Source organism: Streptococcus timonensis (genome assembly GCF_900095845.1).
Taxonomy (GTDB): Bacteria; Bacillota; Bacilli; order Lactobacillales; family Streptococcaceae; genus Streptococcus; species Streptococcus timonensis.
Map to the genome: position 1 here is coordinate 178,013 of NZ_FMIX01000004.1, position 57,671 is coordinate 235,683.

At 39.6% G+C, this 57,671-nt stretch carries 54 protein-coding genes, 1 other RNA gene and 1 pseudogene (2 of these 56 running past the window's edge); 46 read left to right on the top strand and 10 right to left on the bottom strand.

The genetic code is table 11. The annotated features are described in order from the left end of the window. Both pflB and BQ2679_RS04145 read left to right on the top strand, forming a co-directional pair. A protein-coding gene (gene pflB / locus BQ2679_RS04140) for a formate C-acetyltransferase (protein WP_075566480.1) crosses the window boundary here: on the top strand, positions 1-139 show its end. It extends 2,177 nt beyond the left edge of the window; only the last 139 of its 2,316 coding nucleotides appear in the window; its start codon lies beyond the left edge, outside the window; the stop codon is at positions 137-139. A 405-nt stretch (positions 140-544) separates the two neighbouring features. Continuing rightward, the gene (locus BQ2679_RS04145; protein ID WP_075566482.1) at positions 545-2,647 is read left to right on the top strand and encodes an ATP-dependent Clp protease ATP-binding subunit; all 2,103 of its coding nucleotides are present in this window, start codon (positions 545-547) and stop codon (positions 2,645-2,647) included. Between the two features lie 59 nt (positions 2,648-2,706). On the opposite strand, the gene BQ2679_RS04150 is transcribed toward BQ2679_RS04145, so the two are convergent. Next, complete coding sequence (locus tag BQ2679_RS04150; protein WP_075566484.1) at positions 2,707-3,189, bottom strand: S-ribosylhomocysteine lyase; 483 nt, start codon at positions 3,187-3,189, stop codon at positions 2,707-2,709. Positions 3,190-3,394: 205 nt separating this feature from the next. Here BQ2679_RS04150 and BQ2679_RS04155 point away from each other — a divergent pair, with 205 nt between their 5' ends. Beyond that, positions 3,395-5,377 carry a peptide ABC transporter substrate-binding protein gene (locus BQ2679_RS04155; RefSeq protein WP_075566487.1) on the top strand — a complete coding sequence of 661 codons (1,983 nt, stop codon included), beginning with the start codon at positions 3,395-3,397 and terminating at the stop codon, positions 5,375-5,377. Between the two features lie 53 nt (positions 5,378-5,430). Here the strand turns inward: BQ2679_RS04155 and pbp1a are convergent, their stop codons facing one another. Further along, the gene (gene pbp1a / locus BQ2679_RS04160) at positions 5,431-7,572 is read right to left on the bottom strand and encodes a penicillin-binding protein PBP1A (protein WP_075566489.1); all 2,142 of its coding nucleotides are present in this window, start codon (positions 7,570-7,572) and stop codon (positions 5,431-5,433) included. Beyond that, positions 7,569-8,165 carry a Holliday junction resolvase RecU gene (recU, locus tag BQ2679_RS04165; protein WP_075566491.1) on the bottom strand — a complete coding sequence of 199 codons (597 nt, stop codon included), beginning with the start codon at positions 8,163-8,165 and terminating at the stop codon, positions 7,569-7,571. The genes pbp1a and recU overlap by 4 nt, the downstream gene beginning before the upstream one ends. A 67-nt stretch (positions 8,166-8,232) precedes the next feature. On the opposite strand from recU, the gene BQ2679_RS04170 reads away from it, so the two are divergent. The 15 genes from BQ2679_RS04170 (at position 8,233) to tig (ending at position 22,289) form a co-directional block, all read left to right on the top strand. Beyond that, complete coding sequence (locus BQ2679_RS04170) at positions 8,233-8,760, top strand: SLOG family protein (protein ID WP_075566493.1); 528 nt, start codon at positions 8,233-8,235, stop codon at positions 8,758-8,760. 69 nt (positions 8,761-8,829) lie between these two features. Next, complete coding sequence (gene gpsB, locus BQ2679_RS04175; protein ID WP_316244803.1) at positions 8,830-9,159, top strand: cell division regulator GpsB; 330 nt, start codon at positions 8,830-8,832, stop codon at positions 9,157-9,159. A gap of 18 nt (positions 9,160-9,177) precedes the next feature. Further along, positions 9,178-9,558, top strand: an RNA gene (gene rnpB / locus BQ2679_RS04180) — RNase P RNA component class B. An 82-nt stretch (positions 9,559-9,640) separates the two neighbouring features. Continuing rightward, positions 9,641-10,819 (top strand): THUMP domain-containing class I SAM-dependent RNA methyltransferase, encoded by a 1,179-nt coding sequence (locus tag BQ2679_RS04185; protein WP_075566498.1) that lies wholly within the window; start codon positions 9,641-9,643, stop codon positions 10,817-10,819. After that, the gene (gene mapZ, locus BQ2679_RS04190; RefSeq protein ID WP_075566500.1) at positions 10,812-12,224 is read left to right on the top strand and encodes a cell division site-positioning protein MapZ; all 1,413 of its coding nucleotides are present in this window, start codon (positions 10,812-10,814) and stop codon (positions 12,222-12,224) included. Before BQ2679_RS04185 ends, mapZ begins: the two co-directional genes overlap by 8 nt. 75 nt (positions 12,225-12,299) lie before the next feature. Further along, complete coding sequence (gene gndA, locus BQ2679_RS04195; protein ID WP_006151777.1) at positions 12,300-13,724, top strand: NADP-dependent phosphogluconate dehydrogenase; 1,425 nt, start codon at positions 12,300-12,302, stop codon at positions 13,722-13,724. A 12-nt stretch (positions 13,725-13,736) separates the two neighbouring features. Next, on the top strand, positions 13,737-14,426 hold the full coding sequence (locus tag BQ2679_RS04200; RefSeq protein ID WP_075566502.1) for a response regulator transcription factor: 690 nt from the start codon (positions 13,737-13,739) through the stop codon (positions 14,424-14,426). A 240-nt stretch (positions 14,427-14,666) separates the two neighbouring features. After that, positions 14,667-15,545 carry a mevalonate kinase gene (gene mvk / locus BQ2679_RS04205; protein ID WP_075566504.1) on the top strand — a complete coding sequence of 293 codons (879 nt, stop codon included), beginning with the start codon at positions 14,667-14,669 and terminating at the stop codon, positions 15,543-15,545. Continuing rightward, positions 15,527-16,480 carry a diphosphomevalonate decarboxylase gene (mvaD, locus tag BQ2679_RS04210; RefSeq protein ID WP_075566506.1) on the top strand — a complete coding sequence of 318 codons (954 nt, stop codon included), beginning with the start codon at positions 15,527-15,529 and terminating at the stop codon, positions 16,478-16,480. The genes mvk and mvaD overlap by 19 nt, the downstream gene beginning before the upstream one ends. Next, complete coding sequence (locus BQ2679_RS04215; RefSeq protein WP_075566509.1) at positions 16,467-17,480, top strand: phosphomevalonate kinase; 1,014 nt, start codon at positions 16,467-16,469, stop codon at positions 17,478-17,480. Before mvaD ends, BQ2679_RS04215 begins: the two co-directional genes overlap by 14 nt. Then, positions 17,458-18,459: a type 2 isopentenyl-diphosphate Delta-isomerase gene (fni, locus tag BQ2679_RS04220; RefSeq protein WP_075566524.1), complete on the top strand. Its 1,002-nt coding sequence runs from the start codon at positions 17,458-17,460 to the stop codon at positions 18,457-18,459. Before BQ2679_RS04215 ends, fni begins: the two co-directional genes overlap by 23 nt. A 98-nt stretch (positions 18,460-18,557) precedes the next feature. Beyond that, a complete protein-coding gene (liaF, locus tag BQ2679_RS04225) occupies positions 18,558-19,256 on the top strand; it encodes a cell wall-active antibiotics response protein LiaF (RefSeq protein WP_075566526.1) in 699 nt (232 codons plus the stop codon). Further along, positions 19,253-20,242: an envelope stress sensor histidine kinase LiaS gene (locus BQ2679_RS04230; RefSeq protein ID WP_075566528.1), complete on the top strand. Its 990-nt coding sequence runs from the start codon at positions 19,253-19,255 to the stop codon at positions 20,240-20,242. The genes liaF and BQ2679_RS04230 overlap by 4 nt, the downstream gene beginning before the upstream one ends. An 18-nt stretch (positions 20,243-20,260) precedes the next feature. Next, positions 20,261-20,893 carry a response regulator transcription factor gene (locus BQ2679_RS04235; protein WP_075566530.1) on the top strand — a complete coding sequence of 211 codons (633 nt, stop codon included), beginning with the start codon at positions 20,261-20,263 and terminating at the stop codon, positions 20,891-20,893. A gap of 112 nt (positions 20,894-21,005) precedes the next feature. Then, on the top strand, positions 21,006-22,289 hold the full coding sequence (tig, locus tag BQ2679_RS04240; protein ID WP_075566532.1) for a trigger factor: 1,284 nt from the start codon (positions 21,006-21,008) through the stop codon (positions 22,287-22,289). A 45-nt stretch (positions 22,290-22,334) separates the two neighbouring features. On the opposite strand, the gene recD2 is transcribed toward tig, so the two are convergent. From recD2 to rnhC, 3 genes are read right to left on the bottom strand one after another with little or no spacing between them, the layout of a single operon-like run. Then, positions 22,335-24,701 carry an SF1B family DNA helicase RecD2 gene (recD2, locus tag BQ2679_RS04245; protein WP_075566534.1) on the bottom strand — a complete coding sequence of 789 codons (2,367 nt, stop codon included), beginning with the start codon at positions 24,699-24,701 and terminating at the stop codon, positions 22,335-22,337. 60 nt (positions 24,702-24,761) lie between these two features. Further along, the gene (gene lepB, locus BQ2679_RS04250; protein ID WP_075566536.1) at positions 24,762-25,376 is read right to left on the bottom strand and encodes a signal peptidase I; all 615 of its coding nucleotides are present in this window, start codon (positions 25,374-25,376) and stop codon (positions 24,762-24,764) included. A gap of 4 nt (positions 25,377-25,380) precedes the next feature. Beyond that, positions 25,381-26,262, bottom strand: a complete 882-nt coding sequence (gene rnhC / locus BQ2679_RS04255) for a ribonuclease HIII (RefSeq protein WP_075566540.1) — start codon at positions 26,260-26,262, stop codon at positions 25,381-25,383. A gap of 86 nt (positions 26,263-26,348) precedes the next feature. Between rnhC and zapA the strand changes: the two genes are divergently transcribed. The 5 genes from zapA to BQ2679_RS04280 all read left to right on the top strand — a co-directional run bounded on the left by zapA (position 26,349) and on the right by BQ2679_RS04280 (position 31,679). Continuing rightward, positions 26,349-26,651: a cell division protein ZapA gene (gene zapA, locus BQ2679_RS04260; protein WP_075566546.1), complete on the top strand. Its 303-nt coding sequence runs from the start codon at positions 26,349-26,351 to the stop codon at positions 26,649-26,651. Next, complete coding sequence (locus tag BQ2679_RS04265; RefSeq protein WP_075566548.1) at positions 26,648-27,196, top strand: CvpA family protein; 549 nt, start codon at positions 26,648-26,650, stop codon at positions 27,194-27,196. The genes zapA and BQ2679_RS04265 overlap by 4 nt, the downstream gene beginning before the upstream one ends. Positions 27,197-27,313: 117 nt before the next feature. Further along, positions 27,314-29,650: an endonuclease MutS2 gene (locus BQ2679_RS04270; RefSeq protein ID WP_075566551.1), complete on the top strand. Its 2,337-nt coding sequence runs from the start codon at positions 27,314-27,316 to the stop codon at positions 29,648-29,650. A 196-nt stretch (positions 29,651-29,846) separates the two neighbouring features. Next, positions 29,847-30,743 (top strand): TDT family transporter, encoded by an 897-nt coding sequence (locus tag BQ2679_RS04275; RefSeq protein ID WP_075566554.1) that lies wholly within the window; start codon positions 29,847-29,849, stop codon positions 30,741-30,743. A gap of 102 nt (positions 30,744-30,845) precedes the next feature. Continuing rightward, complete coding sequence (locus tag BQ2679_RS04280) at positions 30,846-31,679, top strand: metallophosphoesterase family protein (RefSeq protein WP_075566556.1); 834 nt, start codon at positions 30,846-30,848, stop codon at positions 31,677-31,679. Between the two features lie 63 nt (positions 31,680-31,742). On the opposite strand, the gene BQ2679_RS04285 is transcribed toward BQ2679_RS04280, so the two are convergent. Next, positions 31,743-32,552, bottom strand: coding sequence for an amino acid ABC transporter substrate-binding protein (locus BQ2679_RS04285; protein ID WP_075566558.1), 810 nt, complete (start codon positions 32,550-32,552; stop codon positions 31,743-31,745). Between the two features lie 207 nt (positions 32,553-32,759). Here BQ2679_RS04285 and BQ2679_RS04290 point away from each other — a divergent pair, with 207 nt between their 5' ends. The 6 genes from BQ2679_RS04290 to brnQ all read left to right on the top strand — a co-directional run bounded on the left by BQ2679_RS04290 (position 32,760) and on the right by brnQ (position 37,878). Further along, positions 32,760-33,254, top strand: coding sequence for a hypothetical protein (locus BQ2679_RS04290; RefSeq protein ID WP_075566560.1), 495 nt, complete (start codon positions 32,760-32,762; stop codon positions 33,252-33,254). 190 nt (positions 33,255-33,444) lie between these two features. Beyond that, on the top strand, positions 33,445-34,050 hold the full coding sequence (locus tag BQ2679_RS04295; RefSeq protein ID WP_075566562.1) for a nitroreductase family protein: 606 nt from the start codon (positions 33,445-33,447) through the stop codon (positions 34,048-34,050). A 9-nt stretch (positions 34,051-34,059) separates the two neighbouring features. After that, positions 34,060-35,460 carry a dipeptidase PepV gene (gene pepV / locus BQ2679_RS04300; protein ID WP_075566564.1) on the top strand — a complete coding sequence of 467 codons (1,401 nt, stop codon included), beginning with the start codon at positions 34,060-34,062 and terminating at the stop codon, positions 35,458-35,460. Between the two features lie 53 nt (positions 35,461-35,513). Continuing rightward, the gene (locus tag BQ2679_RS04305) at positions 35,514-36,098 is read left to right on the top strand and encodes a uracil-DNA glycosylase family protein (RefSeq protein ID WP_075566570.1); all 585 of its coding nucleotides are present in this window, start codon (positions 35,514-35,516) and stop codon (positions 36,096-36,098) included. A 2-nt stretch (positions 36,099-36,100) separates the two neighbouring features. Further along, complete coding sequence (locus tag BQ2679_RS04310) at positions 36,101-36,382, top strand: rhodanese-like domain-containing protein (RefSeq protein ID WP_075566572.1); 282 nt, start codon at positions 36,101-36,103, stop codon at positions 36,380-36,382. 170 nt (positions 36,383-36,552) lie between these two features. Next, entirely contained in the window at positions 36,553-37,878 is a 1,326-nt protein-coding gene (gene brnQ, locus BQ2679_RS04315; protein WP_075566574.1) for a branched-chain amino acid transport system II carrier protein, read from the top strand. 48 nt (positions 37,879-37,926) lie between these two features. On the opposite strand, the gene BQ2679_RS04320 is transcribed toward brnQ, so the two are convergent. Continuing rightward, entirely contained in the window at positions 37,927-38,454 is a 528-nt protein-coding gene (locus BQ2679_RS04320; RefSeq protein ID WP_075566576.1) for a DUF1307 domain-containing protein, read from the bottom strand. A gap of 133 nt (positions 38,455-38,587) precedes the next feature. On the opposite strand from BQ2679_RS04320, the gene BQ2679_RS04325 reads away from it, so the two are divergent. From BQ2679_RS04325 to BQ2679_RS04390, 14 genes and pseudogenes are all read left to right on the top strand, one after another. Next, positions 38,588-39,625, top strand: a complete 1,038-nt coding sequence (locus BQ2679_RS04325) for a M42 family metallopeptidase (protein ID WP_075566578.1) — start codon at positions 38,588-38,590, stop codon at positions 39,623-39,625. Between the two features lies 1 nt (position 39,626). Beyond that, complete coding sequence (locus BQ2679_RS04330) at positions 39,627-40,088, top strand: HIT family protein (protein ID WP_075566580.1); 462 nt, start codon at positions 39,627-39,629, stop codon at positions 40,086-40,088. 11 nt (positions 40,089-40,099) lie between these two features. Then, positions 40,100-40,816: an LD-carboxypeptidase LdcB/DacB gene (ldcB, locus tag BQ2679_RS04335; protein WP_075566582.1), complete on the top strand. Its 717-nt coding sequence runs from the start codon at positions 40,100-40,102 to the stop codon at positions 40,814-40,816. A gap of 281 nt (positions 40,817-41,097) precedes the next feature. After that, positions 41,098-42,144 carry a phenylalanine--tRNA ligase subunit alpha gene (gene pheS / locus BQ2679_RS04340; protein ID WP_075568049.1) on the top strand — a complete coding sequence of 349 codons (1,047 nt, stop codon included), beginning with the start codon at positions 41,098-41,100 and terminating at the stop codon, positions 42,142-42,144. A gap of 132 nt (positions 42,145-42,276) precedes the next feature. Then, positions 42,277-44,682, top strand: coding sequence for a phenylalanine--tRNA ligase subunit beta (gene pheT, locus BQ2679_RS04345; RefSeq protein ID WP_075568050.1), 2,406 nt, complete (start codon positions 42,277-42,279; stop codon positions 44,680-44,682). A gap of 196 nt (positions 44,683-44,878) precedes the next feature. Beyond that, a complete protein-coding gene (locus tag BQ2679_RS04350) occupies positions 44,879-45,772 on the top strand; it encodes an ABC transporter ATP-binding protein (protein WP_075566584.1) in 894 nt (297 codons plus the stop codon). Further along, the gene (locus tag BQ2679_RS04355; RefSeq protein WP_075566586.1) at positions 45,769-46,968 is read left to right on the top strand and encodes an ABC transporter permease; all 1,200 of its coding nucleotides are present in this window, start codon (positions 45,769-45,771) and stop codon (positions 46,966-46,968) included. Before BQ2679_RS04350 ends, BQ2679_RS04355 begins: the two co-directional genes overlap by 4 nt. Before the next feature lie 122 nt (positions 46,969-47,090). Beyond that, positions 47,091-47,236 (top strand): annotated as a pseudogene (locus BQ2679_RS11185) (aldo/keto reductase); the annotation flags it as partial. A 134-nt stretch (positions 47,237-47,370) separates the two neighbouring features. After that, a complete protein-coding gene (locus tag BQ2679_RS04360; protein WP_075566588.1) occupies positions 47,371-47,946 on the top strand; it encodes a TetR/AcrR family transcriptional regulator in 576 nt (191 codons plus the stop codon). Beyond that, a complete protein-coding gene (locus BQ2679_RS04365) occupies positions 47,943-48,623 on the top strand; it encodes an ABC transporter ATP-binding protein (protein WP_075566591.1) in 681 nt (226 codons plus the stop codon). The genes BQ2679_RS04360 and BQ2679_RS04365 overlap by 4 nt, the downstream gene beginning before the upstream one ends. 3 nt (positions 48,624-48,626) lie before the next feature. Then, positions 48,627-49,772 carry an FtsX-like permease family protein gene (locus BQ2679_RS04370; RefSeq protein ID WP_075566593.1) on the top strand — a complete coding sequence of 382 codons (1,146 nt, stop codon included), beginning with the start codon at positions 48,627-48,629 and terminating at the stop codon, positions 49,770-49,772. Positions 49,773-50,186: 414 nt separating this feature from the next. Continuing rightward, positions 50,187-50,762 (top strand): DNA-directed RNA polymerase subunit delta, encoded by a 576-nt coding sequence (gene rpoE / locus BQ2679_RS04380; RefSeq protein WP_142324041.1) that lies wholly within the window; start codon positions 50,187-50,189, stop codon positions 50,760-50,762. A 100-nt stretch (positions 50,763-50,862) separates the two neighbouring features. Next, positions 50,863-51,810, top strand: coding sequence for a class I SAM-dependent methyltransferase (locus BQ2679_RS04385; RefSeq protein WP_075566597.1), 948 nt, complete (start codon positions 50,863-50,865; stop codon positions 51,808-51,810). 53 nt (positions 51,811-51,863) lie between these two features. After that, positions 51,864-53,051, top strand: coding sequence for an acetate kinase (locus BQ2679_RS04390; RefSeq protein ID WP_075566599.1), 1,188 nt, complete (start codon positions 51,864-51,866; stop codon positions 53,049-53,051). A 55-nt stretch (positions 53,052-53,106) separates the two neighbouring features. On the opposite strand, the gene birA is transcribed toward BQ2679_RS04390, so the two are convergent. Continuing rightward, a complete protein-coding gene (birA, locus tag BQ2679_RS04395) occupies positions 53,107-54,042 on the bottom strand; it encodes a bifunctional biotin--[acetyl-CoA-carboxylase] ligase/biotin operon repressor BirA (RefSeq protein ID WP_075566600.1) in 936 nt (311 codons plus the stop codon). A gap of 214 nt (positions 54,043-54,256) precedes the next feature. Here birA and BQ2679_RS04400 point away from each other — a divergent pair, with 214 nt between their 5' ends. After that, positions 54,257-55,447 carry an O-antigen ligase family protein gene (locus BQ2679_RS04400; protein WP_075566602.1) on the top strand — a complete coding sequence of 397 codons (1,191 nt, stop codon included), beginning with the start codon at positions 54,257-54,259 and terminating at the stop codon, positions 55,445-55,447. Between the two features lie 42 nt (positions 55,448-55,489). Here BQ2679_RS04400 and BQ2679_RS04405 read toward each other — a convergent pair whose 3' ends face one another. Further along, on the bottom strand, positions 55,490-56,038 hold the full coding sequence (locus BQ2679_RS04405) for an NADPH-dependent FMN reductase (RefSeq protein ID WP_075566603.1): 549 nt from the start codon (positions 56,036-56,038) through the stop codon (positions 55,490-55,492). A 270-nt stretch (positions 56,039-56,308) separates the two neighbouring features. Between BQ2679_RS04405 and BQ2679_RS04410 the strand changes: the two genes are divergently transcribed. Both BQ2679_RS04410 and BQ2679_RS04415 read left to right on the top strand, forming a co-directional pair. Then, positions 56,309-56,797, top strand: a complete 489-nt coding sequence (locus BQ2679_RS04410) for a cell wall elongation regulator TseB-like domain-containing protein (protein ID WP_075566605.1) — start codon at positions 56,309-56,311, stop codon at positions 56,795-56,797. Beyond that, positions 56,794-57,671: the 5' portion of a pyridoxal phosphate-dependent aminotransferase gene (locus BQ2679_RS04415; RefSeq protein ID WP_075566607.1), read on the top strand. 301 nt of this gene lie beyond the right edge of the window; only the first 878 of its 1,179 coding nucleotides appear in the window; the start codon lies at positions 56,794-56,796; the stop codon falls past the right edge of the window. Before BQ2679_RS04410 ends, BQ2679_RS04415 begins: the two co-directional genes overlap by 4 nt.

Sequence of the window (57,671 nt, forward strand, 5' to 3'; positions counted from 1 at the left end):
GATTATGTCAGGTGAAGACGTAATCGTACGTATCTCAGGATACTGTGTAAATACTAAATACCTCACTCCAGAACAAAAAACTGAATTGACACAACGTGTCTTCCACGAAGTTCTTTCTATGGATGATGCATTGCTTTAAGATTCAGCAATAATTAAAATTTAAGCCAGTCATTATGACTGGCTTTTTCTATAAAAATTTTTTCAAAAAAAGTTAGTCAAATTTGGTCAAATGCGTTGACTAAAACTGACCAAAGTGATATACTAAGAACATAAGGATAAGGAAAGTCCTTAGAAAACCTTGATTTTAAGATGATTGTATATACTATCTTAAGATCAAAGTATGGGTAAAACCTAGAAAAGAGGTACAACCTATGGTTAACATTAGTATTTTTAGAAGTCCAATCGCAAAACCTGTATTGGATAAAGAAAAACCTGAAATTATACGTAGAGTAGCAAATAGCTAGTCTAAATTTTTTGAAACAAAGGTCAGATAAAGTCAAATTATTTTGACTAAGTAAATTTGAAAACAAACGAGGTATGAAATATGAATAACAACTTTAATAACTTTAACAACATGGATGATTTATTTAATCAATTGATGGGTGGTATGCGTGGATACAGTTCAGAAAATCGTCGTTACTTGATTAACGGCCGTGAAGTAACGCCTGAAGAATTCGCTATTTACCGTCAAACTGGTCAACTTCCAAGCGAAGGAAGTGAACAAGCTCAGTACGTTCAAGGTAAAGGTATGAAACAAGATGGGATTCTTGCAAAACTTGGACGTAACTTAACAGCAGAAGCACGTGAAGGTAAGTTAGATCCGGTTATTGGACGTAATAAAGAAATCCAAGAAACTTCTGAAATTCTTTCTCGTCGCACAAAGAATAATCCAGTTCTCGTTGGTGATGCTGGTGTTGGTAAAACTGCAGTAGTAGAAGGATTGGCCCAAGCTATCGTGAACGGTGACGTTCCTGCAGCAATCAAGAACAAAGAGATTATTTCTATTGATATTTCTGGACTTGAAGCTGGTACTCAATACCGTGGTAGCTTTGAAGAAAATATTCAAAACTTGGTAAACGAAGTCAAAGAAGCTGGAAATATTATCCTTTTCTTCGACGAAATTCACCAAATCCTTGGTGCTGGTAGCACAGGTGATGGTCAAGGGTCTAAAGGTCTTGCTGATATCTTGAAACCAGCTCTTTCACGTGGTGAATTGACAGTGATTGGTGCAACTACTCAAGATGAATACCGTAATACCATCTTGAAAAACGCAGCCCTTGCTCGTCGTTTCAACGAAGTGAAGGTTAATGCTCCATCTGCTGAAGATACTTTCAAGATTCTTCAAGGTATTCGAGATCTTTATCAACAACACCACAATGTTATTTTGCCAGATGAAGTCTTGAAAGCTGCCGTTGATTACTCTGTTCAATATATTCCACAACGTAGCTTGCCGGATAAGGCTATTGACCTTGTAGATGTGACAGCTGCTCACTTGGCAGCACAACACCCAGTGACAGATGTACATGCAGTTGAGCACGAAATTCAAGCGGAAAAAATTAAACAAGAAGAAGCTGCGGCTAAAGAAGATTACGAAGCAGCTCTAAATGCAAAAGTCCGTATCGAAGAGCTTGAAAAGCAAATTGCTAATCATACAGAAGATCACAAGGTTACAGCCACTGTAAATGATGTAGCTGAGTCTGTCGAACGGATGACTGGAATCCCAGTATCACAAATGGGTGCAACCGATATCGAACGATTGAAAGATATGGGTCACCGTTTGCAAACGAAAGTCATTGGCCAAGACAAGGCTGTTGAGGCAGTAGCAAAAGCCATCCGTCGTAACCGTGCTGGTTTTGATGAAGGAAACCGTCCAATCGGTAGCTTCCTCTTTGTAGGTCCTACTGGTGTTGGTAAGACTGAGTTGGCTAAACAATTGGCTCTTGATATGTTCGGAACTAAAGATGCTATCATCCGTTTGGACATGTCAGAATATAGCGACCGTACAGCCGTATCTAAATTGATTGGTACAACTGCAGGTTATGTTGGTTACGATGACAACAACAATACCTTGACAGAACGCGTCCGTCGCAATCCATACTCAATCGTACTTTTGGATGAGATTGAAAAGGCTGACCCTCAAGTCATCACCCTTCTCCTCCAAGTTTTGGACGATGGTCGTTTGACAGATGGTCAAGGTAACACTGTCAACTTCAAGAATACGGTGATTATCGCAACTTCAAACGCAGGCTTTGGTTACGAAGCTAACTTGACAGAAGATGCTGATAAACCAGAACTTATGGATCGTTTGAAACCTTACTTCCGTCCAGAATTCCTTAACCGTTTCAATGCTGTCATCGAATTCTCACACTTGAGCAAAGAAGATCTTTCTAAGATTGTAGACCTTATGTTGGTTGAAGTTAACAAGACGCTTTCTAAGAAAGACATTGACTTGGCAGTGAGCGAAGCTGCTAAAGAATACATGACTGAAGAAGGCTACGATGAAGTCATGGGTGTTCGTCCACTCCGTCGTGTGGTTGAACAACAAATCCGTGATAAAGTCACAGACTTCCACTTGGATAACCTTGATGCTAAACACCTAGAAGCTGACATGGAAGATGGTGTTTTGGTCATTCGTGAAAAAGCCTAAATCAAGATTTAGAAAATAAAAAAAGGAACCAGTTCAAAAGCTGGTTTCTTTTTTTATTATCAGATGACATGACGTTCAAAGGCATCGTCTGAGATTCCTTGTTGGAGAATCAATTTTGCCCATTCCTTAGCAGAAAAGAGGCTGTGATCCTTGTAGTTTCCGCAAGATTCAATAGTTGTTCCTGGGACATCTTCCCAAGTTGTTGTTTCAGCGATTTCCTTCAGTGAATCCTTGATGACAGCTGCGATTTCAGCGCTAGAATGACGTCCCCACATAATCATATGAAAACCGGTACGACAACCAAATGGTGAACAATCGATCATACCGTCGATGCGAGTACGGATTAGCTTAGCCAAGAGGTGCTCAATAGTATGAAGTCCAGCAGTAGGGATAGAGTCCTCATTTGGTTGAACCAAGCGAATATCAAAATTAGAGATGATATCTCCCTTAGGACCTGTTTCTTCTCCAATCAAGCGGACATAAGGAGCTTTTACAATCGTATGATCTAGTTCAAAACTTTCAACAATAACTTCTTTTGGCATAGTGTTTCCTTTCAACTTTCTCCTTTCATTATATCATAAAGATATAGTTGATAAACGGCTATAATAGAATTTTTCCTAAAAAGATGTTCATATTAGAAATAGAGGAAGAAAAAATTTTCAAATAAATTTGAAAAATTCTGAAAATTGTATTGACACATGGCTGAAAAGGGACTATAATGTATAAAAAGTCATAAAGGAGTTTATTATGAAATTTTCAAAAGTAATGGCCCTAGCAGGAGTGACTCTGTTAGCGTCAGGTGTTTTGGCAGCTTGTTCAGGTTCAGGCTCTAGTGCAAAAGGTGAGAAAACTTTTTCTTACGTTTATGAAACAGATCCAGACAGCCTCAACTATCTGACAACTGGTAAGGCTGCGGTTGCTAATATCACAAGTAATGTTGTTGACGGTTTGATGGAGAATGACCGTTACGGGAACTTCGTGCCATCTATGGCAGAAGACTGGTCAGTATCTAAAGATGGTTTGACTTACACTTATACAATCCGTAAAGATGCTAAGTGGTACACTTCTGAAGGTGAAGAGTATGCACCTGTGAAAGCTCAAGACTTTGTAACAGGTCTTAAATATGCAGCTGACAATAAGTCAGAAGCCCTTTATCTTGTTCAAGAATCCATTAAAGGTCTTGACGCTTATGTCAAAGGTGAAGTAAAAGACTTCTCAGAAGTTGGAATCAAGGCAATTGATGATCAAACTGTTCAATACACTTTGAATAAACCAGAAAGCTTCTGGAACTCTAAGACAACCATGGGTATTCTTGCACCAGTCAATGAAGAATTCCTTACTTCTAAAGGAAGTGACTTTGCCAAGGCAACTGATCCAAGCAGTATTCTTTACAACGGTCCTTTCTTGTTGAAATCATTGGTAGCAAAATCTTCAGTAGAATTTGAAAAGAATCCAAACTACTGGGATAAGGACAATGTTCATATTGATAAAGTAAAACTATCATTCTGGGATGGTCAAGATACAGGAAAACTTGCAGACACCTTTAAGGATGGTGGCTTCTCAATGGCTCGTCTCTTCCCAACAAGTGCAGGATATCCTGAACTTGAAAAAGAGTTTAAGGATAACATCGTTTATACACCACAAGATTCTGCTACTTTCTTGGTTGGGACAAATATTGACCGTCGGTCTTACAAGTATACTTCTAAGACTACAGATGAGCAAAAGACATCAACTAAAAAAGCTCTCCTAAACAAAGACTTCCGTCAAGCCATCGCCTTTGGTTTTGATAGAACTGCTTATGCTTCTCAAGTAAATGGAGAAAGTGGAGCAAGCAAACTTCTTCGTAATTTGTTTGTACCACCAACATTTGTTCAAGCTGATGGTAAAAACTTTGGTGAGTTAGTTAAAGAAAAATTGGTAACCTATGGTGATGAGTGGAAAGATGTCAATCTAGATGACGCTCAAGATGGTCTTTACAATCCTGAAAAAGCGAAAGCAGAATTTGCAAAGGCTAAGACAGCTCTTCAAGCAGAAGGTGTTCAATTCCCAATCCACTTGGATATGCCAGTCGACCAGACCAATACTACTAAAGTTCAACGTGTTCAATCATTGAAACAATCGCTTGAAGCAACATTAGGAACTGACAATGTTGTTATTGACATTCAACAACTTCAAAAAGATGAAGTTCTTAATGTTACCTACTTTGCTGAAACAGCTGCTGGAGAAGATTGGGATCTCTCAGATAACGTTGGATGGTCTCCAGACTACATTGACCCATCTACTTACCTTGATATCATCAAACCGTCTGTAGGTGAAAATACTAAGACTTATCTAGGATTTGATTCTGGTACAAACAACGCCGCTGCCAAACAAGTTGGTTTGGAAGATTACGAAAAGATGGTTGTTGAAGCTGACAATGAAGTCACAGATGTTTCAAAACGTTATGATAAATATGCTGCTGCCCAAGCATGGTTGACAGATAGTGCTTTGATTATCCCAACAACTTCTCAAACTGGACGTCCAATGTTGTCTAAGATGGTACCATTCACCCTTCCATTTGCATACTCAGGTAACAAGGGTATGAGTGAAGCCCTCTTGTACAAGTATCTTGAACTTCAAGATAAACCAGTAACTGCTGATGAATATCAAAAAGCTCAAGATAAATGGAAGAAAGAAAAAGAAGAATCTAATAAAAAAGTGCAAGAAGATCTTGCTAACCATGTAAAATAAAAAATGGAGTTAGTTATCTAACTCCATTTTCTTATATTCTAAAAGAATTTGGTTTATCGAGGATTTCTATTTATGTTTGGCTCGTAAGTATTTGCGTTGTTTGTGTTGTTTGCATTATTTGAATTGTTTGCATTGTTTGTTGTTTCCTGAGTCGTTTCTTGAGTTGTGTCTTCTGTAGAAACGATTGGGGCCTCAGTCACTATAGGTTGTTGGATTGTTGGATTCGTCCAGTTATTGCGAGCTCCATTTTTAAAGACATATCCACCACTTCGATAAAGACCTTCAGGCATTGTCCAATCACCAGGGTTATCATTTTCAGCGAGATATTCCATCATTGAACGATAAATGCTACCAGCAACTCTAAATCCGTCACCAACAATTGGTGTCAATCGGTTGGAGTAACCAGTCCATACTGCCATTGAGTATTTACGTGTATAGCCGACAAACATTTCATCAGGAGCGACATACTGATCGGTTTTGATATGATTCTCAATTTCAGCATCAGTATAGTTTGATGTACCAGTTTTACCCGCTTGAGGTAACCAAGAAATGTAAGCACCAGTACCGGTTCCATAATATAGTACTGTTTTCATCATCTCCGTCATCATATAAGCTGTTGTTTCTTTCATAGCACGAGTACCAGGGTCGGAGAATTCCTTAGAACTTCCGTCACTGAATACTACTTTGTTGATGTACATTGGCTTATAATAAGTACCACCATTCGCAAATGCGGCATAAGCTGCAGCCATTTTTTCACTGCTCGCTCCATACTGCTTACCTGTTTCAGTCGTATTACTTGAGATGGCGTTAACGTAAAGCATAGATGGATAATCAATACCAAGACCATTTAAGAATGTTTTAGCTCTATCAAGGCCGACCTTATTCAGTGTTTCAACGGCTGGAACATTTCGAGATTGTTGAATTGCATATTGGAGAGTAATGTTTCCATAGTAACTTCTATCCCAGTTGAGGACAGGATCATTAGTACCTGGGAAATTATAAGGGACATCCTTCAACATATAAGCAGTAGAATCATAAACTCCATATTCAAGTGCTGGAGCATAGTCTGTGATTGGTTTCATTGTAGAACCCCAGTCACGATTGGTTTCAACTGCTTGGTTGAGACCAAATGATACGTTACTAGCTTGGTGGCGTGAACCAAGCTGAGCAATAACTTTTCCATTAGTGACATCTACAATAGTAGAAGCAGCTTGGAAGTCATCATCAGGATAATGAACGTATTCATCAGTATTATAAATATCCCATAGTTTCTTCTGAACATCTTGGTCGACGTTTGTATAGATATCCATACCTGTAGTTAAGAGGTTATATCCAGTTTCTTGTTCAACTTGATCAATGACTTCTTTAAGGTAATTGTCTAAATATTGAGGATAGGTGTTGCTACCTTTAAGACTTTGTAAACCATCAGTGATAGGTGTATTTATTGCTGTTTCGTATTGCTCTGATGAGAGATACCCTTGGCGTTGCATTTCTGACAATACAAGGTTTCGACGTTGTTGTGCTTCTTCAGGGTGCGAATAAGGGTCGTACTGGTTCGGTGCTTGAGGCATTCCAGCAAGAAGGGCTAATTGAGGGATGGACAAGTCTTTTAAATCTTTGCCGTAGTAATTTTGAGCTGCTGTTTGCATCCCATAGTTACCGTTTGACATGTAGACTTTATTAATGTAGTATGTTAAAATTTCTTGCTTGGTTGCAGTTCTTTCCAATTGAATAGCTAGCCAAGCTTCTTGAGCCTTACGCGCAATAGTTTGATCAGCAGTTGAAGTTGAGAAATAAGTTAATTTAATCAACTGTTGAGTCAAGGTTGAACCACCTTGAAGACCATTGCTGCGAAGATTTCTTAAGAAAGCTCCGAAAATACGGATGCTATCAATTCCTCTGTGGTTGAAGAAACGATGGTCCTCTATAGATACAATCGCATTAACCAAATCTGTAGGGATTTCATTGCTTTGAGCATTTACTCGTCGTTCAGCACCTAAGTCAGCTATAAGTTCATTTTTATTGTCGTAAATTTTACTCGAAGTTGTTGCAACTAGCTTGGTTTCGGAAAGTTCAGGAGCTTGAACTATGTAAAAGAGAAAGATACTTCCGCCGATTAGTACTATTGTAAGAAAGATTGTTAAAAATCCAATCCCTAAGTACTTAGCTATGCGCAAGAAAAATTGTTTGTTCATATTGTTTTACCACCTAGTAAATGTTGTTTGACGATATCGAGATAGGGAATCTGAGGAAAAGCGTGCTGTTCAATCGCATAACCGTGCTCTCGAATATAATCAAGCGGCATTGATTTTTTCCCATTATCCTGCTGATAAAAGTGTATGAGATCAATGGCCGGTAATAAATACGTTTCTTGATAAGAAGAGAAATGAAGTAAAACAAAGCAAATCCCTTTTTGTTTAAGAACTTGTTCCATATGCTGAATCTGATGAGCATGGAAGTTCTTCATAGGAAGGGCAGTTTTTTGCCTCGTTTCTTTAGCTTCAAAATCGATGTAGAATCCTTCATAAACTCCTGAGTAGTCAGTTGTAGATGCTTGTCTAAAATAAGCTTCAACAATTTTTGCTCGACTTCTCTGAGGGTAATCAACACGAACAATTTGGATGGGCGTTGGTTTTTTGTGTATTACGGCCACTCCATGGGTTAAGTAATAGTCGTTCGTTGAGTTAATCATCTTTTCAAAACTCATACCCCGATTTGCAAAATTTTTGGTCTGTGATGGGGTTAATTGTCTCTTATTTGATGAAACTTTATGTGGATAGTTGACCATAGTTCTCCTTATTGGTACAATAACATCACTCTATTATACCATAAAAGTATTCGGAAAGGATTAAAAAATGCATACAGCCTTGATAATTGGCTATTCCGCCTTCGATTTAGGAATATTTAATGATAAGGATATTCGATTAAAAATAATCAAAAAAGCTATACGAAATGATTTAGAAAAACTTGCTGAGGAAGGTCTAAAATGGCTGGTTTTTACTGGAAGTCTAGGTTTTGAATCATGGGTCTTAGAAGTAGCTAAGGAAATTAAGGAAGAATATGGATTTCAGCTCGCAACTATCTTTGATTTTGAAACACATGGCACAAATTGGAACGAGGCTAATCAGATCAAACTTACTGCATTTAAACAGGTAGATTTTGTCAAATATGCATATCCTAATTATGAACATAAGGGACAACTTCGAGATTATCATTTATTTTTGTTAGAAAATACGGATGGCGCCTATCTTTTTTATGATGAAGAAAACGAAACGAAACTCAAGTTTTTTTACGAATTGATGAACAAGAAAGACAGATATGTTACAAAAAGATTAACATTTGACGTATTAAACGAAATAGCTGAAAATTTTTCCGAAAAATGAGTCTTTGACCTTGCTTTTTGATTGCCTTTTTTTATATAATAATACTAGTAACTGAGAATGGAGAGAGACATGTCGAGTATTGTTTTTACAGCAAAAGATATTTTTGAACAGGATTTTGGAAGAGAAGTAAGAGGCTATAGCAAGGTAGAAGTTGATGAGTTTTTAGATGATGTTATTAAAGACTATGAAACTTATGCTGCTTTGGTCAAGTCTTTACGTTTAGAAATTGCTGAACTAAAAGAAGAATTGTTGAAAAAAAATCAAGTGGCGCCAACGCAATCAGATTCTCTTGAATTGGGTAGCACTACTTCAATGACAAACTTTGATATTTTAAAACGATTGAACCGTCTTGAAAAAGAGGTCTTCGGTAAACAAATTGTAGAAAATTCTGATTTCTAAGAATCATACAGTTGTGCAATTTTTGGATAATCGCGTGGAGAGTTTATCTTTTCATGAGGAAAGTCCATGCTAGCACAGGCTGTGATGCCTGTAGTGTTTGTGCTAGGCGAAACCATAAGCCTAGGGACGAGAAATCGTTACGGCGAGTGAATAGACTAAGTTTTCGGATATGTTTTAGTAGCTCTGAAAGTGCCACAGTGACGAAGTCTTCTTGGAAACAGGAAGAGTGGAACGCGGTAAACCCCTCAAGCTAGCAACCCAAATTTTGGTCGGGGCATGGAGTACGCGGAAACGAACGTAGTACTCTGACTGCTATCTGTAGATACAGCTAGTGGTAGACAGATGATTATCGAAGGAAATGATCCTAGTCATTTCTGGAACAAAACATGGCTTATAGAAAATTGCATATAGGTTGGGGCTGAGAAATGTTTCTCAACCTCATTTTTTAAAGTGAACAAGAGAAAGGTCTTTAAAGACTGACATGAAACAAACATTTAATTTAGTCGCTACTGCAGCAGCTGGTTTAGAAGCTGTGGTGGGTCGTGAAGTGCGAGAACTAGGCTATGATTGCCAAGTTGAAAATGGTCGAGTTCGCTTTGAAGGAGATGTAAAGGCAATTATTGAAACCAATTTGTGGCTGAGAGCTGCAGATAGGATTAAGATAATTGTTGGAACATTTCCGGCGAAAACCTTTGAAGAGCTCTTTCAAGGAGTTTTCGCACTCGACTGGGAAAACTATCTTCCACTAGGGGCGCGTTTTCCAATTTCAAAAGCAAAATGTGTCAAGTCAAAACTTCATAATGAACCCAGTGTACAAGCTATTTCTAAAAAAGCAGTTGTGAAGAAGTTGCAAAAACATTTCGCTCGTCCAGAAGGTGTTCCCTTGATGGAGAATGGTCCAGAGTTTAAAATCGAGGTTTCAATTCTTAAAGATGTGGCGACGGTCATGATTGATACAACAGGCTCTAGTCTTTTCAAACGTGGCTACCGTACGGAAAAAGGTGGGGCACCAATCAAAGAGAACATGGCAGCGGCGATTTTACAATTATCAAATTGGTACCCTGATAAACCACTGATTGATCCAACCTGTGGTTCAGGTACTTTCTGTATTGAAGCAGCTATGATTGCTCGTAGTATAGCACCCGGTTTGCGCCGTTCCTTTGTTTTTGAAGAATGGAACTGGGTCAGTGATCGGTTGATTCAGGAAGTCCGTACAGAAGCAAGCAAAAAAATCAATCGCGAGATTGAACTTGATATCATGGGTTGTGACATTGATGGACGTATGGTTGAAATTGCTAAGGCAAATGCTCAGACAGCGGGAGTATCTAATGATATTCTATTTAAGCAAATGCGTGTGCAGGACTTGCGTTCAGATAAGATTAATGGCGTGATTATCTCCAATCCTCCGTATGGAGAACGTTTATCCGATGACGCTGGAGTCACTAAGCTCTATGCTGAAATGGGAGAGGTATTTGCTCCTCTGAAAACTTGGAGTAAATTTATTTTGACTAGTGATGAGGCTTTTGAAAGCAAGTATGGTAGTCAGGCAGATAAAAAACGGAAACTCTATAACGGTACTTTGAAAGTTGATTTATATCAATATTTTGGTCAACGAGTGAAAAGACAAGATGTCAAAACAGAAAGGAATGCAAATGAGTAAGAAAAAACATCATCACCATAAAAATGTAAATCGTGAATCACAACTCGATTTTGAAGAGGCAAAAGATTTAACAGTTGGTCAAGTTATTCGTAAAAAAGAAGAGGTAGAAGCTGGCGTAACTCCGGATGATACTATTCTCGATAAATATATCAAACAGCATCGTGATGAAATTGAAGCTGATAAATTTGAAAATTTGCAAGCTAAGCAAGAGGAAACTACTCAAAGTTTGGATGATTTAATTCAAGAAGTCCGAGAAAATATTAAGGATGAGGAAACAGACAAGGTTTCAGAGGAAGATTTAATTGAAACAACTGAAATTCCTGCAGTTGAAGAACTAGAAAATCCAGCTTTTGAAGATGATTCTGAAATAGTTGCGGTAGCAACGAATCCTGAACCTGTGCTTTCAGAGGAGAATGAAGAAGCTGTACTTTTGTCTCGTTCTGCCCAAAGTAGCGAGAAGCCAAAAAGTAAAAAGAAATGGGTGATTTTGAGTATTCTTGCCTGTCTATTCTTGCTCATTCTCGGAAGTGGCTACTATATCTACAAACAAATCGCACGCTCATCTCAGGAGATTCAATCTCAGTCCGCAGAAACTGGATTGGTAAGCAACCAAGCTGTTTTAGATCAGTTCAACACTCTATACGATACTTTCTATACTGACGAAAATAAAACTGCTTTAAAAAATAGCCAATTTAGCCAATTAAGTCAGCTGAAAGATCTCTTAGGGAAACTTGAAGGAGCAAGAGAATATTCTCTTGTAAAATCAAAATATGACAGCCTTGAAACTCAAATTAAAGCGATTGAAGATATAAATGCTCAGTTTGAAACACCAGTTATTACAGATGGAGTTTTGGACACAAATGCAAAAGTTAAATCTGATGCTAAATTCACTGAAGTCAAAACTGGAAATACAGAAATTGACAAACTGTTAGACAAAGCTATTAGTTTAGGTAAGAGTCAACAAGCAAGTACAGAAACTACAACAGTTAGCGAAGCAAGTACAGCAAGTCAAACTGAATCAACTCCATCTACAGAAAGTAGTTCAACTACTCCAGCACGTGGAACAGCTTCTAGCAATAATGCTGCTAATAGTGGATTGTCAAGCGAAGGTGTGAACTTGCAGAGAAGTGTGAGTCGTGTTCCATTCAACCAGTCCGCCATTAGTGATAGTGGTAATCCAGCTTGGGAGTTTAACGATGGTGTCCTTGAACAAATCCTTGCTACTTCACGAGCACGTGGCTATATCACTGGAAATCAATATATCCTAGAACGTGTTAATATTGTTAATGGTAATGGCTATTACAACCTATACAGACCTGACGGCACCTATCTCTTTACTCTTAACTGTAAAACAGGGTACTTTGTAGGAAATGGTTCTGGTCACGCTAACGACCTTGACTACTAGGAGACTAGTCATCAAATTCTTTCTTTTAGAATTGAAACATGATAAAATAAATAAATCAAACAATAGGAGAGTCACATGACAAAAGCAAACTTTGGTGTTGTTGGTATGGCCGTAATGGGTCGTAACCTTGCCCTTAATATTGAATCTCGTGGATACACAGTTGCTATCTATAACCGTAGTAAAGAAAAAACAGAAGATGTTGTTGCTTGCCATCCTGAAAAAAACTTTGTGCCAAGCTATGATATCGAAAGCTTCGTAAACTCAATTGAAAAGCCACGTCGTATCATGCTTATGGTTCAAGCAGGACCTGGAACAGACGCTACTATCCAAGCCCTTCTTCCACACTTGGATAAAGGTGATATCTTGATTGACGGAGGAAATACTTTCTATAAAGATACTATCCGTCGTAATGAAGAATTGGCTAACTCTGGTATCAACTTTATCGGTACTGGTGTCTCTGGTGGTGAAAAAGGTGCCCTTGAAGGTCCTTCTATCATGCCTGGTGGACAAAAAGAAGCTTATGAATTGGTAGCAGATGTTCTTGAAGAAATCTCTGCAAAAGCACCAGAAGATGGGAAACCATGTGTGACATACATCGGTCCTGATGGAGCTGGTCATTACGTGAAAATGGTTCACAACGGTATCGAGTACGGTGATATGCAATTGATCGCAGAAAGCTATGACCTCATGCAACACTTGCTTGGCCTTTCAGCTCAAGATATGGCTGAAATCTTTACTGAGTGGAACAAGGGCGAATTGGACAGCTACTTGATCGAAATCACTGCGGATATCCTTGGACGCAAAGACGACGAAGGTCAAGATGGACCAATCGTAGACTACATCTTGGATGCTGCAGGAAACAAGGGAACAGGTAAATGGACTAGCCAATCAGCACTTGACCTTGGTGTGCCATTATCTCTTATCACTGAGTCAGTGTTTGCGCGTTACATCTCTACTTACAAAGAAGAACGTGTTCATGCTAGCAAGGTGCTTCCAAAACCAGCTGCTTTCAAATTTGAAGGAGACAAGGCTGAGTTGATCGAAAAGATCCGCCAAGCCCTTTACTTCTCAAAAATCATCTCTTACGCACAAGGTTTTGCGCAATTGCGTGTAGCTTCTAAAGAAAACAATTGGAACTTGCCATTTGCAGACATCGCATCTATCTGGCGCGATGGCTGTATCATCCGTTCTCGTTTCTTGCAAAAGATCACTGATGCATACAACCGTGATGCAGATCTGGCTAACCTTCTTTTGGATGAGTACTTCTTGGATGTCACTGCTAAGTACCAACAATCTGTTCGTGATATCGTAGCTCTTGCTGTTCAAGCTGGTGTACCAGTACCTACTTTCTCAGCAGCTATTACATACTTCGATAGCTACCGTTCAGCGGATCTTCCAGCAAACTTGATTCAAGCGCAACGTGACTATTTTGGCGCTCACACATATCAACGTAAAGATAAAGAAGGTACTTTCCACTATTCTTGGTACGACGAAAAATAAGTAGGCCAAACTATGGGGAAACGGATTTTATTACTTGAAAAAGAAAAAAATCTAGCTCATTTTTTAAGTTTAGAACTCCAAAAAGAGCATTACCGAGTTGATCTGGCAGAAAAAGGGCAAAAAGCTCTTTCCATGGCTCTTCAAACAGATTATGATTTGATTTTATTAAATGTTAATCTGGGAGATATGACAGCGCAGGAATTTGTAGACAAATTAAGTCTAACAAAACCTGCATCTGTCATCATGGTTCTAGATCACTTAGAAGATTTGCAAGATGTATTAGAAGTTGTTCAACGCTTTGCAGTTTCATACATCTATAAACCAGTGATTATTGAAAATTTGGTAGAGCGAATTTCAGCTATTTTCCGTGGCCGTGATTTTATCGACCAACATTGTGGTCAAATGAAGATACCCACCAGCTATCGAAATCTTAGGATAGATGTTGCCAATCATACAGTCTATCGTGGAGATGAGTTGATTGCTCTCACACGTCGAGAATATGATCTTCTGGCTACGCTTATGGGTAGTAAAAAAGTATTGACTCGTGAGCAATTACTGGAAAGTGTCTGGAAGTATGAAAGTGCCGCAGAAACTAATATTGTAGATGTTTATATCCGATATCTACGTAGTAAAATTGATGTGGAAGGTCAAAAAAGCTATATCAAAACAGTTCGTGGTGTAGGTTATACCATGCAGGAATAATAAGCAATATTTAATCAATTAAAGTTGAAGAGCACTTGCCTATAAGCAAGTGCTTTTTTGAAGCATTAATTGACTCTTTTTTAAAGGTTGAGAAAATGAGAATTTTAATTTTTTATCTCAACGATAAGCGATTGTGAAGGAAACAATCGCTTTTTTTGTGAAAATATAATAAAATAGAAAGGAATAAAGTTCTAAAATTTTATCTAGAAAAAGACGTTTTTCGTCTGATAGAAGGATTAAATGACAAAAGAGGTTGGTGTCGGTCAGGCACATAGTAAAATTATTTTAATAGGAGAACATGCAGTGGTTTACGGCTATCCAGCCATCTCTTTGCCTCTTTTAGAGGTTGAAGTGACTTGTCGGGTGGTTCCAGCAGCGACACCATGGCGTCTTTTTGAAGAGGACACCTTGTCCATGGCAGTTTATGCTTCTCTCGAGTATCTGAATATCAAAGATGCTTACATCCGTTGCCAAATTGACTCTGCTATTCCAGAAAAACGTGGAATGGGTTCTTCAGCAGCCATTAGCATTGCGGCTATTCGCGCGGTATTTGATTATTACCAAGCAGAACTTCCACATGATGTGTTAGAAATTCTGGTCAATCGCGCTGAGATGATTGCCCATATGAATCCTAGTGGATTGGATGCCAAGACCTGTCTTAGTGACCAACCTATTCGTTTTATCAAGAATGTTGGTTTTGAAGAACTAGCCATGGACTTGTCGGCTTATCTGGTCATTGCAGATACAGGAGTCTATGGACATACTCGTGAAGCTATCCAAGTTGTAGAGAGCAAGGGTAAGGAAGCTTTACCTTTCTTGTATGCACTTGGAGAGTTGACCCAGCAAGCAGAAGAAGCAATAAAGGCAAAAGACGCCGTGAAGCTGGGAGAGATTTTAACAAAAGCACATGGAAATCTAAAAGAAATAGGAGTTAGTAGCCTTGAGGCTGATGCCTTGGTTGAAACTGCTCTCGAACATGGTGCTTTAGGTGCTAAGATGAGTGGTGGTGGTCTAGGTGGCTGTATCATAGCCTTAGTAGCCGACTATCGCCAAGCTCAAGATTTAGCTGAAAGATTAGAAGAGAAAGGATCTATTCAGACATGGATCGAAAGCCTGTAACAGTACGTTCCTATGCCAATATTGCTATTATTAAATATTGGGGAAAGAAAGCAGAAAAAGAGATGGTTCCTGCGACTAGCAGTATCTCTCTGACTTTAGAAAATATGTATACGGAGACGACACTTTCTCCTTTACCAGCGGATGCAAAGGCGGATGCCTTTTACATCAATGGTCAGTTGCAAAACGAAGCTGAGCATGCCAAGATGAGTAAAATCATTGACCGCTACCGTCCTGAAGGAGCAGGTTTTGTTCGTATCGATACTAAGAACAATATGCCAACAGCAGCAGGCCTTTCTTCAAGTTCCAGTGGTTTATCTGCCTTGGTCAAAGCTTGTAACTCCTATTTCCAACTTGGGCTGAATCGAAGAGAATTAGCCTTGGAAGCTAAGTTTGCATCGGGTTCTTCATCTCGTAGTTTTTATGGCCCCTTGGCAGCCTGGGACAAGGATAGTGGAGAGATCTATCCTGTTGAGACTGACTTGAAACTAGCTATGATTATGTTGGTCTTGGAAGACCAGAAAAAACCAATTTCCAGTCGAGATGGGATGAAGCTCTGTGTGGAGACTTCGACAACTTTTGATGAGTGGATTCGTCAATCTGAACAAGATTACAAGGATATGTTAGTCTACCTCAAGGATAATGACTTTAAGAAAGTTGGAGAATTGACAGAGAAGAATGCGTTGGCTATGCATGCTACGACAAAAACAGCCACTCCCTCCTTCTCTTATCTGACAGATGCTAGTTATGGGGCTATGGATTTTGTTCGTCAGCTTAGAGAACAAGGAGAATCTTGCTACTTTACCATGGATGCGGGCCCTAATGTCAAGGTTCTTTGCTTGGAAGAGGACTTGGAACATTTATCAGAACTTTTAGGTCAACGCTATCGCTTAATCGTTTCAAAAACAAAGGATTTGAGCCAAGATGACGCTTGTTAAGACTTGTGGGAAGCTTTATTGGGCTGGCGAGTACGCTATTTTAGAACCAGGACAGTTGGCACTAATAAAGGCTATTCCCATCTATATGACGGCTGAGATTAAAGCGTCTAATAATTATCGACTCTACTCAGATATGTTTTCCTATAGTGTAGACTTGCGACCGGATTCTTCATATGCCTTGATTCAAGAAACAGTTGCCTTGGTGGAGAAGTATCTAACTGCCCAAGGAGTTGAACTGCAGCCTTTTTCTTTAGAGATTCGTGGGAAAATGGAACGCGAGGGCAAGAAATTCGGCCTGGGTTCTAGTGGCAGTGTAGTTATTTTGGTCATCAAGGCCATGCTTGCCTTCTATGAAAGATTAGCTGATAGAGAACTCTTGTTTAAATTGGCGAGTGCTGTACTTCTTAAACGTGGGGACAACGGCTCCATGGGGGACATTGCCTGTATCGTATCAGAAGACCTCGTCCTCTATCAATCTTTTGATCGTAAGAAAGTGGCAGATTGGTTAGAAAAAGAAGACTTGCAGGCTGTATTAGCACGTGACTGGGGCTTTTCTATTAGGAGTGTTGAACCAGCCTTGAAATTTGATTTTCTGGTTGGTTGGACCAAGGAAGTGGCTGTATCAAGTCATATGGTCAAGCAAATCAAGGATAATATGAACTCTAGCTTTTTACAAGCTTCAAAAGAAACAGTAGCTAACTTGGTAAAGGCTTTGGAGGTAGGTCAAGAAGATAAAATCATTGAGTTGCTAAATCATGCTAGCCTGCTCTTAGAAGACTTGAGTTCAGATATTTACACACCTTCGCTCAGACAACTAAAAAATGCCAGCCAAGACTTAAAAGCTGTTGCTAAGAGCAGTGGTGCTGGTGGTGGAGACTGTGGGATAGCACTTAGTTTTGACCAAGATTCGACCACATTACTGAAAAAACGCTGGGCTGATTTAGGAATTGAGCTCTTGTATCAAGAAAGGATGGAACATGACGACAAATCGGAAGGATGAACACATCCGCTATGCCCTTGAACAAAACAGTTCTTATAATAGTTTTGATGAAGTTGAACTGATTCATTCTTCGCTACCCTTATATGACTTAGATGAAATTGATCTTTCGACAGAATTTGCAGGTCGAAAGTGGGACTTTCCTTTTTATATCAATGCCATGACAGGTGGTAGTGACAAGGGGAGAGAAATCAATCAAAAGCTGGTTCAGGTGGCTGAAGCCTGTGGGATTCTATTTGTAACAGGTTCTTACAGTGCTGCTCTTAAGGATCCTTCAGATGACTCTTTTTCAGTCAAAACTAGTTACCCTGACCTCCTTCTTGGAACCAATATTGGCTTAGACAAACCTGTAGAACTAGGACTGCAAACGGTCAAGGAGATGAATCCTCTTCTTTTACAGGTGCATGTAAATGTCATGCAGGAATTGCTCATGCCAGAAGGTGAGCGTCAATTTAGATTATGGCAGAATAATCTGAAAGATTATGCTGAGCAAATCTCTGTGCCACTTGTTTTAAAAGAAGTCGGCTTTGGTATGGATGTGAAAACCATTGCTAAGGCTTATGAGATGGGAATACGAACCGTTGATTTGTCTGGACGTGGGGGAACGAGCTTTGCCTACATCGAAAATCGTCGTAGCGGTCAACGGGATTACCTCAATGATTGGGGGCAATCGACCATGCAAGCTCTTCTGAATGCCCAAGACTGGAAAGACAAGATGGAACTTTTGGTGAGTGGAGGAGTTCGCAATCCACTAGATATCATCAAATGCTTGGTGTTTGGAGCCAAGGCAGTTGGTCTATCACGCACTATGTTAGAGCTGGTTGAAAATTACTCTGTTGACGTCGTTATTTCCATTGTTGAAAGCTGGAAGGAAGACCTACGCTTGATTATGTGTGCCCTTAATTGTAAAAGAATTGAAGATTTGCAAGAGGTCGACTATCTCTTATATGGAAAATTAAAAGAAGCAAAAGACCAAATGTAAAGAAAGAGGTCAGGATTTTAGTCCCGACCTCTTTATCATTCCTCAGACGGATGTGACTTTTGGGATTTGTGATACAATTAAATAGAGAGGTCGGTTACATGCGAAAATTTCAAATTTTTCTATTTATTGAAGCTTGTTTATTGACAGGAGCTCTGATTATGATGGTATCAGAGCATTTTTCCCGTTTTCTACTGATGTTGCTCTTGTTTTTATTGCTGATTCGATATTATACTGGAAAACAGGGGAACAATTTTATTTTAGTAGCAGTGAGCATCCTATTTTTCTTTATCATCATGCTTAATCCCTTTGTCATCATGGCTATCTTTGTAGCTTTGATTTATAGCCTCTTCTTGCTTTATCCTATGATGAATCAGGAAAGAGAAGAAACCAATCTGGTCTTTGAAGATGTTGTGACAGTAAAGAAGGAGAAAAATCGCTGGTTTGGAAATCTTCATCACTTCTCAAGCTACCAGACCTGTCGTTTTGATGATATCAATCTCTTTCGCCTTATGGGGAAGGATACTATTCATCTAGAGCACGTGATTTTGAGCAATCATGATAATGTCATCATCTTGAGAAAACTGGTCGGTACGACTAGAATTATCGTACCAGTGGATGTAGAAGTCAGCCTCAGTGTTAATTCTCTGTACGGAGATTTAACCTTTTTTGACCAGCCTAAACGTGCTTTGCGTAATGAGCAATTTCATCAAGAAACCAGAGATTATCTCAAGAGTCCCAAGAGTGTTAAGATTCTTTTGACAACTATGGTTGGAGATGTTGAGGTGGTGAGAGGATGAAAAAACAACCCTATATTTTAATTGGTCTCACCTCATTTCTCTTTGTTGCTTTTCTATTTCGAAGCATTTTTAAGGTCTTAGATTTGGAATGGACTTCTCTTTTCCAAGATTTAGAAAAGACAGAAAAAGTCCTATTTCTAGCTTTGATGTTTAGTCTTGCTCTAGCCTTTTTATTGGTCATGTTTTGGACAATGGTTGACGAAATTTCAAGAAGAAGAATCCAAGCAAATCTTAATCGTCTGCTAGCTGGTAAAGATATTAAAAGCCTTGGAGATGCTGATTTAGACGCAAGTTTTAGAAACTTATCAGGCAAGCTTGGTTTATTGACAGAAGCCATTCAAAAAGCAGACAATCAGGTTTTAGTCAAAGAAGAAGAGATAGTTGAAAAGGAGCGCAAGCGAATCGCGCGTGACTTGCATGATACGGTTAGCCAAGAAATTTTTGCTGCCCATATGATTTTATCGGGACTCAGTCAACAAGCTTCCAGATTAGACAAAGAGAAGATGCAGACACAACTCCAGAGTGTGACAGCTATTTTGGAGACAGCCCAAAGAGATTTGCGTATTCTGCTTTTGCATTTGCGACCGATAGAACTGGAACAAAAGAGTTTGGTTGAGGGAATTCAGTTGCTTCTCAAAGAATTGGAAGAAAAAAGTGAACTCGAAGTCAGTTTTAAATATCAGGTAGACGAATTGCCTAAAAAGATTGAGGAGCATGTCTTTCGTATCGTCCAAGAATTGATTAGTAACACTCTCCGTCATGCCCAAGCCTCTTGTATAGATGTTTATCTTTATCAAACGGAAACAGGCTTGCAGTTAAAGGTAGTAGACAACGGTCTCGGTTTTCAGTTAGATGATGTCGATGAACTAAGCTATGGACTGCGCAATATCAAAGAACGAGTGGAAGATATGGCAGGGAGCATACAATTATTAACAGCACCCAAGCAGGGCTTAGCAGTGGATATTCGGATTCCCTTGCTTGATTGACTAACAAAAGGAAATAAAATGAAACTATTATTAGTAGATGACCATCAAATGGTGCGTCTTGGTTTAAAAAGTTATTTTGAACTACAAGATGATGTAGAGGTTGTTGGAGAAGCAACTAATGGAGCCGAAGGGATTTCCATGGCCTTGGAGCTTCGTCCAGATGTGACCGTCATGGATATTGTTATGCCTGAAGTCAACGGAATTGATGCAACTCTAGCTATTCTCAAAGAATGGCCGGAGGCTAAAATTTTGATCGTGACTTCTTATCTAGACAATGAAAAAATCATGCCAGTCTTAAATGCTGGAGCTAGGGGTTATATGCTCAAGACATCAAGTGCCGATGAATTGTTCCATGCTGTTAAAAAGGTGGCAGCTGGAGAGCTAGCGATTGAACAAGAGGTGAGTAAGAAAGTAGAATACCACCGCAATCATATGGAACTTCACGAAGAATTAACTGCGCGAGAACGCGATGTCCTTCAACTGATTGCTAAGGGCTATGAAAATCAGCGCATTGCAGATGAGCTCTTTATCTCCCTAAAGACAGTTAAGACCCATGTCTCCAATATCCTAGCCAAACTTGAGGTCAGTGATCGTACCCAGGCAGCAGTTTATGCTTTTCAACATCATCTGGTGGGTTCTGATGAATTTTAAGGGACATAGGATGTAACTGAAGCATGTACGAAAAGCGCATCCATTACTTGAAAAAGTTCGCTACTATGTGGTATAATGGACTGTATTAAAAATTTTAAGGAGAAATGACAGAATGTCTGTATCATTTAAAAACAAAGAAACAAACCGTGGTGTCTTGACTTTCACTATCTCTCAAGACCAAATCAAACCAGAATTGGACCGTGTATTTAACTTAGTAAAGAAAACTCTTAACGTTCCAGGTTTCCGTAAAGGTCACCTTCCACGTCCTATCTTCGACCAAAAATTTGGTGAAGAAGCACTTTACCAAGATGCAATGAACGCTCTTTTACCAGACGCTTATGAAGCAGCTGTTAAAGAAGCTGGACTTGAAGTAGTTGCTCAACCAAAAATTGACGTAACTTCTATGGAAAAAGGTCAAGATTGGGTTATCACTGCTGAAGTTGTTACAAAACCTGAAGTAAAATTGGGTGAATACAAAAACCTTGAAGTATCAGTTGATGTAGATAAAGAAGTAACTGACGCTGATGTTGAAGAGCGCATCGAACGTGAACGCAACAACTTGGCTGAATTGGTGATCAAAGAAGGTGCTGCTGAAAACGGCGACACTGTTGTTATTGACTTTGTTGGTTCTATCGACGGTGTTGAATTTGACGGCGGAAAAGGTGAAAACTTTTCACTTGGACTTGGTTCAGGTCAATTCATCCCTGGTTTCGAAGACCAATTGGTAGGTCATTCAGCTGGTGAAACTGTTGATGTAGTTGTAACATTCCCAGAAGACTACCAAGCAGAAGACCTTGCTGGTAAAGAAGCTAAATTCGTAACAACTATCCACGAAGTTAAAGCGAAAGAAGTTCCAGCTCTTGACGATGAACTTGCAAAAGATATCGATGAAGAAGTTGAAACTCTTGCTGAATTGAAAGAAAAATATCGTAACGAATTGGCAGCTGCTAAAGAAGAAGCATATAAAGATGCTGTAGAAGGTGTTGCAATCGATAAAGCTGTTGAAAATGCTGAAATCGTAGAACTTCCAGAAGAAATGATCCACGAAGAAGTTCACCGCTCAGTAAATGAGTTCCTTGGAAACTTGCAACGTCAAGGTATCAACCCTGACATGTACTTCCAAATCACTGGAACTACTCAAGAAGACCTTCACAAACAATATGAAGCAGAAGCTGAGTCACGCACTAAGACTAACCTTGTTATCGAAGCAGTTGCGAAAGCTGAAGGATTTGACGCTACTGAAGAAGAAATCCAAAAAGAAATCGAGCAATTGGCTGCAGATTACAACATGGAAGTTGCCCAAGTACAAAGCTTGCTTTCGGCAGATATGTTGAAACACGATATCACAATCAAGAAAGCTGTTGAATTGATCACAAGCACTGCAACAGTAAAATAATCTGAAAAGATAAAAAACCACCGGATTCGGTGGCTTTTTTGTGCTTTATTTTCCGAAAAACTCCTCAAGGTCATCTTGGTTAATCCCAATCATGGCTGGGATACTAGTCCAGTTATCTTCAGTTAGGATATAAGGTTGATGTGGATCAATCTGGTTTTCTGTTTCAAGAATTGGCTCATTTACTTCTTCAGAGCTTTCAGTTAAGTCGCTGAAACGTTCAATCAGATAGGTTTTTCGAGCTGTCCCGATATGTTTAGTCGCATAATCAAAGGCTTGAAGTTCGCCGAGTAGGATGAGTTTGCTTTTAGCTCGAGTAATAGCAGTGTAGATGAGGTTACGCTCCAGCATACGCTTGCTAGCACTGGTGATGGGAAGAAATACAACCGGGAATTCACTTCCTTGAGATTTATGGATACTCATAGCGTAGGCAAGACGAATCTTATACCATTCATTTCGAGGATAAGAGACCTCATTGCCGTCAAAATCAATGACAATTTCGTCTTGTTTGGATTCGGTATATTTACCAGGAATGAGGTCTGTAATATAACCTAAATCTCCGTTAAAAACGTTGACTTCTGCATCGTTAACCAAATGAATAACCTTATCTCCGCTACGATACTGAAACTGACTTGCTTCAAAACTAATCTGTCCCTTTTGAAGAGGATTGAGCAGTTCTTGCATGAGTTGATTGATGGCATCGATTCCTGCTGCTCCACGATACATAGGAGCTAGAACTTGGATGTCTCGTGCAGGGATGTCACTTCTGAGAGCTGCATCTAAGATTTTTTCAATGCTAGCAGGTATATGGCCGCTAGAAATTTCAAAATAGGAGCGATCTGCTTTTTTCTCTGTAAAATCTGGAGGCAAAATTCCCTGCCTTATCTGACTCGCAAGTGTGACAATGGTTGATTCTTCGCTCTGGCGGTAGATTCTTTCCAAGCGTGTTTGCGGAATACTTGGAATCTGGAGCAAGTCAGCCAGAACTTGACCTGGGCTAACCGATGGCAACTGATCACTATCTCCAACGATGAGAATTTTACTAGTAGAGGAGATATTTGAGAGGAGTTGATTGGCTAGCCAAGTATCTACCATAGAGAACTCGTCTACGATGATAAAGTCAGCATCTAGATAATCCTCCAAATGGCTAGTGTCAACATCTCCAGTCATTCCCAAGTGGCGGTGAATGGTTGCACTTGGCAAGCCAGTTAACTCGTTCATTCTACGAGCTGCTCTACCAGTTGGTGCAGCTAGAAGAATTGGAAGACTACTCTTTTTTTTCAGGTCCAGTCCTTCTAAAAGTGCATAAACTGCGATGATACCATTGATAACAGTAGTTTTTCCTGTTCCAGGACCACCTGTTAGGATAAAGACTTTGTTTTGGATTGCATCACAGATGGCCTGTTTTTGAATAGTATCGTACTGAATACCAAGTTCTTTTTCGACAGTAGAAATATATTTTTGAATACTCTCTTTGTTTTCGTCTTTGTCCTCTTTTCTTTCAAGGATTCTCATTAGGTGCTTGTGGATGCCTTCTTCTGCATAGAAGAGACTATTATCAAAAATTTTTGTGTCTATCTGCTGAACCTTGTCCTCTTCGATTAGATGAGACAATTCGAGGGCAACTTGATTGGGATCTAGTTCAACTGGTCGAGAGGATTCTAGAAGGTTTATGGTTTGTTCTAGTAAGTCCCTTGCTTCAACATAGGTATCGCCACTTTCCATACAGGAATTTAAAAGGTTGTGAATGATTCCAGCTCGAAAACGTTCAGGCGATTGGCTTTCAATACCAAGTTCTTCTGCTAGTTGGTCGGCAATGGTAAAGCCCAATCCTTTGATATCCTCCACTAGTTGATAGGGATAATTTTCAACAACATCTAAAGTTTCTTCCTTATATTCATCTAGAATTTGAATAGCTAATTTATTAGGGATACCGTAATTAGCCAATTTAGCCAAGATCATTTCTGTACCGTAGTTGAGACGGAGTGTAGAAATAAAGGCTTCACGACTTTTAGCCGATAGTCCAGAAATGGACTGGAGTTTTTCAGGATGCTCTAAAATTTTGTCGATAGTGTTTTCACCATAGATATCTACAATTTTCTGGGCAGTTTTAAGACCGATACCTTTGAAATGGCTGCTTGAAAAATATTTAACCAAACCTTTACTAGTCGGCTTTGCTCTCTCGTAGCGAGTGATTTGTAACTGTTCACCATATTTTGAGTGTTGGACAATTTGTCCCCAAAAAGTGTATTCTTCACCCTCAATAACATCAGCCATGGTACCAGTTACGATAATTTCAAAATCATCAAAGTCTTCTGCATTGGTGTCTTCAATCTCCAAGAGTAGGATGCGATAAAAATTGCTAATATTTTCAAAGATAATGCGCTCAATGGTGCCTGTAAAATATACTTCCATAGAAATCCTCAATAGAATAAGAAGAGGCTGAGATTGGTATGTCTCGGCCTCTTAGTGTTTTTAGAATGTTCCGATACGGTCTATTGGCCAGAAACGGAATTTAGCTTCTCCAACAATGTCTTTTGCTTTAAAGGTTCCAACATGACGACTGTCATTGGATACGAGGCGGTTATCTCCTAGGAGAAGATATTCCCCTTCTGGAATAGTAAAGGTAAAACTAGTGTTAAAATTAGCATCTAGAGTAAAGGCATGAGATTTTTCAGCAATACTTCTGAAATACTCTCCTTTTTTACCATCCCAATTGCTACCTGTATAGGTAGATTGAAGCTTATCCTCTTTAAAGCGTTTGAGGTACTCTGCTAGATAAGGCTCGTCTGTTTCTTGGTCATTGATGTAGAGCTTATCGTTTTCATAGCGAATCTTGTCTCCTGGTAAACCGATAACACGTTTGACAATATCCTTATTTTCAGCATCTTCGTGGGCAACCACAATATCATAGCGATCGATTGGAAGATGCTTAACAACAAAGAGAATCTCGTTGTCAGCTAGAGTTGGGTCCATTGAGTGTCCTTCAACTCGAACATTACTCCAAAGAAAGACTCGACTAAGACCAATAAGTGCGAGAATGAGGAAAAATCCTCCCCACTCTTTTAAAAATATTTTAAAATAATTCATACTTTTACCTTTCTAGCAGTTTTTTAGCTTTTTCAGTATTTTTAAAATGAAGTTTGGCACAAAAATTTAGACCCTCTATACCATAGGCTTGTAAAATTTGACTAGCCACCTTATCAGAAGCAGCTCCAGCACCACTTGGAAGTTGATAACCTAACTCTCGTCCAAGGTTTTCAAGATTCTCTAGGAAGAGATCACGCGCAATGATAGAACTAACGGCTACAGCCAAGTATTTCCCCTCAGCTTTCTCCTCCAAGGTTACTGGGTTTGAGAAGTGATTAGCCTCATTTTTCAGGTATTTATCATAGTTCTGTGAGCTGGTAAAGGCGTCGATAACAATTTTCTCAGGCTCAACACCCTTTTGAAGAAGGAGAAAAATCGCTTGATTGTGTAAGGCGACCTTTACAGATACAGCATTGTAGCGTTCGCCAATGACTTCATTATATTTACTCGGAGAAAGCAGTAGTGCTTGATGTTGGATTTTTTCCTTAAGAAGTGGAGCAATTTGACGAATCTTTTGATCTGTCAAAGTCTTAGAATCTCCTACACCTAGTTTTCTTAAGAAGTCATGCTGATCTGGCTTTACAAAGGATGCCACTACAGCTAATCCTCCAAAGTAGGAACCATTTCCAACCTCATCTGTCCCAATTAAAGGGCAATCTTGGCCACTTATTTCTTGATTGGTTTGGTAACCAAAAAAGCTGGCATAATTTTCAGCAGATTCTCCCTGAAAGAGAACCTTTCCAGAAGTATAAATAGAAATGCTTACCTGAGGAAGCTTAAAAAAGTAACGTATATAAGGATTTTTACTAGGAGACAGAGAACTTTGATAGTGTAACACAAAATTCTGAATTTCCTCTTCACTTGGTGTTAGTGTTATACTTGCCATAGTCTCTATTGTACCATAAAAGCAGGAGAATTGGTAAAAACTGACAAACTTAGTGAAATTTGGTATAATATCGTGAGGTGAATTTTATGGCAAATTTAAATCGATATAAATTTACATTTGGGAAAAGGACTTTAACTTTAATTACTGAGCATGATAACCTCTTTATGGAGGAAGTAGCAAAGGTTGCTACAGAAAAATATGAAGCAATTAAAGAGCAAATGCCTGGAGCTGATGATGAGACTTTAGCTATTTTATTAGCAATCAATTGTTTATCAACACAGTTGAGTCGTGAGATTGAATTTGATGATAAGGAGCAGCAATTAGAAGCACTCAGATATCAAGTTGTTGCGGCTAAACAAGAACAAAGTAAGATTGAGGATCCCTTATGATTTCGTTTCTTCTCTTATTAATTCTTGCTTGGAGTTTTTATATCGGCTATCGCAGAGGCTTGGTCCTACAAGTTTATTATCTTGTGGCAACAATTGTCTCAGCTTATTTTGCTGGCAATTTTTACCAGTCTCTAGGGGAAAAATTTCATTTGTTAATTCCCTATGCAAATCCTAAGGAGGGAATTGGTACTTTCTTCTTTCCATCGGATCAGCTCTTTCAATTGGACAAAGTCTTTTATGCAGGTATCGGTTATTTGCTAGCTTTTACAGTTTTTTACAGTATCGGTCGTTTGCTTGGTCTCTTTGTAAATTTAATACCAACAGATAAAATCGATGGTAAATACTTTCGTATTGGTGCAGGAGTTCTATCGGTTGGAGTGACCTTGTTTGTTCTCCAGATGATATTGACTATTCTTGCAACAGTTCCTTTGGAAGTCGTTCAAAATTCACTTGAAAAAAGTATAGTAGCTAAACATATGATTCAAAGTATCCCAATTACTACTAACTTTATTAAACAAATCTGGGTAACCAAATTAATCGGATAAAAAGGCGGGAATTATTCCTAGCCTTTTGTTTACAATTCCAAGAGTTTAATAGTCTTTTTAAAGAGGAAATCCAACTCTTACTAAACATTCTATCTACTCGTCTATTAAGGAAAGAACATGAATACAAAAATACTAGAAACACTAGAATTTAACAAAGTCAAAGCTTTATTTGAGCCCCATCTTTTGACAGAGCAGGGATTAGAGCAGTTAAAAGAGCTAGTCCCAACAGATAAGGGTGATAAAATTAGACAGACTTTTGCTGAGATGGAAGAAATGCAAGAGCTCTTTGTTGAGCATCCTCACTTTAGCATTCTGACTACAAAAGCAATTGCCTCAACTTGCAAGCGTTTGGAGATGGGGGCTGACCTCAACATTGAGGAATTTCTCCTTCTCAAACGTGTACTCTTAGCAAGTCGTGAATTAAAAAGTTTTTATGAAAATCTTGAAAATGTGCGCTTAGACCATCTGGTAAACTGGTTTGAGAAACTTCATGATTTTCCACATCTGCAGGGCAATCTCCAAGCCATCAATGAAGCTGGATTTATTGAAAATTTTGCTAGTGAGGAACTAGCACGAATCCGTCGTAAAATCCATGATAGCGAGAGCCAAGTTCGTGATGTCTTGCAAGACCTACTCAAACAAAAGGCTCAGATGTTGACAGAAGGTATCATCGCTAGTAGAAATGGACGCCAGGTTCTCCCTGTCAAAAACACCTATCGTAATAAGATTGCCGGTGTGGTTCATGATATTTCTGCCAGCGGGAACACTGTCTATATTGAACCGCGTGAAGTAGTCAAGCTGAGTGAGGAAATTGCTAGTCTTCGTGCAGACGAACGCTATGAGATGATGCGTATCCTTCAAGAGCTTTCTGAGCGTGTACGACCACATGCAGCTGAAATTGCAAATGATGCCTGGATTATTGGACATTTGGACTTGATTCGGGCTAAGGTTCGCTTTATCCAAGAGACAGGAGCAGTAGTGCCACAAGTCTCTGAAGGACAGGAGATTCAACTCCTTCATGTTCGTCATCCCTTGGTGCAAAATGCTGTTGCTAATGATGTGCACTTTGGTAAGGATTTAACAGCCATCGTCATCACTGGTCCCAATACGGGTGGTAAGACCATTATGCTCAAAACCTTAGGTTTGACGCAATTGATGGCCCAGTCAGGTTTGCCGATTTTGGCCGATAAGGGAAGTCGTGTGGGAATTTTTGAGGAGGTCTTTGCGGATATCGGAGACGAACAATCCATCGAACAAAGTCTTTCAACCTTCTCTAGTCACATGACTAATATTGTTGATATTCTTGGTAAGGTTAACCAAAACTCGCTCTTGTTACTAGATGAGCTTGGAGCAGGTACAGATCCCCAGGAAGGAGCTGCCCTTGCCATGTCAATCTTAGAGGACTTGCGCTTGCGCCAGGTCAAGACGATGGCAACCACTCACTATCCTGAACTCAAGGCCTACGGGATTGAAACGGCCTATGTTCAAAATGCCAGCATGGAGTTTGATACAGCTAGCTTGCGCCCGACCTATCGCTTTATGCAGGGAGTACCTGGTCGAAGCAACGCCTTTGAGATTGCTAAACGTCTCGGCTTGTCAGATGTCATCGTAGGTGACGCTAGCAAGCAGATTAATCAAGACAATGATGTCAATCGCATTATTGAGCAATTGGAAGAGCAGACGCTTGAAAGCCGTAAACGCCTTGAGAATATTCGCCAGGTCGAGCAAGAAAACCTCAAGATGAACCGTGCGCTTAAAAAACTCTACAACGAGCTCAATCGTGAGAAGGAAACAGAACTCAATAAGGCGCGTGAGCAAGCTGCGGAGATTGTTGACTTAGCTCTGGCAGAAAGTGATGATATTCTAAAAAATCTTCACAGCAAATCACAACTAAAACCACATGAGATTATCGAAGCCAAGGCCAAACTCAAGAAGTTAGCACCTGAAAAAGTTGATCTTTCTAAAAATAAGGTTCTCCAAAAGGCTAAGAAAAAACGAGCTCCAAAAGTTGGGGATGATATCATCGTTTTAAGCTATGGTCAACGAGGTACCTTGACCAATCAACTCAAGGATGGTCGTTGGGAAGCTCAAGTTGGCTTGATTAAGATGACCCTTGAAGAAAAAGAGTTTGACTTAGTACAAGCTCAACAAGAAGCGCCAGTCAAGAAAAAACAAGTTAACGTGGTCAAGCGTGCTGCTGGTAAAGCACCACAGGCTCGACTGGACCTCAGAGGCAAGCGCTATGAGGAAGCTATGGAAGCCTTGGATGCCTTTATCGACCAAGCTCTACTCAACAACATGGCTCAAGTGGACATCATCCATGGTATCGGTACAGGAGTCATCCGTGAAGGAGTAACCAAATATCTCCAAAGAAACAAGCAAGTCAAGAGCTTTGGTTATGCGCCGCAAAATGCAGGTGGAAGTGGTGCAACAATCGTTATCTTTAAAGGTTAACCAAGCTATAAAATGAAATGTCAAAAGAGTACCTATCAAGTGATAGGTACTCTTTTGATGAATTTATTTCAATCATTATTCTTAGTGAGTATTTTAAAAGGGGACAATCGTTTTATAGCAAAAAAATTGATGAAGGCTTGTCTAGCTGAGCTTTATTTATGCTATACTGATAGTAACGTCATTTTCGGAGGTTGGTATGAAAAAACTCCCCTTAGCCTTTTCAGGTTGCTTATTGGGATTGGCTGGAGCAGGAAATCTTATCTTGGATATTTTTCCGCTTTTATCAAATATCTTTAGTTTGTCAGGCTTGATTTTATGGTTTTATTTTTTGGTGAGCCACCTCAATAACTGGCATGAAAGTAAGCAAGAATTAAAGAAAGCCCCTGTTTTGTCAGGAATGGCAACCTTTCCCATGGCAGGGATGATTTTATCAACGTATTTATTACGAATCTTACCCCCGAACATGAGCATTGTTGCACAGATTCTCTGGTGGTTTGCTTTTCTTCTAGATGTTTACCTCATCTTATACTTTACAAAGAACTATGTCTTGGTTAAACAAAGGGCCAGTGCAACACCAACTTGGACGGTTCTTTATGTAGGAATAGCAGTAGCGAGCTTGACCTACTCCGTGGTGAGGATTGTTGGGATTGCCTATGGAGCTTGGATTTTTGGTTTTATCTTAACCCTTATCCTTTACCCTCTAATTTATCAAGATTTGAAAAGAAATCCATTACCACTGGCTTTACTAGGACAAGAAGGAATCTACTGTGCTCCATTTTCTCTCCTTTTGGCAGCATTAGTGAGAGTAGGAGGATACAGTCTTTCTAGTTGGATTTTACTAGTTATGATCCTTGCATCACAGACCTTCTTTTTCTTTGTCCTTAGTCGCTTGCCAAGGATTTTAAAACAAGGTTTCCAACCAGCCTTCTCAGCCCTAACCTTTCCAACCATCATCACAGCAACTTCATTGAAAATGTCCCAAGGCATTCTGCAGTTTCCGGTCCTCAACCTTGTCGTTTGGTTAGAGATTATCATTTGTTTAACAATCCTCATCTACGTATTAGTAGAGTATATACGATATTTAAGGAACTAAAAGAACCCCTAGCACGGAGAAGTGAGATGAAGAAAGGTGCAGAACTATAACGGTGTAAGGGATAGCTAGAATAAATAAATACGAATAAAGAGAGTGTGTAAAATGAACCATAAGATTGCAATTTTATCAGACATTCATGGCAACACGACAGCCTTAGCTGGAGTGCTTGAGGACGCTAAAAATTTGGGAGCGACTGAATATTGGCTTCTGGGAGATATTTTTCTTCCTGGACCGGGAGCAAATGACTTGGTGGCTCTTTTGAAAGACCTTCCCATTACAGCATCCGTTCGAGGGAACTGGGATGATTGTGTTTTAGAGGCTTTAAGTGGGCAATATGGTCTAGAAGATCCCGAAGAAATTCAGTTTCTTAGGATGACTCAGTATCTGATGGAGCGCATAAACCCCGAGCATATTGATTGGTTGAGAAAGCTACCTATGATAGCCAAGAAAGAAGTCGAAGGCTTGCGCTTTTCTCTTTCACATAATTTGCCTGAGAAAAATTATGGTGGTGATTTGCTGGTTGAAAATGATACCGAAAAATTTGACCAGTTACTTGATGAAACTACTGATGTAGCCGTCTATGGTCATGTTCACAAGCAGTTGCTTCGTTATGGTAGCCAAGGTCAACAAATCATCAATCCAGGTTCGATTGGTATGCCTTATTTTAACTGGAAAGGGCTGAAAAATCACCGTGCCCAGTATGCCTTACTTGAAACTGAAAATGGTGAATTGGTCAATATCCAATTTCGAAAAGTTGCTTATGATTATGAAGAAGAGCTAGAATTAGCCCAGACCAAATATCTTCCTTTCATCGAAATGTATGAAGAATTACGACGTGAGGACAACTATCAAGGCCATAATAGAGATTTGTTAGTTAGTTTAATTGAAAAGCATGGATATGTAGAGGATGTGAAGAATTATTTTGATTTTTTGTAAGAGTTGCTTTAATTAACAGATACTAAATAAACGATTGGACGAGCCAATCGTTTTTAGTATATCTTATTGTAATTGAGATTGATCTGGTAGGTAAGAACCACCGAGATAGGTTTTGCTAAGTTTTTCAAGGGTTCCATCTTGGTAGAGTTCTTTGAGAACCTTGTCAAATTGTTCTTTAAATTCTTTTTCGTCGCTTGAGAAGATGATGTAGTTGTTTGGATTGTCATTGCTCTCCAAGTCGACTACGTTCAAGTCTAATCCTCGGTCTTGGATAATTTTTTGAACAGAGATTTTATCAAAGATTAGGAAATCAAATTCACCGTTGGCGAGGTCAGTCAGACGCTTAGCCACATCTTCGCCAGAATATTGGATGGTAGCAGGATTGTCGGAGTGGCTTTGATTCCAGTCTGTAACAACCTTGGCAGTAGAAGTTCCAGTGTCATCCTGAGTAGTTTTACCAGCGATGTCTTGAAGAGAGGTAAGAACCTTGTCTTTTCTGCTCACAAGAACCAAAGGATTTTTTGCGATAGGTAGCGAGTAGAGGTATTTGTCGGCTCTCTCTTTGGTGTAGCTCAAGTTGTTGGCAGCAGCTTGGTAACGACCAGCATCAACTCCAGGGAAGATACTCTCCCAAGCAGTTTTTTGAAATTCAATCTTGTATTGATCTAGTTTTTCATCGACCGCTTTTAAAACTTCAACATCATACCCAGTTAAATTACCATCTTGTTCAAAGTCAAAAGGTGGGATGTCTCCGGCAGTGGCTACGACAATGGTTTTAGGGCTAGTAGTAGAAGTTGAAGCACTTTCCTGTTTAGATTGTCCACAGGCCACCAGCAAGGGACTAATGGCTAATAATAAGAATAATTTTTTCATGTGTGTCTCCTTTACTTAATGGTATCTAGCTTACCAAACAATCAATTAGATATCCAATATATATTTTTTATGGAGATGATAGAGAATGATTATGTTTTGCCTTATTAGTTTGTAGTATAAAAAAACAAAAATCTAGCATATATTTTTGACGTCAAGGGTATTAAATATTAAACTATAGGTTAGTAAATGGATTTTAAGGAGATGATAATGAAAAAAATTGTCACTATTGGACTAGCAGTTTTAATGGTTTCAACTTTGGTAGCTTGTTCTAAAAATAAACAATCAGAGACTGCTAGTAATGAGTCAACCACAGTAGTAACAACAATAGATTCATCAACAACTGAGATTACGCAAACTCAAACTTCTGAATTTTCGATTTTAACTGATGAAGAAATTAATAAGTCCAAGAAAATTGGTGAAATGAAGCAGCTCATGCCTAGACTGAATGAAATCGCCTATAAAATTTCGGATATAAGAATAGCTTCTCTACCAGAAGAGCAGCAAGAGTTTGAGAGGTCGAAAGCTAAATTAGAAGCTATACAATTAGAAGCTTCAACAAAAAAGTACAATGAACATTTATCAACTTATGGACCTGATGATACATTTATGCCAGAACCAAATCGTACGTACTTACTTAAAGAAGTAATTTATTATCGTGACATCATAAAGAATCTGGCTTATAAATTTGGTCTGGACCAATAAAATATCGATAAAGTAGGCGCTGAATCGCCTGCTTTTTTTGGAAAATGATTTTTTAGAATAGAGTAGATTAAGAATCAGTCGTAGTTTAATGGCTGATAGATATTTGATACTCTGAATAATGAAAAATCTCTGCAAGCTCTTTCAGAATGTGGTAAAATGGAAGCAGTAGAAATAGAAAAGGAAATCAATTATGAAATTTCTTGAGTTAAATAAAAAACGTCATGCGACAAAGCAATTTATTGATAAGCCTGTAGATCCTAAAGATGTTCGTACAGCTATTGAGATTGCTACTTTAGCACCAAGTGCTCACAATATCCAACCTTGGAAATTTGTCGTCGTTCGTGAGAAAAATAAAGAACTAGCCAAATTGGCTTATGGTACGAACTTTGACCAAGTTTCAGAAGCACCCGTAACGATCGTCTTATTTTCAGATACAGATTTACCAAAACGTGCGCGTAAGATTGCACGCATTGGAGGAGCAAAGAATTTTTCTGAAGAGCAACTTCAATACTTCTTGAAAAATCTCCCAGCTGAGTATACTCGATACAACGAACAGCAAATCAGTGACTACCTAGCCCTCAATGCAGGTCTAGTTGCTATGAATCTTGTCTTGGCACTTACAGACCAAGGAATTGGTTCAAATATTATTCTTGGTTTTGACAAATCAAAAGTTAATGAAGTTTTAGACATTGATGCACGTTTTCGCCCAGAACTTTTGATTACAGTAGGTTACACAGACAAAAAATTAGAACCAAGCTATCGCTTGCCAGTTGATGAAATTATCGAAAAAAGATAGGAAGAAAAAATGACAACAATTGATTTTAAAGCAGAAGTAGAAAAACGCAAAGAAGACCTTTTGGCTGACTTGTTCAGTCTTTTGGAAATCAACTCAGAACGTGATGACAGTAAGGCTGATTCGCAACATCCTTTTGGACCAGGGCCAGTGAAAGCTTTGGAAAAATTCCTTGAAATTGCAGACCGTGATGGCTATCCAACAAAAAATGTCGACAACTATGCAGGACATTTCGAGTTTGGTCAAGGAGAAGAAGTTCTTGGAATCTTTGCCCACATGGACGTGGTGCCAGCTGGTAGCGGTTGGGATACTGATCCTTACACGCCAACTATCAAGGATGGCCGCCTCTATGCGCGTGGAGCGTCAGATGACAAGGGTCCAACTACAGCATGTTACTATGGTTTGAAAATCATTAAAGAGCTTGGCCTTCCAACTTCTAAAAAAGTTCGCTTTATTGTCGGAACTGATGAAGAATCAGGCTGGGCTGACATGGACTACTATTTTGACCATGTAGGACTAGCAAAGCCAGACTTTGGATTTTCTCCAGATGCTGAATTCCCTATCATCAATGGTGAAAAAGGGAATATCACAGAATATCTCCACTTTGCCGGTGAAAATACTGGTGCAGCTCGTCTTCACAGCTTTACTGGTGGCTTACGTGAAAATATGGTTCCTGAATCAGCAACGGCTGTTGTTTCAGGTGACTTGGCTGATTTGCAAGCTAAGCTAGACGACTTCGTTGCAAAACACAAGCTTAGAGGAGAAATCCAAGAAGAGAACGGCAAGTACAAGGTTACGATTATCGGTAAATCTGCCCATGGTGCTATGCCTGCATCAGGTATCAATGGTGCCACTTATCTTGCTCTCTTCCTCAGCCAGTTTGCCTTTGAAGGTCCTGCAAAAGACTACCTTGACATTGCTGGTAAGATTCTCTTGAATGACCATGAAGGTAAAAATTTGAAGGTTGCTCATGTGGATGAAAAAATGGGTGCCCTTTCTATGAATGCTGGTGTCTTCCGCTTTGAAGAAACAAGTGCTGACAATACCATTGCCCTCAACTTCCGTTATCCAAAAGGAACAAGCCCAGAGCAAATTAAGTCAGTTCTTGAAAGCTTGCCAGTTGTATCTGTTAGCTTATCAGAACATGGTCACACACCTCACTATGTTCCAATGGAAGATCCACTTGTACAAACCTTGTTGAGCGTGTATGAAAAACAAACAGGTCTTCAAGGTCACGAACAAGTTATTGGTGGTGGAACTTTCGGACGTCTCTTAGAGCGTGGTGTGGCCTACGGTGCTATGTTTCCAGACTCTATCGACACTATGCACCAAGCCAATGAATTTATCGCCTTGGACGATCTCTTCCGAGCAGCAGCCATCTACGCTGAAGCTATCTATGAATTGATCAAATAATGCTATAGAAGTCTGAGATTTTATGCTTAGACTTCTTTTTGGAGGGAGAGTAGATGTCTCAGATCGAAAGAATCAAGCAAGCCATCATGGCTGATCCACAAAATCAACACTATACTGAGCAAGGGATAGAGCCTCTCTTTGCTGCTCCAAAAACTGCTCGTATCAATATCATTGGGCAGGCACCTGGACTTAAAACTCAGGAAGCGGGACTTTACTGGAAGGATAAAAGTGGCGACCGCTTGCGAGACTGGTTGGGTGTGGACGAAGATACTTTTTACAATTCAGATTACTTTGCTGTCATGCCTATGGATTTCTATTTTCCGGGACATGGGAAATCTGGTGACCTACCACCACGCCCAGGTTTTGCAGAAAAATGGCACCCTAAACTTCTGAAAGAGTTACCTGATATTCAATTAACACTCTTGATTGGGCAGTATGCCCAGTCGTACTATCTGCATGAGAAAGTCAGTGGCAAGGTAACAGACCGTGTGCATCGCTTTAAGGATTATTTGCCAGATTATTACCCTTTGGTGCACCCGTCACCTCGGAACCAAATCTGGATGAAAAAAAATCCTTGGTTTGAAGCAGATGTTTTGCCTGACTTGAAAAAGAGAGTAAAGAAAATAATTGGAGAATAGGGATGAAAGAAATCGCCTTTGAGGATTTTTACCAACTATGTCAGAATGGCTGTTCGACCATTATTGATGTGAGAGAAGAAGTAGAGTTTAAGCAAGTTCATATAGAAAGTGCTCAAAACCTTCCCTTGAGTTCTTTAGCAGATACCTATGAGGTCTTGGATAAAAATCAAACCTACTATGTCATTTGTAAGTCTGGTATCCGTTCAGCTCATGCCTGTCATTTTTTAGCAGAAAAGGGTTATGATGTCGTCAATGTTCCAGTTGGTATGGATGCTTTTGAATAAAAAAATATACTCCTTTGAGAAAGAAAATATAGTCTTTTCTCAAAGGAATTTTTTCTAATATAAAAGTTCAGAAAATTGAAAACATTTTAAAGTTTTTTTGTGATAGCCTTTTCTTGCTTTTAATCATGTTATACTAAGAAAGTATTTTATTTTTTATATAAGGAGAATTTATGGCTAAAAAAGGTGCTTTAACAGGGTTACTCCTGTTTGGAATATTTTTTGGTGCGGGTAACTTGATTTTCCCACCTACCCTAGGTGCTCAATCTGGGGAACAATTTCTCCCTGCCATCGCAGGTTTTGTATTTTCGGGTGTTGGGATTGCCGTTTTAACCTTAATCATTGGTACTTTGAATCCAAAGGGTTATATCTATGAAATCTCTAAAAAGATTTCGCCTTTGTTTGCGACGATTTATCTGGCAGCCTTGTACTTATCGATTGGTCCATTCTTTGCCATTCCACGTACAGCGACAACATCTTATGCAGTCGGGATTAGTCCCCTATTGGCTGAAGCAGATAAGGGATTAGGTTTGATTGTCTTCACACTTATCTACTTTGTTGCAGCATATTTAATCGCACTTAATCCTTCAAAGATTTTGGATCGTATTGGTCGTATCTTGACTCCAGTATTTGCTCTTTTAATTATCATATTGGTAATTCTAGGTGCCTTCAAATATGGAGCCAATGCACCACAAACGGCTACTGAAGCTTATCAAACTTCAGCCTTTGGTGCAGGGTTCTTAGAAGGTTACAATACTCTTGATGCTCTTGCCTCAGTTGCCTTTAGTGTAATTGCGGTTCAAACCTTGAAACAGCTTGGATTTACAAGCAAAAAAGAGTATATTTCAACCATTTGGGTAGTCGGTATTGTCGTAGCACTTGGATTTAGTGCTTTGTACATCGGCTTAGGTTTCCTTGGAAACCACTTCCCAGTAACAGAAGAATCGATGAAGGGTGGAACCCCAGGGGTTTATATCCTGTCACAAGCGACTCAAGAAATCTTTGGTTCGACTGCTCAACTATTCCTTGCAGCCATGGTAACCGTTACTTGCTTTACAACAACTGTAGGGTTGATTGTATCGACTGCCGAGTTCTTTAATGGGCGTTTCCCGCAGATTGGCTACAAGATTTATGCGACTGTATTTACTTTGATTGGATTTGCCATTGCCAACCTTGGTCTTGATGCAATCATCAAATACTCAGTTCCTGTTCTTGTAATCCTCTACCCAATTACTATTACCATTGTCATGATTGTCATTGTTAACAAATTTGTACCACTTTCAAAACCAGGGATGCAATTGACTATGGGTCTTGTTACAGCTATTGCCGTAACTGGCGTATTAGCAAGTTCGTTTGAGATTACAACTCTTACAAATCTGATCAATTCTTTACCATTTGCCAATGCTTCACTGCCTTGGCTGGTTCCAGCGATTATCGGTATCTTACTTTCTCTTGTTCTTCCAAACAAACAAGAAAGTGAAACCTTTGAAATGGAATAATAAAAAACCTTGGCTTATGCCAAGGCTTTTTATTATTGAAAATGACAATTAGTTTGTTTTTTCAGTATATCCGAGATCTTTTAACATTTTCTTAGAGGCAGTAAAGCTAACATTGTTACCAATGCCTGAGTATTCTTCTGGTAAGGCCTTTCTAAGTTCGTCAAGACTTGCGACTGTAAAGTCAACTTCAGCATCTTGAACGACCTTTCCATCTTTGATTTCGATGCTATGAGTAACACCTTTAAGACCTTCATAGCCTTTATAAGTTTTCTCAACGAATGCTTTAAGAGTCTCAGCAGTAGTGTCGAGAGCTTCTGGATCATAAACATTATGACCTGATTGTTTCAATACTTTGTCTCCATCTACAGTGTAGGTTAAAGTAGAATTAAAGCCAGTACGAGTCTCGTTTACAAAGCTCACTGTTTTTACTTCAGATTTGTTTTCTGTAGTTTGTTGGCTAGTAGATTCTACCTGAGTAGTTTCACTTTTTGCTGAGCTTGTTGATTGTTTTGAACACCCCAACAAGAAAGCTAATGGTAGAGCTAAGCAAAGCGTTATTTTAAAATATTTGTTCATGTCTTTTCCTTTCATAATTAAGAACTAACTTCATTATAGCACAGCTTATTTTTACAATCAAATTATCTAAGTTTTTCATTTTTGCTCAACCAAAAAAGGGAAAAGTGATATAATATTAGGAAGAGGTGAAGAAATGAATCAAACTGTAGAATATATTAAAGAACTAACTGCTATCGCGTCGCCAACTGGTTTTACACGTGAGATTACGAATTATTTAGTTGAGACTCTTGAAAAACTAGGTTATCAACCGATCCGTACTGCCAAAGGTGGTGTCAACGTTACTGTTAAAGGTAAAAATGATGACAAACAGCGTTATGTGACAGCCCATGTGGATACCTTGGGAGCTATCGTTCGCGCTGTTAAACCAGATGGTCGTCTTAAAATGGACCGTATTGGTGGATACCCTTGGAACATGATTGAAGGCGAAAACTGTACGGTCCATGTGGCCAGTACAGGTAATACTGTTTCAGGTACTATTTTGATCCACCAGACTTCTTGTCATGTCTACAAGGACGCTGGCACTGCTGAACGCACGCAGGACAATATGGAAGTGCGTTTGGATGAAAAAGTGACTAACGAAAAAGAAGCACGCGCACTCGGTATTGAGATTGGTGACTTTATCAGCTTTGATCCAAGAACTGTCGTGACTGATTCAGGATTTATCAAATCGCGTCATTTGGATGATAAGGTCAGCGCGGCTATCCTCCTCAACCTTCTTAAAGTCTATAAAGAAGAGGGGGTTGAACTTCCTGTCACCACCCATTTTGCTTTTTCAGTCTTTGAAGAAGTGGGCCATGGTGCTAACTCAAGTATCCCAAGTCAAGTTGTCGAATATCTAGCAGTAGATATGGGAGCAATGGGAGATGACCAGCAGACGGATGAGTACACAGTGTCTATCTGTGTCAAAGATGCTTCAGGTCCTTATCACTTTGAATTCCGTCAACATCTAGTTGCTCTAGCAAAAGACCAAGACATTCCATTTAAACTAGATATCTATCCATTTTACGGTTCGGATGCTTCTGCAGCTATGTCAGCTGGAGCAGAGGTCAAGCACGCTCTTCTAGGAGCTGGTATTGAGTCTAGTCACTCATACGAGCGGACTCATATCGATTCTGTAGTTGCTACTGAGCGTATGGTGGACGCTTATCTTAAGAGTGAGTTGGTGGACTAGGATGTGCCTAATTTGTCAACGAATTGAATTGATTAAGGCAGGGGAAAATCCCTACTTTGTAAAGGAACTAGAAACAGGATATGTCGTAATTGGTGACCACCAGTATTTTGAAGGCTATACTCTCTTCTTAGCCAAGGAACATGTTACAGAATTACATCATCTACATCCAACTGTCAAACTCCGCTTTTTAGAGGAAATGAGTTTAGTCCAAGAAGCTGTCTCTAAAGCTTTTGCTGCTCAAAAGATGAATGTAGAGTTGTTAGGAAATGGGGATGCACATGCTCACTGGCATATTTTTCCGAGACGAGAGGGTGATATGAAGGGACACGGGCTTAACGGTCGTGGCCCAGTTTGGTGGGTTCCTTGGGAAGAAATGGTTGCTGAGGAATATCAAGTTAAAAATCGGAGACTGGAAAACTTGATTGTGACACTATCAGAAACTTTAAACCAGATAGTAAAATGAAAGGATTAAAGATGAAGAAAAGATATCTTGTATTATCAGGATTATTAGCATTGACATTAGCAGCTTGTTCGCAAGAAAAACCAGCAAATTCAGAAACGACTGCTGCAATTGAAGAGAAAACGATCCAAGAAGGTACAGTCGGAAGTAAATCTCAGGAAGCTAGTCAGAAAAAGGCAGAAGTAGTCAATAAAGGGGGATACTACAGTATTCAAGGGAAATACGATGAGATTGTCATCGCTAATAAACACTATCCCTTGTCTAAAGACTATAACCCTGGTGAAAATCCAATAGCTAAAGAGGAATTATTGAAACTGATTGCTGCTATGAAAGAAGCTGGTTTCCCAATTAGTGACCAATATAGTGGTTTCAGAAGTTATGAAACTCAAACTCAACTTTATCAGGACTATGTCAACCAAGACGGAAAGGCAGAGGCTGACCGCTATTCTGCACGACCTGGATATAGTGAACACCAAACTGGCCTTGCCTTTGACCTAATTGGAACAAATGGAGATTTAGTAACTGAAGAAAAGGCTGCTCAATGGCTCTTAGATCATGCTGCAGACTATGGTTTTGTGGTTCGCTATCTCAAAGGTAAGGAAAAAGAAACAGGCTATATGGCTGAGGAATGGCATCTTCGCTACGTCGGGAAAGAAGCTAAAGAAATCGCGGCTAGTGGTCTTAGTTTGGAAGAATATTACGGTTTTGAGGGTGGAGACTATGTTGATTAGTCGCAAAATATCTTGCAAGAATGCTTGAAATTTGATAAAATGAATAATAATAATTAAATAGGAATCTGCAAGACTAGTATCTCAGGGGAAGTATACCAGGGAGGAGAGCCGTGACTGAAAGCTCTCTATATGAAAACTGGGTGAATTCACTTGCCTATGGATTCAGAAATAAAGGTCTGACTTGTCAGATAAAAACGGATGGTACCGCGTGTCAACGCTCCGAGTATGGAGTTTTTGGCATGTGGTTTTCTTTTTATCTACGAGAGACTGATGGAGGAATTATGTCAACTATTGAAGAACAATTAAAAGCGCTTCGTGAAGAAACGTTAGCTAGCTTGAAGCAGATTTCTGCTGAAAATGAAAAAGAGCTGCAAGAATTGCGCGTCTCTGTCCTTGGTAAAAAAGGTTCCCTGACTGAAATTCTTAAAGGGATGAAAGACGTTTCTGCAGAAATGCGTCCAATTATCGGAAAACACGTCAATGAAGCTCGTGATGTTTTGACAGCTGCATTTGAAGAATCAGCTAAGCTCTTGGAAGAAAAGAAAGTGGAAGCTCAACTAGCAAGTGAGAGCATTGATGTTACGCTTCCAGGTCGCCCAGTTGCGACTGGTCACCGTCACGTCCTCACACAAACCAGTGAGGAAATTGAAGACATCTTCATCGGGATGGGTTACCAAGTAGTGGATGGTTTTGAAGTAGAACAAGACTACTATAACTTTGAACGTATGAACCTTCCAAAGGATCACCCAGCTCGTGATATGCAGGACACTTTCTATATCACAGAAGAAATCTTGCTTCGTACTCACACGTCTCCAGTTCAGGCGCGTGCTATGGATGCCCATGATTTTTCAAAAGGTCCTTTGAAGATGATCTCACCAGGACGTGTATTCCGTCGTGATACAGACGATGCAACCCACAGTCACCAGTTCCACCAAATCGAAGGTTTGGTTGTTGGGAAAAACATCTCAATGGCGGATCTTCAAGGAACCCTCCAGTTGATTGTACAGAAAATGTTTGGTGAAGAGCGTCAAATTCGTTTACGCCCATCTTATTTCCCGTTCACTGAGCCATCTGTTGAGGTGGATGTTTCATGCTTCAAGTGTGGAGGAGCCGGCTGTAACGTATGTAAGAAAACAGGTTGGATCGAGATTATGGGTGCCGGGATGGTTCACCCACGTGTCCTTGAGATGAGTGGTATCGATGCGACTGTTTACTCTGGCTTTGCCTTTGGTCTTGGACAAGAGCGTGTAGCTATGCTTCGTTACGGAATCAACGATATCCGTGGATTCTACCAAGGCGATGTCCGCTTCTCAGAACAGTTTAAATAAGCTTGAAACCTGAAACACAATCCTAAACAGTCGTTCTCGTTTTCACATTGTCTAGAAATTGAAACGACTGACTCAAAGAAAAAGAAAGGAATTGAAAAAGGTCTCACTTATTGAGATCTTATGCTCAGAATTATGTTAGTATCATACAAATGGTTAAAAGAATTGGTGGACATTGATGTGTCCTCACAAGAGTTGGCTGAAAAAATGTCAACTACAGGGATTGAAGTGGAAGGTGTGGAATCACCTGATGCTGGTCTCTCAAAAATTGTCGTCGGAGAAGTCTTGTCTTGTGAAGATGTGCCAGAAACACATCTGCATGTCTGCCAAGTCAATGTAGGTGAAGAAGAAGCCCGTCAAATTGTCTGTGGTGCACCAAATGTGCGCGCAGGCATCAAGGTTATGGTGGCTCTTCCGGGTGCCCGTATCGCGGATAACTACAAGATAAAAAAAGGGAAAATCCGTGGCTTAGAGTCACTAGGGATGATCTGTTCACTTGGTGAATTAGGGATTTCTGACTCTGTTGTACCCAAAGAATTTGCAGATGGCATCCAAATCTTGCCAGATGATTCAGTTCCAGGTGAGGAAGTCTTCTCTTACCTAGACTTGGATGATGAAATCATCGAGCTTTCCATCACTCCAAACCGTGCAGACGCTCTTTCTATGCGTGGGGTAGCTCATGAAGTAGCAGCTATCTATGACAAGACAGTCAATTTTAAAGAATTTACTTTAACAGAAACAGACCAAGTTGCAGCGGATGCTCTTTCTGTCAGCATTGATACAGACAAGGCTCCTTACTATGCAGCTCGTATCTTGGATAATGTGACTATCGCACCAAGTCCACAATGGTTGCAAAACCTCCTCATGAACGAAGGCATCCGTCCTATTAATAATGTCGTCGACGTGACCAACTATATCCTGCTTTACTTTGGTCAACCTATGCATGCCTTTGACTTGGATACCTTTGAAGGGAATGACATCCGAGTACGTGAAGCGCGTGCTGGTGAGAAATTAATGACCTTGGATGGGGAAGAGCGTGAGTTGGAAACAACTGATTTAGTGATTACTGTTGCTGATAAACCAGTAGCCCTTGCAGGTGTCATGGGTGGTCAGGCTACAGAAATCTCTGAAAAGTCTACTCGTGTTGTTCTTGAAGCTGCTGTTTTCAATGGCAAATCTATCCGTAAGACTAGTGGTCGCCTCAACCTTCGTTCAGAATCGTCTTCTCGCTTTGAAAAAGGCATCAATGTGGCAACCGTTAATGAAGCCCTTGATGCGGCGGCTAGCATGATTGCGGAATTGGCTGGTGCAACTGTACGTAAAGGCATCGTTTCAGCGGGTGAGCTTGATACTTCCGATGTAGAAGTTTCTTCAACTCTTGCCGATGTTAATCGTGTTCTTGGTACAGAACTTTCCTACGCGGATGTAGAGGACGTCTTCCGTCGTCTTGGATTTGGCCTTTCTGGAAATGCAGAAGCCTTCACAGTTAGCGTTCCTCGTCGCCGTTGGGATATCACTATCGAAGCAGACCTCTTTGAGGAAATCGCTCGTATCTATGGCTACGATCGATTGCCAACCAGCCTTCCAAAAGACGATGGGACAGCCGGTGAATTGACAGCTACACAAAAGCTTCGCCGTCAAGTTCGTACCATTGCAGAAGGAGCTGGATTGACAGAAATCATCACCTACGCTCTGACAACTCCTGAAAAAGCAGTCGAGTTTACGATTCAGCCAAGTCATTTGACAGACTTGATGTGGCCAATGACTGTGGACCGTTCAGTTCTCCGTCAAAATATGATTTCAGGTATTTTGGATACCGTTGCTTATAACGTAGCGCGTAAGAACAAAGACTTGGCTCTTTATGAGATTGGAAAAGTCTTTGAACAAACAGGTAATCCAAAAGAAGACTTGCCAAATGAAATCAACAGCTTTGCTTTTGCATTGACTGGTTTAGTCGCTGAAAAAGACTTCCAAACTGCAGCCGTTCCGGTTGATTTCTTCTATGCTAAGGGAATCCTAGAAGCCCTCTTTGCTCGCTTGGGTCTTGAAGCGACCTATACAGCAACACAAGAAATCAAGAGTCTTCACCCAGGACGTACAGCCTTGATCTCACTCGGTGATCAAGTAGTCGGTTTCCTCGGTCAAGTGCACCCTGTGACAGCTAAGGCTTACGATATTCCAGAAACTTATGTAGCGGAGCTTAACCTTTCAGCTATTGAGGCAGCCCTTCAACCAGCAGCAGCCTTTGTGGAAATTACTAAATTCCCAGCAGTCAGCCGTGATATCGCCCTTCTCCTCAAGGCAGAAGTGACTCACCAAGAGGTGGTTGATGCCATCCAAGCTGCAGGCGTGAAACGTTTGACAGACATCAAACTCTTTGACGTCTTCTCAGGTGAAAGACTGGGTATCGGAATGAAGTCCATGGCCTACAGCTTGACCTTCCAAAATCCAGAAGATAGCTTGACCGACGAAGAAGTCGCACGCTACATGGAAAAAATTCAAGCTTCTCTCGAAGAAAAAGTCAATGCAGAAGTGCGTTAACAGTCTAAAATCCGTCCCTAGGGATGGATTTTTTTGTCTTTGTAAATGCCGAATATTGGAAAGAAGAATGAAGTTGAATCTTATTCGTTTTGATATAAAAAAAGCCTAGTAAATTCTACTAATAAAAATGTACATAAATCCTTGTAATGGCCAAAAAAAGGAGTATAATGAAGATAGAATTAATAGGAGGTGGATCATGTTAGAAATCCGCAATCTTGAAAAAAGTTTTGGTTCCAAACAAGTCTTGTTTGGCGTTGACTTTCAAGCTCAACCTGGAAGAATTTTAGGTCTAGTTGGAAAAAATGGAGCTGGGAAGACAACTATTTTTCATAGTATATTAAAATTTTTGGATTATGAGGGAGAGATTAGGCTTAATGGGCAAGAAATTGATCAGGAAACCTATACCCAGATTGGTTATTTACCTGAAGAACGTAGTCTCATGCCTAAGTTGACAGTTCTAGAGCAGGTTCGTTACCTAGCCATGTTAAAAGGAATGAATGCTAAAGAAGTCAAAGAAAAACTGCCACAATGGATGGAAAAATTGGAAGTTAAGGGAAAACTGACAGACAAGATTAAGAGTCTCTCAAAAGGGAATCAACAGAAGATTCAGTTGATCATCACCTTAATGCATGAACCAGATTTGATTATCCTTGATGAGCCTTTTAGTGGTCTAGATCCAGTCAATACCGAACTACTCAAACGCGTTATCTTAAAAGAAAAAGAGCGTGGAGCGATTATCATTTTTTCAGATCATGTCATGACCAATGTTGAAGAGCTTTGTGATGATATTCTTATGATTCGCGATGGGCGTGTGGTTCTGCATGGACCAGTTCAAGATGTCCGCAATCAATACGGAAAAACGCGACTCTTTGTTGCAAGTGAAAAGAGTCAGGAAGAATTGGAAAGTCTTCCTCACGTCACTCATGTTAGCTTGACCAAGCAGGGGACTTGGAAGCTCATTCTAGATGATGAAAATGCTGGACAGGAGCTCTTTGCGATCTTAACCCAAGGACACTATATTGCGACCTTCGACCAGCAAGCTCCAACAATCGATGAGATCTTTAAACTAGAATCAGGGGTGGAAGTATGAAAAATATGTGGGTAGTTATTAAAGAAACTTATTTGCGACACGTCAAATCTTGGAGTTTCTTTTTCATGGTTATTTCGCCTTTCTTCTTCCTTGGACTTTCAGGAGGTATCGGGTATCTGCAAGGATCTTCTTTGGCTCAAAATAATAAGATTGCAGTGATTAGTTCGGTTTCAGCAGTGACGGAAGGATTAAAGGGGACCAATGGAATCAATTTTGATTATAAGGATGAAGCCAGTGCTCAGGCAGCTATCAAAGATGAAGAAATCAAGGGTTATTTGATTATTGACAAGGAGGATAGTGTGCTTAAGGCAACCTATCATGGTGAGACTTCACTAGAAAGTGGTATTAAGTTAGCCGTGACAACTAAGTTGAATGAGCTCCAATACCAACTTAACCGCTCGGAAGCTAATTTGTCTCAGGAACAGGAACAACGTCTGGCACAAACTGTTCAATTTACAGAGCAAATTGATGAAGCCAAAGAAAGCAAAAAGATGGTCCAAACGATTGCAGCAGCTGGTCTTGGATTCTTCCTTTATATGATTTTAATAACTTATGCCAGTGTCACTGCTCAAGAAGTGGCTAGTGAAAAAGGTACTAAAATCATGGAGGTAGTTTTCTCAAGCATTCGTGCTAGTCATTATTTCTATGCACGTATGATCGCCTTACTTTTTGTGATATTGACTCATATTGGTATTTATGTTGTAGGCGGACTTGGAGCTATCTTATTCTTTAAGGATATGCCTTTCTTGGCTAATTCAGGTATTCTAAGCCACTTGGGAGAAGCTTTTTCGGTCAATACCTTGTTGTTTGTCTTAGTCAGTCTCTTTATGTATGTAGTTTTAGCAGCCTTCCTAGGTTCTATGGTTTCTCGTCCTGAGGATGCAGGTAAGGCCTTGTCGCCTTTGATGCTCTTGATTATAGGAGGGTTCGTTGGAGTAACCGCCCTAGGTGCTTCAGGAGACAATCTGATTTTGAAAATTGGATCCTATATTCCCTTTATTTCTACTTTCTTTATGCCTTTTAGAGCCATTAATGGTTACGCTAATGGTTTAGAATCTTGGATTTCCCTTGGTATAACTGTTATTTTTGCAGTAGTTGGAACAGCCTTTATCGGAAGAATCTATGCTAGCCTAGTCCTCCAAACGGATGATTTAGGCATCTGGAAAACCTTTAAACGTGCATTGAGCTATCACTAAAAGAGACACCTTCAGTGAATACTGGAGGTGTTTTTGCTTTGCGAATTCATTGCTGTCTGGTCTTCTTTACTTTATAATGAAAGAAGAATGAAAATGAGCGTTTATTAATCATTGCCCTTGGGATGATGCTGATCAGCCAGATGAGTGAAGATGAGATGGAGGCGGCCTTTGCGATTGGCATCAACACCTTTGACCTAGCGGATATCTATGGCTTGAGGTCCTTCTGGGTAAAGTTTTTAAGCGCCGTTCGAATCTTCGGGATCAGATTTAGTAGACCAGACTTCGCTTGTATCAGTGAGATGGTTTTTTTACTTTACATATTTTTCTTGACAAGTCTTTTTTGTTATGGTATTCTTTTGTGTAACAAGTGTTGCGCAACAAATGTTGCGCGAAAGGAGTCTTATGCCACCTAAGGTTAAATTTAGTAAAGAGGCTATGATTGGGACAGCTTTACAATTGGTGAGAGAAGAGGGAATAGCTAGTTTGACGGCTCGAGCATTAGCGGAAAAACTGGGAGCTACACCAAGAGTCATTTTTGGGCAATTTGCAAATATGGCTGAGTTACAAGCAGAGGTTATTGTTGCTGCGGAAATGGTAGTGGTGGAGTATATTCGCAAGGCCCTAGAAGATGAGAAGCCTTTTCGATCTGTCGGGGTTGCTTATATCCTGTTTGCCTCAAAAGAGCCCCAACTCTTTCAATTGCTTTTCCAAAATCCTAGCAAAGATCCGATTCGTCGCTTTCAAGATTTTCTTCCCATGAAGGATCATAGTTACCAAATGGTTCTGGATTCGATTGTCGCAGACTATCCGTTGACGCTAGAGGAGGCTAGTCGCTTGTACCAGCATCTATTCATCTACTCACACGGGATGGCCTCTATGGTTGCTTCTGGTATTTATCAGTTCAGCATGGAAGAAGTGATTGGTTTATTGACAGAAGTTTGTCAATCTCTCATCAAAGAAATGGTAGGAAAGAAATGATTCAACTAGAAAATGTTTACAAAGGCTACGGCCAAACCAAGGTTTTAAAAGGGATTGATTTGCAGATTCAAGACCAGGATGATGTAGTTATCCTAGGTCCTTCTGGATCAGGAAAGTCAACCCTCTTAAACGTGTTATCAGGATTAGAAAAGGTAGATGAGGGGCATATTCTCATTCAAGGACAGGATTTGTCTCAACTCACAGATGCTCAATTGACAGCCTTTAGACGTGAGAAGATTGCCTTTATTTTTCAGCAGTATTATTTATTGCCGAATCTCACGGTTAGACAAAATGTTAAGATGGGAGCTGATCTGGCAAACAATCATGTTTTTTTGCAGATCATCGAAGATTTGGGGCTTGGTGATAAGCTAGACAAGTATCCGAGTGAATTGTCTGGCGGGGAACAGCAGAGAGTATCTATTGCTCGTGCCTTAGCCAAAAAGCCGGAGATTCTTTTCTTAGATGAGCCGACGGGGGCCCTCGATGAAGAAACAGGGCGCAAGATTCTCGACTATATCTGGAAGTTGAAGGAAAAGTTGGGCTTTACCTTAATTATGGTGACTCATAACCAAAATATTGCGGATATGGCCAGAATCATCATTCGCGTCAATAGTGGCAAGATTACCCAAGTTGTAACCAACGATCAGCCTCAGACTGCCTATGAGATTGGATGGTAAGTCATGTTTTCAGTAAAAGATATTCGAAAATTAGTTGTCGTCAGTATCATTGGAGCCTGTGCGGTCTTTGTGGCCAATCTCTTCTTGAATTTTTACCTGGATATCGAGCAGTTGGAGATTTCTAAAACCAATCCGATGATTACGGTCTACTATGATGCCCAGGTTTCGCTATCTTGGATGGTGGCCATGGTCAGTGGGGTTGTCTTGTCCTTGACGTCGATCCTTCTCATGTGTTTTTATATCAAACAATTTGTCGATGACCACAAGGAACAATTAGGAATTTTAAAGGCTTTGGGTTATAGCAATGGCCAGTTGGCGAAACGATTTTGGGCTTTTGGATTCAGTTTTGGAGTTGGAGCGCTTCTTGGCTATTTCGCTTCTTTTCTAATGATGGGACATTTTTATGACTTTCGCAATGAGAAGGGGATTTTGCCAGACATTACCATTCATTTTCATTGGCAGCTCTTAGTTGCTTTGGTGATGCTGCCAACGACTTTCTTTATGGTCCTTGCGATTTGTTATGCTAGAAGACAACTACAAACGCCGGCCCTTCGCTTATTGAAAAGATCCCCAAGTCCAATCAAGGTCAAAAGGAGAAAGAGGGCTCCTAAGAAAGAAAAATCCTTCCTAAAAGAGCTGTCTTCGTCACTGATTTGGGGGAGAAAATCGATCTTGTTTTTTGTGGTCTTTGGCTCCATGTGTTTCGCGGCCATGGTTCAATTGTCTTTTGGCCTAAGGGACTATACTGATGACATCATCCAAACGATGATGATTATGATTGGTTTGATCCTTTCTTTCTCGATCCTCTTTTTGTCATTGGGAATTGTGGTCTCAGAAAGTCGCGAAACCTTGGCTCTTATGAAGGCTTTTGGCTACACCGATCGTGAATGCCAAAGTCATATTCTCGCTCCCTATCGTTTCTGGGCCTATCTAGGATTTGCCCTTGGGACGGTTTATCAATATGGCATCATGGAAATCTTGATTGGTGTGATCAAAGACACGGTACCTGAAAAGATTGAGCACAACTTTGACTGGAATGTGTGCTTTTGGACTTTGATCGTTTTTGCTGTGGTTTATGAAAGTCTCTTTTATCTATCCAACAGAAAACTCCAAAAACAAACCATCAAAGAAGTGCTCTTAGCTGAATAAATAGAAAAGGTTGGCTTACCCAGCCTTTTTCTTTTGAAACGCATTGACAAGGGAGGGCTTTTCCGATATTCTAGGGGAATGAAAGAAAAGGAAAGGGATTGAGATGAAACGGAGTTACTGGCAGGATCTGAAAAGGGCCTTTTACTTAATATGGCGCAACAAATGGTCCTTTATCTCTGTAGGGATCCTCTTGCAGTTTGTGGTTGGTATTGGAGCTGCGGCCTTGTGTCATAAATAAATCAATAGACCTGTGAGTGTAGTTTACAGGTCTTTAAAGTAGCTGAAATATTTCACATTAATTTCTTCTAAACCTTTGACTAATAAGGAAAATTATCGTACAATAAAGAGTACATGATAAAATGAGACCAGAGTTTGTTTGCTCTGGTAATAGTAGTAAAATTGAGGAGAAACGCTTTGGAATTAGAAGTATTTGCTGGGCAAGAAAAAAGTGAACTATCTATGATTGAGGTGGCTCGTGCCATCTTGGAACTTCGTGGTCGTGATCACGAGATGCATTTTAGCGATTTAGTCAATGAAATCCAAAACTATTTGGGTACCTCTAATAGCGATATTCGTGAAGCTCTACCTTTGTTCTATACAGAGTTAAACTTTGACGGAAGCTTCATCTCTCTGGGAGATAACAAATGGGGCCTTCGTTCATGGTATGGAGTGGACGAAATTGATGAGGAAATCATTGCCCTTGAAGAAAGCGATGACGAAGAAGTAGCACCTAAGGCTAATAAGAAACGTGTCAATGCCTTTATGGATGGTGATGCAGATGCCATTGATTACAGTGCAGATGATCCAGAAGATGAGGATGCCTACGAAGAAGATCCAGCACTTTCTTATGATGATGAAAATCCAGATGATGAGAAAAACGAAGTAGAAGCTTACGATGCTGAGATTAACGAAATCGCACCAGACGATCTTGGAGAAGATGTCGAACTCGTTGAAGAAGACGACGAAGATGCCGAAGATGAAGAAGAATAAAAAATAATGCAAAGCCACAAGAAGGATTCTTGTGGCTTTTTTAAGTTTTTTCTAATAAGGAAGAATGGAAAAAAAAGAGCATTTTTGATAAGATAGGAATATGGATTTTGAAAAAATTGAACAAGCATATACATACTTATTAGAGAACATTCAAATCATTCAAAATGATTTGGCAACAAATTTTTACGATTCCTTGATTGAGCAAAATAGCATTTATCTAGATGGGGAAACTAATCTTCAGGTTGTTAAGGATAATAACAAATCTTTAAAGAGATTGGCTCTGAGAAAAGAGGAGTGGCTTAGAACCTATCAATTCCTCTTGATGAAAGCTGCTCAGACAGAGCCCCTTCAAGCAAATCATCAGTTTACACCGGATACAGTAGCCCTATTACTTGTTTTTATAATTGAGGAACTATGGCCAGCCCAAGAAATGAATCTGTTAGAATTAGGATCTGGTATGGGGATATTGGGTGCAAGTTTTTTGACCTCGCTGGATAAAAAAGTTGATTATTTAGGAGTCGAAATTGATGATCTTTTAATTGATTTGGCTGCTAGTATTACAGAGGTAATCGGTCTTCCAGCTGTTTATGCTCAGGGGGATGCGGTGCGACCACAAATTTTAAAGGAAAGTGATATCATTGTTAGTGATTTACCTATCGGTTACTACCCAGATGATCAAGTTGCCTCACGTTATGAAGTTGCGGCGTCAGATGAACATACTTACGCACACCATTTATTGATGGAACAATCGCTTAAGTACTTAAAAAATGGAGGTTTTGCAATTTTTCTAGCTCCTAGTAATCTTCTGTCCAGTCCTCAAAGCGATCTTTTAAAATCATGGTTAACGAAGAATGCTCAACTTGTAGCCATGATTACTTTGCCAGAAAATCTCTTTAGTCAAGGTAACAATTCAAAGGCTATTTTTGTTCTGCAAAAGAAAGGCTCAAAAACCGTAGAACCCTTTGTGTATCCACTAAACAGTCTACGTGATTCTCAGGAATTAGCAGATTTTAAAGAAAAATTTCAAATTTGGAGTCAATATTCATGAAATTTGAACTGAGATTTGATATAATAGTTGAAAACGCTTAAAAGGGGAAAATTATGTCTAAAACAATTGCAATTAATGCCGGTAGCTCAAGTTTGAAATGGCAACTGTATCAAATGCCAGAAGAACAGGTTCTTGCTAAAGGTTTAATTGAACGTATTGGTTTGAAAGATTCTATCTCAACAGTTAAATTCGATGGTCGTGCTGAAAAAGAAATCACTGATATTGAAAATCACACTGTTGCGGTTAAAATTTTGCTTGATGATTTGATTCGTTTTGATATTATTAAATCATACGATGAAATCACTGGAGTTGGACACCGTGTTGTTGCTGGTGGTGAAGTCTTTACGGATTCTGTAGTGGTAGAAGGTGATGTATTGGCTCAAATCGAAGAGTTGGGTCTACTTGCACCATTGCACACTCCAGCTAACGTAGCCGGAATTCGCGCCTTCAAGGAATTGTTGCCAAACGTAACTAGTGTTGCTGTTTTTGATACTTCATTCCACTCAACTATGCCTGAGAAAGCTTACCGCTATCCACTACCAACTAAATATTACACAGAAAACAAAGTTCGTAAATATGGTGCTCACGGAACTAGCCACCAATTCGTAGCTCAAGAAGCAGCAAAACTTTTGGGACGTCCGCTAGAAGAATTAAAATTAATTACATGTCATATCGGTAATGGTGGTTCTATTACTGCGGTTAAAGGTGGAAAATCTGTTGATACATCTATGGGATTCACTCCACTTGCAGGTGTGATGATGGGAACAAGAACTGGTGATATTGATCCAGCTATTATTCCTTACCTTATGGAACATACAAATGATTTTAATACACCTGAAGACATGATTAATGTTTTGAACCGCGAGTCAGGTTTACAAGGTATTTTTGGTAAATCTAGTGATATGCGTGATGTAGAAGCTGGCGTTGAAGCTGGTGACAAAGATGCAATTCTAGCTCACGAAATGTATGTAGATCGCATTCAAAAACACATTGGTCAATATTTTGCAGTTCTTAATGGTGCAGATGCTATTATCTTTACTGCAGGAGTTGGTGAAAATTCTGCATTAGTACGTAAAGATGTTATCGAGGGGCTCTCATGGTTTGGCTGTGATGTAGATCCAGAGAAAAATGTCTTTGGTGTGACTGGAGATATCTCTACAGCTGCAGCTAAAGTCCGTGTACTTGTTATTCCGACTGATGAAGAACTTGTGATTGCACGCGATGTTGAACGTTTGAAATAAATAGATACATGAAAAATCGACCCTATAGGAAGGTCGATTTTTTTTGAAAAACAATTTACCATTTGGTTAGGGAGATTTCTCCACTGTTAAGCCACATTTTTTTTCCATTAGCTAACTCTATCTGGAGTTCACCTTTATCTGAGATATTAGTTGCTTTACCAGAGAGTATTTCTTCTCCTTGTTTAAAACGAATATCTTTACCAAGGACTAGAGAGTTAGTTTTGTAGAAATGAAGCAGTTCATCGGAATTGGTTTCGTAGAAACATCTCCAGATTTCAGCAATCAGTTCATTTCGAGTAATCGGAGCACCATTAGGAAATAGACTTCCTGCCTTTTCTCTTAGGTCTTGTGGGAAATCCATGATAGAGAAGTTTAGTCCAACACCGATGATGATGTCAGTAACCAACCCAGTTTCAATAGAAGTGACGGCTTCGGTCAAAATACCGGCAATCTTTTTTTGATTCAAATAAATGTCATTTACCCATTTGATACTGACATCTATCATAGCTAGATTTTTAATTGCTTTATAGATAGCTCCTGCAACTAGGAGTGTATAAGCAGGTAACTGATTATAGGGGAGATTTGGTTTGATATGGAGGGACATATAGATTCCTCCTTGAGGAGGAGAAAAGTAGGGGCGATGGAAACGACCGCGCCCAGCTGTTTGACTAGTTGAGAGGTAGAGAGTATCACCAGTGCTACCTGCTTCTACAGCTTTTTTAGCATCCGTTTGGGTTGATTTGGTAATGGGTTTAAACTGAACAGTAATCGGACTATTGGCTTCTATTTCTTGTGGCAAGATAAGGTCACCCTGAAGAAGTTTATAACCACGGTTTTTAATGCTGTCAATTATTAGCCCCTCTTGTTGGAGACGTTGGATGGCTTTCCATACTGCAGTACGGGAAATATTTAATCTCTCAGCAATCTTTTCTCCACTTAAGTAATCTGTTTCGGTAACTAGTATATTGTAAACTTGTTGATAGGATTTCATGTTCAGCCCTTTCTTGAATACCTGCTTTTATTTTATCATATTTTCATTGTCGTATTAGAACTTTGGATGGAATATCTAGAAAACACATTATTTTACCTATATTTTAGTTGTATGTCTCTAGAGTTAGTAGTTTTCAAATCATTTGAAAAGTGGTAAAATATTTAAATAGTTTATGTAAATCTGAGTTTTAGGATTCAGAGAGAAAGGATCTGTTGTGAAATCAATAGGTATTATCGAAAAGTTAAAGGGGTTCTCGAAGAGAGAATTAATCTTATTGGGAGTCATTCTCAGTATCTTTTTACCGTTTTACCTTTTCTTAATTATATTCATCTCTTATCTAATAGGTCTAGTCATTACTGGAGAGATGAAGGGAATTTTAAAGCATCTTTCCAATCATTTTGTATTACTCTTATTTATTGCGTATAGTGGAGGCGTTTCTCTATTAGCTCAAAACCTAATGGGAATGGTAGCAACCCTAGCAATGTTCCTCTTTGCTATATTCTTTTACTATTATCAGGCGCATCTCACACCAAAGTTTTTTAGGTTCATGTTGCAGGGAATCTTATCGCTCAGCATGCTAGCATCAGTTTTTGCAGCCTTAGAGCATTTTCAGATTGTAAAGAAATTTGATTATACTTTCTTATCACCTAAGATGCAGGTCTGGCATCAGAACCGTGCAGAGGTAGCATTCTTTAATCCTAATTATTATGGGATTATCTGTTGCTTCTGTATTATGATTGGATTTTACCTAATTAGTACGACTAGATTGAGATGGTTGAGAATTTTCTCTCTCATTGCAATCTTTGCGAATTTGTTTGGCTTGAATTTCACCCAAAATAGAACAGCTTTTCCAGCCATTATCTTTGGTGCGATTATTTATCTTTTCACAACCATTAAAAACTGGCGTGCATTCTGGCTCAGTATTGGAGTATTTGGTGTTGGTTTAGCCTTCCTCTTCTCGAGTGATTTGGGAGTTCGAATGGGAACGCTCGATTCGTCTATGGAAGAACGAGTGTCGATCTGGAATGCAGGTATGACCTTATTCAAACAAAACCCCTTCTGGGGTGAGGGGCCACTAACCTATATGCACTCTTATCCTCGTATTTTTGCTCCTTATCACGAACATGCTCATAGTATTTACATTGATACAATATTGAGTTATGGTGTGGTAGGAACGGTATTATTAGGGATTGCTTCTTCAGACCCAATCCGAAAATTAATCGATATGAGTCAAGAGCCGAGCAAGCGTCCAATTGTTGGTCTTTATCTTTCATTCTTAACAGTAGTTGCTGTGCATGGAATTTTTGATTTGGCCCTCTTTTGGGTTCAATCCTCCTTCATCTTCCTTTTGGTAATGTGTAGTTTGCCATTAAAACATAGTATGATTGGAGAATTTGTTGAATAAACAAAAAGATAGTAGAAATGAGATTTTCTACTATCTTTTTTATTATTGAATAGCTTGAAGTAAGTCTTCAGCTTGTTGTTTAAGAGAAGCAGCGACGCTATCTTCAAGAACTAATTGACCATCTGCCCATGCAGAATAATTAACACGAGCTGCGGTAAAATCACCAACAACCTGTGTACGGATAAATGGTAAGAGGTCTTTATAAATCGCAAAGAGTTGATCATGTCCAGCATTAGCTACAGATGATACTGTAACAATCTTATCTTGAAGAGCAGATGCTCCACGAGTGTCAGACAAGTCAATGGCGCGTGAAAGCCAATCTAGTAAGTTTTTCACAGTCCCTGGAATTGAGAAATTGTAGACTGGAGAGAAGATCCAGATTGCATCTGCAGCTAGAACAGCTTCTCGAGCCGCTGCAACAGCTGGAAGTGTAGGAACTTCAAGGTCTTGGCTAAAGAGAGGAATGACTGAGTAATCAAGGTAACTTACCTCAGCTTTGCCAGCAAGTGCCTTTTCAGCTTCTAGTGCCATTTGATGGTTGAATGAACCTTCACGAAGTGAACCAACTATAAATAATACTTTTTTAGACATAGGGAGTCTCCTTTAAATTTCAATCTTTTAATCAGAATCACTCTGTTGTTACAATATATGTTACAACAGAATAAAATCATTTGCAATGGATATGCTCAGAAAATTTTAAATCAATAAAGTGTAAGATCAAATTTAAGAATTGGGAATGATGACAAATCTATAAAATAAAGGATGGAGGCTTAAAATCAATTTTATTAGAATGTATCGGTGATTAAGAACAGGCCCCTTTATTTGCTTGTAATTCACTGGGATAGATGGTAAAATAGACGAGTGAAAAAGAGACAGAAAAACGAAAAAAATACCTTATTCTTTCAGTACAGTATCGGACTGACCACACTGGCTCTAGCCGTGACATTCTCCTTTCTTTATCTGATTTGGATTAGTATACAACCATATCAGTATGCAAAGATCGAAGGAGAGAAATTGGCTAAGCAGTATACCGATATGGAAACAGTTAGTCAAGTTGATTTTTTTAATGGTCTGGAAAGCTATTATAGCGTTCTTGGTCAAGATAAACATCAAAAACAAATTGCTGTTTTAATTGAAAAGAATAGTCATAACATTTATATCTATCAACTAGAAAATGGTACTTCTCAAGAAAAAGCAGAAGCAGTTGTCAGAGAAAAAGGAGCAACTGAGATTGATAAGATTACCTTTGGACGGTATGCTGATAAGCCCGTCTGGGAGATCAAATCCGGAGGAAACTATTATCTAGTAGATTTTGAATCTAGTAGCCTAATCGAAAAGGAGAAGCTATGAAACTATCCAAACGTGTCTTAGAAATGGAAGAAAGTGTCACTCTAGCTAGTGATGCAAGAGCAAAGAAGTTAAAGGCTGAAGGAAAAGACGTCCTTTTCTTGACTTTAGGTCAGCCTGATTTTCATACACCTGAAAATATTCAGGATGCTGCGGTTGCAGCTATTCGAGATGGACGAGCTTCTTTCTATACGGTGGCTTCAGGTTTGCCTGAATTGAAAGCAGCGGTTAATACTTATTTTGAACGTTATTATGGTTATTCTGTGGCAGCTAATGAGGTCACTTTTGCTACAGGTGCCAAGTTCTCCCTTTATACTTTCTTTATGGCTGTGATTAATCCAGGTGATGAGGTTATCATTCCAACACCATACTGGGTCAGCTATGGGGATCAGGTTAAGATGGCAGAAGGCCTTCCAGTATTTGTCCAAACCAAGGAAGACAATCACTTTAAAGTAACTGTGGAGCAATTAGAAGCTGCTCGCACAGGTAAGACCAAAGTCTTGGTACTAAACTCACCATCTAATCCGACTGGGATGATCTATTCTCGTGAGGAATTGTTAGCCATTGGAAATTGGGCAGTTGAGCATGATATTCTTATCCTAGCAGATGATATTTATGGTCGTTTGGTCTATAACGGGAATGAATTCGTTCCAATCTCTAGTCTGTCAGAAGATATTCGCAAACAAACTATTGTCATCAATGGAGTGTCTAAGGCCTACGCTATGACAGGATGGCGTGTTGGTTATGCAGTAGGTGATCCAGAAATTATTGCTGCTATGAGTAAATTGACTGGTCAAACGACTTCAAACCTAACCGCTGTTTCACAATACGCAACAATCGAGGCCTTAACTGGTCCACAAGACTCTGTAGAAACCAT

Excerpts from the sequence above, each read along its gene's own strand:
- BQ2679_RS04235 (WP_075566530.1), top strand. The coding sequence starts at position 20,261 with ATGAAACTATTATTAGTAGATGACCATCAAATGGTGCGTCTTGGTTTA.
- pheT (WP_075568050.1), top strand. The coding sequence starts at position 42,277 with ATGTTAGTATCATACAAATGGTTAAAAGAATTGGTGGACATTGATGTG.
- BQ2679_RS04145 (WP_075566482.1), top strand. The coding sequence starts at position 545 with ATGAATAACAACTTTAATAACTTTAACAACATGGATGATTTATTTAAT.
- BQ2679_RS04405 (WP_075566603.1), bottom strand. The coding sequence starts at position 56,038 with ATGTCTAAAAAAGTATTATTTATAGTTGGTTCACTTCGTGAAGGTTCA.
- BQ2679_RS04155 (WP_075566487.1), top strand. The coding sequence starts at position 3,395 with ATGAAATTTTCAAAAGTAATGGCCCTAGCAGGAGTGACTCTGTTAGCG.
- tig (WP_075566532.1), top strand. The coding sequence starts at position 21,006 with ATGTCTGTATCATTTAAAAACAAAGAAACAAACCGTGGTGTCTTGACT.
- mapZ (WP_075566500.1), top strand. The coding sequence starts at position 10,812 with ATGAGTAAGAAAAAACATCATCACCATAAAAATGTAAATCGTGAATCA.
- BQ2679_RS04330 (WP_075566580.1), top strand. The coding sequence starts at position 39,627 with ATGTGCCTAATTTGTCAACGAATTGAATTGATTAAGGCAGGGGAAAAT.
- BQ2679_RS04365 (WP_075566591.1), top strand. The coding sequence starts at position 47,943 with ATGATTCAACTAGAAAATGTTTACAAAGGCTACGGCCAAACCAAGGTT.
- fni (WP_075566524.1), top strand. The coding sequence starts at position 17,458 with ATGACGACAAATCGGAAGGATGAACACATCCGCTATGCCCTTGAACAA.
- BQ2679_RS04325 (WP_075566578.1), top strand. The coding sequence starts at position 38,588 with ATGAATCAAACTGTAGAATATATTAAAGAACTAACTGCTATCGCGTCG.
- BQ2679_RS04170 (WP_075566493.1), top strand. The coding sequence starts at position 8,233 with ATGCATACAGCCTTGATAATTGGCTATTCCGCCTTCGATTTAGGAATA.
- lepB (WP_075566536.1), bottom strand. The coding sequence starts at position 25,376 with ATGAATTATTTTAAAATATTTTTAAAAGAGTGGGGAGGATTTTTCCTC.
- BQ2679_RS04290 (WP_075566560.1), top strand. The coding sequence starts at position 32,760 with ATGAAAAAAATTGTCACTATTGGACTAGCAGTTTTAATGGTTTCAACT.
- BQ2679_RS04350 (WP_075566584.1), top strand. The coding sequence starts at position 44,879 with ATGTTAGAAATCCGCAATCTTGAAAAAAGTTTTGGTTCCAAACAAGTC.
- BQ2679_RS04360 (WP_075566588.1), top strand. The coding sequence starts at position 47,371 with ATGCCACCTAAGGTTAAATTTAGTAAAGAGGCTATGATTGGGACAGCT.
- BQ2679_RS04150 (WP_075566484.1), bottom strand. The coding sequence starts at position 3,189 with ATGCCAAAAGAAGTTATTGTTGAAAGTTTTGAACTAGATCATACGATT.
- BQ2679_RS04215 (WP_075566509.1), top strand. The coding sequence starts at position 16,467 with ATGACGCTTGTTAAGACTTGTGGGAAGCTTTATTGGGCTGGCGAGTAC.
- mvaD (WP_075566506.1), top strand. The coding sequence starts at position 15,527 with ATGGATCGAAAGCCTGTAACAGTACGTTCCTATGCCAATATTGCTATT.
- pepV (WP_075566564.1), top strand. The coding sequence starts at position 34,060 with ATGACAACAATTGATTTTAAAGCAGAAGTAGAAAAACGCAAAGAAGAC.
- BQ2679_RS04285 (WP_075566558.1), bottom strand. The coding sequence starts at position 32,552 with ATGAAAAAATTATTCTTATTATTAGCCATTAGTCCCTTGCTGGTGGCC.
- gpsB (WP_316244803.1), top strand. The coding sequence starts at position 8,830 with ATGTCGAGTATTGTTTTTACAGCAAAAGATATTTTTGAACAGGATTTT.
- BQ2679_RS04320 (WP_075566576.1), bottom strand. The coding sequence starts at position 38,454 with ATGAACAAATATTTTAAAATAACGCTTTGCTTAGCTCTACCATTAGCT.
- BQ2679_RS04355 (WP_075566586.1), top strand. The coding sequence starts at position 45,769 with ATGAAAAATATGTGGGTAGTTATTAAAGAAACTTATTTGCGACACGTC.
- BQ2679_RS04370 (WP_075566593.1), top strand. The coding sequence starts at position 48,627 with ATGTTTTCAGTAAAAGATATTCGAAAATTAGTTGTCGTCAGTATCATT.
- rnhC (WP_075566540.1), bottom strand. The coding sequence starts at position 26,262 with ATGGCAAGTATAACACTAACACCAAGTGAAGAGGAAATTCAGAATTTT.
- BQ2679_RS04185 (WP_075566498.1), top strand. The coding sequence starts at position 9,641 with ATGAAACAAACATTTAATTTAGTCGCTACTGCAGCAGCTGGTTTAGAA.
- mvk (WP_075566504.1), top strand. The coding sequence starts at position 14,667 with ATGACAAAAGAGGTTGGTGTCGGTCAGGCACATAGTAAAATTATTTTA.
- BQ2679_RS04270 (WP_075566551.1), top strand. The coding sequence starts at position 27,314 with ATGAATACAAAAATACTAGAAACACTAGAATTTAACAAAGTCAAAGCT.
- brnQ (WP_075566574.1), top strand. The coding sequence starts at position 36,553 with ATGGCTAAAAAAGGTGCTTTAACAGGGTTACTCCTGTTTGGAATATTT.
- BQ2679_RS04230 (WP_075566528.1), top strand. The coding sequence starts at position 19,253 with ATGAAAAAACAACCCTATATTTTAATTGGTCTCACCTCATTTCTCTTT.
- pheS (WP_075568049.1), top strand. The coding sequence starts at position 41,098 with ATGTCAACTATTGAAGAACAATTAAAAGCGCTTCGTGAAGAAACGTTA.
- BQ2679_RS04295 (WP_075566562.1), top strand. The coding sequence starts at position 33,445 with ATGAAATTTCTTGAGTTAAATAAAAAACGTCATGCGACAAAGCAATTT.
- recU (WP_075566491.1), bottom strand. The coding sequence starts at position 8,165 with ATGGTCAACTATCCACATAAAGTTTCATCAAATAAGAGACAATTAACC.
- BQ2679_RS04200 (WP_075566502.1), top strand. The coding sequence starts at position 13,737 with ATGGGGAAACGGATTTTATTACTTGAAAAAGAAAAAAATCTAGCTCAT.
- BQ2679_RS04390 (WP_075566599.1), top strand. The coding sequence starts at position 51,864 with ATGTCTAAAACAATTGCAATTAATGCCGGTAGCTCAAGTTTGAAATGG.
- gndA (WP_006151777.1), top strand. The coding sequence starts at position 12,300 with ATGACAAAAGCAAACTTTGGTGTTGTTGGTATGGCCGTAATGGGTCGT.
- ldcB (WP_075566582.1), top strand. The coding sequence starts at position 40,100 with ATGAAGAAAAGATATCTTGTATTATCAGGATTATTAGCATTGACATTA.
- BQ2679_RS04275 (WP_075566554.1), top strand. The coding sequence starts at position 29,847 with ATGAAAAAACTCCCCTTAGCCTTTTCAGGTTGCTTATTGGGATTGGCT.
- liaF (WP_075566526.1), top strand. The coding sequence starts at position 18,558 with ATGCGAAAATTTCAAATTTTTCTATTTATTGAAGCTTGTTTATTGACA.
- BQ2679_RS04385 (WP_075566597.1), top strand. The coding sequence starts at position 50,863 with ATGGATTTTGAAAAAATTGAACAAGCATATACATACTTATTAGAGAAC.
- BQ2679_RS04280 (WP_075566556.1), top strand. The coding sequence starts at position 30,846 with ATGAACCATAAGATTGCAATTTTATCAGACATTCATGGCAACACGACA.
- BQ2679_RS04305 (WP_075566570.1), top strand. The coding sequence starts at position 35,514 with ATGTCTCAGATCGAAAGAATCAAGCAAGCCATCATGGCTGATCCACAA.
- recD2 (WP_075566534.1), bottom strand. The coding sequence starts at position 24,701 with ATGGAAGTATATTTTACAGGCACCATTGAGCGCATTATCTTTGAAAAT.
- pbp1a (WP_075566489.1), bottom strand. The coding sequence starts at position 7,572 with ATGAACAAACAATTTTTCTTGCGCATAGCTAAGTACTTAGGGATTGGA.
- birA (WP_075566600.1), bottom strand. The coding sequence starts at position 54,042 with ATGAAATCCTATCAACAAGTTTACAATATACTAGTTACCGAAACAGAT.
- zapA (WP_075566546.1), top strand. The coding sequence starts at position 26,349 with ATGGCAAATTTAAATCGATATAAATTTACATTTGGGAAAAGGACTTTA.
- BQ2679_RS04310 (WP_075566572.1), top strand. The coding sequence starts at position 36,101 with ATGAAAGAAATCGCCTTTGAGGATTTTTACCAACTATGTCAGAATGGC.
- BQ2679_RS04265 (WP_075566548.1), top strand. The coding sequence starts at position 26,648 with ATGATTTCGTTTCTTCTCTTATTAATTCTTGCTTGGAGTTTTTATATC.